This is a genomic window from Pseudomonas sp. LBUM1640 (genome assembly GCF_059716225.1).
Genome location: NZ_CP166816.1, coordinates 6600314 through 6656022, shown reverse-complemented (window position 1 = coordinate 6656022; position 55709 = coordinate 6600314). Strand labels below are relative to the sequence as shown.

The following is a 55709-nucleotide window of genomic DNA, read 5'->3' as shown; positions in this document are numbered from 1 at the left end:
GGTAACGCGACATAAGCATTCTCCCGCCGAAAGTGCGACGGATTATGCCAGCGTGAGCGCGCAAAAAGTGCCGCAGTTTTTTGTTATATCGATAAGAATTTACTCACGGTGCAACGCAAGGCAAACGATACTGTCAACATGCCCTAGCGGCGGTAAGAGCAGAGGGCTAGTATGAGCCGCACCCACGTCAGCCAGGAGGTAAACCATGTCGGCCAAACAGAAGCCTGTAAATACCCCGTTGCATTTACTCCAACAACTTTCGGGCAGCTTGCTCGAACATCTGGAAAGCGCGTGTTCCCAAGCCTTGGCCGATGCAGAAAAACTGCTCGCCAAACTGGAAAAACAACGCGGTAAAGCGCAAGAAAAGCTGCACAAATCCCGCACCAAACTGCAAGACGCCGCTACTGCCGGCAAGGCCAAGGCTCAAGCCAAAGCCAAAGGCGCCGTCAAAGAACTTGAGGACCTGCTCGACGCCCTCAAGGATCGTCAAGCTGAAACCCGCACGTACATTTCCCAACTCAAAAAAGATGCTCAGGAAAGCCTGAAACTGGCCCAGGGCGTTGGTCGTGTGAAAGAAGCCGTGGCTAAAGTGTTGGGCGCTCGTACGCCGGCAAAAGCTGCTGCCAAGCCAGCTGCTAAAACCGCTGCTGCGAAACCAGCCGCCAAGCCAGCTGCTAAAACCGCTGCTGCGAAACCAGCCGCCAAGCCAGCTGCTAAAACCGCTGCTGCGAAACCAGCCGCCAAGCCAGCTGCTAAAACCGCTGCTGCAAAACCAGCCGCCAAGCCAGCTGCTAAAACCGCTGCTGCAAAACCAGCCGCCAAGCCAGCTGCTAAAACCGCTGCTGCAAAACCAGCCGCCAAGCCAGCTGCCAAAACTGCTGCTGCAAAACCAGCCGCCAAGCCAGCTGCTAAAACCGCTGCTGCGAAACCAGCCGCCAAGCCAGCGGCTAAAACCGCTGCTGCAAAGCCAGCCGCCAAGCCAGCTGCTAAAACCGCTGCTGCGAAACCAGCCGCCAAGCCAGCTGCTAAAACCGCTGCCGCAAAACCAGCCGCCAAGCCAGCCGCTAAAACTGCTGCTGCAAAACCAGCTGCCAAGCCAGCTGCTAAAACTGCTGCTGCAAAACCAGCTGCCAAGCCAGCCGCTAAACCTGCTGCTGCAAAACCAGCTGCCAAGCCAGCCGCTAAAACTGCTGCTGCAAAACCAGCTGCCAAGCCAGCCGCTAAACCTGCTGCTGCAAAACCAGCTGCCAAGCCAGCCGCTAAACCTGCTGCTGCAAAACCAGCCGCCAAGCCAGCCGCTAAACCTGCAGCTGCGAAACCAGCCGCTAAGCCAGCTGCCAAACCTGCTGCCGCCAAGCCTGCACCGGCCAAGCCAGCAACCCCAGCAGCTCCGGCTGCTACCCCGGCAGCGTCCACCGCTCCAACCGCATCGGCCAGCAGCACCGCTGCACCGGTAGCGCCAAGCACCACCCCAACCAGCGCTTCCTAAGTGCCGGTGGCCACGACGCGCAGCGACTGCAGCGCGTCGCGGTCAAGGTTGGCGGCTTCGGTCGCCAAGCCTTCAAGCCATTCTTGTTGACCCTCGCTTTCTCCGATCGGCCATGCTTGTGCCAGCGCTTCCAGGCGCATCAGCAACTGCCGTTCAGCCTCCAGCTCCATGGCTTTGACCCGTTCGCGTAACGCCGCCAATTGCGCATCCTGCTGCGCCATGGCTCGCCACTGCATACGCACCTGCCGTAAGGGTTCGACCACGTTTGTCTGCCATGGCTGCGCAATGTGCTGCAGCGCCTGCACGCGTTCGGCTGTCGACGCCACACCGCGCTGCTCCAGCCAGGCGCCACAGAGCAACAGGCACACATCCGCCCCTTGTGCCTGCAAGCGCAGGCAAGCGGCCTCGCACCCTGAGCGGGCGTAAGTCGAGAGGGCAAAGCTCCACAGGTCAGCGCACATATTCACACCCAAGCCAGCGGCGAACGAAGCTGGTAGACTCCGCCGCCATTATGATCCGACTTCAAAGCCTAACATTACAGCGTGGCCCGCAACGTCTTCTTGAAGACGCCGAGCTGACCCTGCACGCCGGTCACAAAGCCGGCCTGATCGGTGCCAACGGCGCCGGCAAATCCACGTTGTTCGCCCTGTTGCTGGGTGAACTGACCCCGGATTCCGGGGACTGCCTGCTGCCGGCGGACTGGCGCATCGCCCATATGCGCCAGGAGATCGACACCCTGGACCGCATCGCCATCGACTACGTGCTCGATGGCGACCTGCGCTTGCGCCAGGTGCAACACGACCTCGCCGAGGCCGAGAAAGCCCAGGACGGTGCCGCCCAGGCCCGCTTGCACTCGGAACTCGACAGTGCCGACGGCTACACCGCCGACGCCCGCGCCCGCAAGATGCTGGCCGGTCTTGGTTTTACCAACGAGCAGATGGATCGCCCGGTCGCCGACTTTTCCGGTGGCTGGCGTATGCGCCTGAACCTGGCCCAGGCGCTGATGTGCCCGTCGGACTTGTTGCTGCTCGACGAACCGACCAACCACTTGGACCTCGATGCGATCCTGTGGCTGGAAGATTTCCTCAAGAGCTACCAGGGCACCTTGCTGCTGATTTCCCACGACCGGGATTTCCTTGACGCCGTGGTCGACAACATTGCCCACGTCGAACAAAAGAAAATCACGCTCTACCGTGGCGGCTACACCGCATTCGAACGTGCGCGTGCCGAGCGTCTGGCCCAGCAGCAACAGGCTTTCGAGAAGCAGCAGGCGCAACGTGCGCACATGGAAAGCTACATCGCCCGGTTCAAGGCCCAGGCCACCAAGGCGCGCCAGGCCCAGAGCCGCATCAAAGCGTTGGAGCGCATGGAAGAGCTGTCGGCAGCCCACGTCGATTCGCCGTTCGACTTTGTGTTCCGCGAGTCGGTCAAGATCTCAAGCCCGTTGCTGGATATGTCGGATGCACGCCTGGGTTACGGCGACAAAACCATCCTGGAGAAGGTCAAGCTGCAGCTCACGCCGGGTGCGCGCATTGGTTTGCTCGGCCCTAACGGCGCGGGCAAGTCGACGCTGATCAAGAACCTGTCGGGTGAATTGCAGCCGCTGGCCGGTCGCCTGACCCGTGGCGAGAATCTGGTGGTGGGTTACTTCGCCCAGCACCAGCTGGACTCCCTCGACGCCAAGGCCAGTCCGCTGCTGCACCTGCAACGCCTGGCGCCGACCGAGCGCGAGCAAACCTTGCGCGACTTCCTCGGCGGTTTCGACTTCCGTGGCGCGCGTATTGATGAGCCGGTGCTGAATTTCTCCGGTGGCGAAAAGGCCCGACTGGCCCTGGCGTTGATCGCCTGGGACCGCCCGAACCTGCTGCTGCTCGACGAACCGACCAACCACCTGGACCTGGAAATGCGCCTGGCGCTGACCATGGCCCTGCAGGAATTCAGCGGTGCGGTGTTGGTGGTGTCTCACGACCGCCACTTGCTCAAGAGCACCACCGATAACTTCCTGCTGGTGGCTGACGGCAAAGTCGAAGAGTTCGACGGCGACCTGGACGACTACGCGCGCTGGCTGACGGATTACCGCCTGCGCAACGCGCCGGCCAGCAACACGCCGGTCAACCCGGACAAAACCGACAAAAAAGCCCAGCGCCAAGCCGCCGCCGCCCTGCGCCAGCAGTTGGCGCCGCACAAGCGCGAAGCCGATAAGCTGGAAGCCGAGCTGGGCAAGGTGCACGAGCGCCTGGCCAAGATCGAAACCAGCCTGGGCGACAGCGCCGTGTACGAGGCGGCGCGCAAGGACGAGCTGCGCGACCTGCTGGCCGAACAGGCCAAGCTCAAGGTGCGTGAAGGCCAGTTGGAGGAAATCTGGATGGAAGCCCTCGAACTGCTCGAAAGCCTGCAAGCGGAGCTGGAGGCGCTGTCCTGATGGAAGCGCTGCAGCTGCCGTTGCCGACACAGTGGGTCGAGCCTGCGTGGGTCGGCGTGCAAATCCTGCTGATCCTGCTGGCCGGCTACCTCGCCCAACGCTTCGTCGCCAAAGGCCTCACTCGCCTGGGTGAGCGCTACCCATTCCCGCCGCAACTGCTGATGCCTCTGCGCGGCGGCTTGCGCTGGCTGATCATGGGCAGCGCGCTGATCTTCGTGCTGGGCCGCCTCGGTGTGTCCGCCACGGTGTTGTGGACGGCGCTGTCGGGGTTTGTCGCGGTGGCTGCCGTGGCGTTCTTCGCCATGTGGTCGGTGTTGTCCAACCTGTTGTGCGCCATTCTGATTTTCACTGTCGGGCCCTTCCGCCTCGGTGACATCGTCGAGCTGGTGGATACCGTCGACAAACCCGGCGTAAAAGGCCGGGTCGTGGCGATCAACCTGCTTTACACCACGCTGATCGAAGTCGAAGAAGCAGGCACCGACAGTGCGATGGTGCAGGTGCCTAACAGCTTGTTCTTCCAGCGCTCGGTGCGGCGTTGGCCCGGCGCCCATATGTTTCCGGGCGACCGTTAACCTCGGCCGCCTTAAAAATAGATAGCCAGCCTTTGGGCGGTGGAGTTAGCTTTAGGTACAACCGCTAACTCGACCCCTGAGGTGTGTAATGGCACTCGACACATGGCTGGCCTTCTTCGTGGCCAGTTGGATCATTTCCCTTTCCCCCGGCGCCGGTGCCATCGCTTCGATGTCCAGCGGCCTGCAATACGGTTTCCTGCGCGGTTACTGGAATGCCATTGGCCTGCAACTGGGCCTGGCGATGCAAATTGCCGTGGTCGCGGGCGGCCTCGGTGCCATTCTGGCGGCGTCTTCCAATGCGTTCTATGCGATCAAATGGTTTGGCGTGGCGTACCTGGTGTACCTGGCGATCAAGCAATGGCGTGCCCTGCCCATGGACATGAGCGACGACGCGGCGATTCGCCCGATCGGCAAGCCGCTGGCGATGATGTTTCGAGGTTTCCTGGTCAATGCGAGCAACCCTAAAGCCCTGGTGTTCATGCTGGCGGTGCTGCCGCAGTTCGTGAACCCGCACGCGCCGCTGCTGACCCAATACCTGATCCTGGGCGCGACCATGATCAGCGTCGATATGATCGTGATGGCGGGTTACACGGGGCTGGCGTCGAAGGTCTTGCGCCTGTTGCGTACGCCTAAGCAGCAAAAACGCATGAACCGCACGTTTGCCGGGTTGTTTGTTGGGGCTGCGGGGTTTCTCGCCAGCTTGCATCGCGCAACGGCGTAACTGACGAAACCAGATAAAAAATGTGGGAGCTGGCTTGCCTGCGATAGCATCACCGCGGTGTATCAGTTACACCGTGGTGCTCGCATCGCAGGCAAGCCAGCTCCCACATTGATAGGTGCAAGCCGGACCGTCTGGGCTCAGCGCAAGATCTTCGGCGCTTCATCCCTTGGCAGGTTATTGCGCAACGCAGGCTGGCCCGGGTCTTGATACCCGCCACCCAACTGCTCCGCCAGCTGGCGTGCCACATCCTCACCCAAGGCTTTCGACACTTCCTTCACCACCCGTGGCCGGTTCAGGCTCACGCGCGCATCACGGCTGTTCACCAGCTTGGTGTCCTGGCCTTCGCCCATGGCGGTAAACGCCGAGGTGATCTCGAAGGTGCGCGTATTGATCAGGCTGAAGTCTGCCACCAGCGTCAGGCCGAGCACGGCCGAATAGCTATTGGTGTGGTCCAGGGCGTTGATGTCCTGGGTGAAGTCGATGTCTGACAGCGTGCCGAACAGCACGTAGTCCGCGCCCTTGAAGTTGCCGGCCTTGATGCGCTTGATCACGTCATACACGTCGCCCTTCGCATCGGCCGTATAGGGCGTGCCTTGCACCAGTTGGAACTGGTGCGACTTGAGAATCTCGCCCTTGATATCACCGCTGAATTTACGCAGCTCGGTTTGTTCGATATAGCGGGTGCGGCTCTCATACTCGCTGTAGTTCGACGCGCCACTGGCGTGGTAAGCGCTGGCCTGGAAGTTATTGCTGGCCGACACCGCGTGGATGTACTCCTCAACCTGCGCCTCATAGGCCAGGTCGGTTACCGCGATCTTCGGGGCGGCCGAGGCGCCAAAGGCGCACAACAGGCCGATCATGCCGATCCATGCACGCATTGTTTAGCGCTCCGTGGTTTTGCGGATTTCTTTCTCGTCCATCCATTCGGCCAGGCCGCTCTCGACGTCGATCAGCTGCAGGCTGAACTTGTAGAAGACGTCCTTGTAGTCCGAGCTGCGCTTGACGATGGAGCTGATCGAGCCTTCCAGGCGGTACTTGGCGGCGACCATGTTGCCGGTCTTGCTGACCGTGGACTTCTTGTACAAACCGCTCTGGTTCTGCAGCTTGAGCTGGTCGACCTGGCTTTGCATGTCGGTGTTGTCGCTGGCGAAACGCGCGGTGCCGGTCTTCATCAACTGGGTCTTGATCGACGTGGTGATCTCGCGGGTGTCGATGTACTCGCTGGTCTTGTTCTTCACGTCATACACCTGCACCACCGGGCGGCCTTGCAGGATGCCGGACTGGGCCAGGGAGCGGGTCATGCTTTCGGCGATCATCTGCAGGTCGGTGGAGCCGAACTCGTTGGTCACCAGTTCCACGGCTTTGGTGTCGCCATAGCTGATGTTCTTGCCACCGAGTACCGGCGAGGTGTTGGAGCAGCCGCTGGCCAGAAGGGCGACGACGGCGATGATCGAGAAGCGTGCAAACATGGGGAACTCTCTCTGAATACGGATGGAGCTGCGGCTCAAGGGGTTTTCACTTCAAGACGGAAGTCCGCCGCCTGGGGCAAATTGGCAATTGCCGGCAGGAAGGTCGCCTGGTTGGCGTACAGGTTCAGCACTTTCCAGGTTTCTTCATCGCCCACCGGGAAGCCATCGGCACCCAGCCAGGCGAAGCGGTAATACATCATCTGGTTGCTGCTGGTGATGTTGCTCAACTGCACCTTGGCGGTGAGGAAGCCGTTTTCGCGGGCCACACGAATGGCGCCGACGGCGATGCCTTTGAACTTGCCCATCACCACGATTTTGCTGGCGGCGCTGCCGGGCTCCGGTGGCGGCGGGGTGGCGCAGCCAGCGAGCAGGATCAGCGCCAGGGCGCCGAGAATGAAATGACGCATAGCGTGCTCCTTAAGGTTGTTTGAGGGCGATGGCCTGCGTGGCAGTGCTCGGCACCACGTGGGCGGCCAGGCCGCCGGCGAATACTTGGTTGCCGACCACCCGCAGGGTGATCACCTGATAGCGCTGGTCGGCCTTGACCGTTACCAGCGTGCCGCCCAAGGCGTTGGGCAGGCTGACCTGGTGTTCGCCGTGCTTGAGGCGCAGGCGCGTCACTTGGGTCATGTCCGGCAGGGTGCGCCAGGTGCGGGTGTCGGCCCCTTCGGTCACGGCCGAGGCGATGCCCAGCACCAGGCCTGCCATCGGGTTGGTCTTGTTCAGATTGTTTTGCGCAATGCCACGGCTGACCGCACGCACCGTGGTGCGCAGAATGATCCCCGGCATGTCGTCACGCAGGGCGCGGCGCGACATGGCCGTGGTGCTGTTGAGTACGGTGAGGTTCTGTTGCTTGCCGTCTACGCCGATCTGGGCAAAGGTCGCCGTGGCGCTATCGGCCTTGATCACCGGGAACGACAGCGGGGTGATTACCAGGTTGCCATTGATCGGGATCGGCAGTGGCAGGCGGATCGAATCACGCGCCGGTGCCAGGCCGCTCTGGACGACGATTAGCATGTCGGTTTCATCGGCGCCTATCTTGGATTTATCCAGGTCCAGTAACGCTTGCTCCAGCAATGGCGTGTTGGGCCGTAGCTCGGCGGCCTTGCGATAGCCGGGCGCCGCCAGGTCTCTTTCGCCAAGCGCTTCGTAGACAAAGCCTGCCAGGTAATGGCTGAACGCACTCTGGTAGCTGTTTTTCAGGCCGACCACGTCCGGCGCATTCAGGGCTTCAACCGGGTAGCCGCGCAGGTCTTTGATCTGGGTGGTGATGCCTTGGCGCTCGGCTTCGTTTTCGCGCTTGAGGTATTCCTTGTCGCGCAGGTCGGCGATCACGGCTTCGCGTTCGTGGGTCTTCTTGATCTCGGTGCGGGCGCCGTCGAAGTCATTCAGGGCCAGCAGGTTCAAGGCCATCTGGGTGGTCAGCATGACTTTTTCATAGTCATAGCCTTCGTAGCGACGCACTTTGTCGTTGACCATGAAACTGCCGAACTGGGTGAGGTACTTCTCGCTGTCGAACTTGACCGACTCTTCCCACTTGTAGACTTGCAGGTCGGCACTGCGCCAGGCGGTCTGGCTGCCGGTGAGGTCACCCTTGGCCCGCAACAACTCGCCCTTTTCAAAGAAATAGAGCAGGTCTTTGTCTTCGCCGGTGTTGTTCTTTTCCAACAGCGTCAGGGCGCCGTCGACATTGCCGGTGGTCAACTGTTGGTTGGTGGCCTGCAGCTCGGTGTCATAGCTGCGAAACATCGAACAACCGGACAGCAAGGTAACCGCCGCGAGTGCGAGCGGGGTCAAGGCGCGAAATGCCATGCAAACGTCTTCCCTGAAAGTAATCAGCCGATGTGCTAATTCCTCATAAGAACGAGGAAATAAATTCCCTTTCGCAATAACAGGGCGCGGCATTATAGGCGCGGTCGCTGGCGAAACAATGGCTTTTTGCTTCGTTTTCACGGAGAAATGCCACCATTTCGCGAGGCTGTTCCGGCCGCCAATCACTAACGCCTTGAGTCAAAGCCTTTAAACCTCAACAATGTGTTACTTCGTATTTCCCTTTGAGATTCATTGATGATTGCCCCCTTTCGTTTTCTGGCTTGTCTGTTGCTGCCGGCCTTGATGTCCTGCAGCTTCAATCTGCTGGCCGCACCTGCCGAGGGCGCCCCGCAAGCCCTGCATTTGCTGGACTACATCGGCGCTGACTACCCACCGACGGTGGAGGCGGGCAATGTCGTTGATGATTCCGAATACCGCGAGCAGGTCGAGTTTCTTGGGGTTTTGCAGGGCTTGGTGGCGGATTTGCCGGCGAAGCCTGAACGCGCCGACTTGATTAAAGGCGTCGAAGAATTGCGTGCGGCAGTGGCCGCCCATGCAGACGGCGCGACCGTAGCCCGCCAAGCTCGCCAGCTGGGCGCCAAGCTGGCGGTGGCGTATGAAGTCAGCCAGGCCCCGGCGATCACGCCAGACCCCACGCGCGGCGCGCCGCTCTACGCCCAGCATTGCTCGGTATGCCACGGCACGGCTGGCGCGGGTGATGGCCCGGCCAGCCTGGGCATGACGCCGCCGCCGGCGAACCTGCGCGATGCGGTGCGCCTTGATCGCCTCAGTCTCTACGCGATCTATAACACCCTTGGCCTGGGCGTTGAAGGTACGGACATGCCGTCCTTCGCCGATCAATTGGACGACCGTCAGCGCTGGGACTTGGCAACCTACATCGCCGGCTTCACGGCTGACCCGGCCGCGGCTAAAAGCGAACAACCCTTCAACCTCGCCGACCTGGCTCGCCAAACCCCCAATGAAGTGCTGGCCGCAGACGGTCCGGCCGCTGCCGCAACGTTCCGCGCCCAGCGTGCGCAGCCGCCGCAGGTCAAGCGTGGCCCGGCGCAGTTGCTTGATTACACCGCGACGACCCTGGACAAAAGCCTCGCCGCATTCCGCAACGGTGATCACGAACAGGCTTACGACTTGTCGGTAGCGGCTTACCTGGAAGGTTTTGAGCTGGTGGAAAGCTCGCTGGATAACGTCGACGCCAACGTGCGCAAGGACACCGAGAAAGCCCTGATGGCTTACCGGCAGTCATTGCAGGACGGCCTGCCGATCGAACAGGTGCAGCAGCGCCTGGACGTGGCCAAGGGCAAGCTCACCGAATCCGCCGGCTTGCTGGGCAGCGATGGCCTGAGCTGGTCGTTGAGTTATATCTCCGGCTTGCTGATCCTGTTGCGTGAAGGTCTGGAGGCGATCCTGGTACTGGCGGCGATTCTGGCGTTCCTGCGTAACACCGGCCAGCAATCGGCAGTGCGTAGCGTGAACGTCGGCTGGGGCCTGGCGCTGTTGGCTGGCCTGGCGACCTGGGCATTGGCGGCGTATGTGATCGACGTCAGCGGCGCCCAGCGCGAATTGCTCGAAGGCTGCACGGCGCTGTTCGCCAGTGTGATGGTGCTGTGGCTGGGCGTGTGGATGCACGACCGCCGCCACGCGGCGGCCTGGCAGGATTACATCAAGAGCAGCCTGGTGGGCGGCGGCGGGCGGTTCGGCTTTGCGATGCTGGCGTTCTTCTCGGTGTACCGCGAGTTGTTCGAAGTGATCCTGTTCTACGAAACCCTGTGGCTGCAAGCAGGCCCCGCCGGGCACAACGCGGTGCTGGCGGGTGGCGCCACGGCGCTGGTGCTGTTGGTGGGCCTGGCGTGGGTGATCCTGCGCGGCTCGGCGAAGCTGCCATTGGCGTTGTTCTTTGGCATCAACGCGGCGCTGTTGTGCGCGCTGTCGGTGGTATTCGCCGGGCATGGCGTGAAGGCGTTGCAGGAAGCCGGCATCTTCGGCACGCGGCCGGTGGCGTTCTTTGACTTCGACTGGCTGGGGATCCACGCCGATGCCTACTCGTTGAGTGCGCAGGCCGTGGCGATCCTAGCGATTGTGGTGCTGTATGGCCGCAGCCGCCTGGCCGAAAAACGCCGCGTGGCTGCCTAGTCATGCGCGTATGGATCGATGCCGATGCATGCCCACGGGCGGCCAAGGACCAAGTGGTGAAGTTCGCCCTCAAGCGCCAGTTCGAAGTGGTGCTGGTGGCGGGGCAGAGCCAGATCAAGCCAGGTTTTGCCTGTGTGAAACTGATCGTGGTGCCCAGCGGCCCGGACGCGGCGGATGACTACCTGGTTGAGCACGCGGTGCCCGGTGAACTGGTGATCTGCAGCGATGTGCCCCTGGCCGACCGGCTGGTGAAGAAGGGCGTGACGGCCCTCGATCCTCGGGGTAAGGAATTCAGCCCGGCGAACATGAGTGAACGGCTGGCAGTGCGTAACCTGTTCACTGATCTGCGTGAGCAAGGCCAGATGGGCGGCGGCCCACCGCCCCATGGGGAAAAGGACAAGCAGGCGTTTGCCAATGCACTGGACAGAATACTGACCAAGTTGATGCGCCAGGCGTGAACTTGTGATGAGCGGGGTTGTTGTGGCGAGGGAGCTTGCTCCCGCTTGGGTGGCGGAGCCGCCCCAACCCAGGCGATGCGGTGATCCAGTGAAAACGTAGTTGCAGGTTTGGGGCCGCTGCGCAGCCCAGCGGGAGCAAGCTCCCTCGCCACAGAAGCCCGTTTATCAGCAATTAGTCATTCTCGTGGGTCAATTCCAGCACCCGGTCCACCAGCTTATTGATACCTGACGCGACCTCACTGATGCGCTTGCCGAGCATGTAGGCCGGGGTGCTCACCAGCTTGCGCGCGGTGTCCTCGACAATATCCTCAACCCCGCACTCCTGGTGGGTGGCGCCCATCTTGTCGAGGGCGGCCGCTGTGTCGGCGCAATTGCCGATGGTGCAGGTCACGCCGGGGCCGTAGATTTTCGCGGCCAGCGCCGGCGAGATGCAGATCAGCCCCACCGGTTTGCCCGCTTCGGCAAAGGCTTCGGCCAGCGCCAGTACTTGCGGGTTGACGCTGCAACCCGCGCCCTCTACGGCAAAGTTCGACAGGTTCTTCGCTGCGCCAAACCCGCCGGGCACGATCAGTGCGTCGAAGTCGTCGGCGCTGGCCTCACCGATATCCTTCACTTCACCTCGGGCGATGCGCGCCGATTCCACCAGTACATTGCGCGACTCGGGCATCTCTTCGCCGGTGAGGTGGTTGATCACGTGATGTTGCGCGATATCCGGCGCAAAACATTGAACCTGCGCGCCGCGCTGATCGAGGCGCAGCAAGGTGATCACGCTTTCGTGGATCTCTGCGCCGTCGTACACGCCACAGCCGGAAAGGATCACTGCAATTTTTTTGCTCATGAGTATTTCTCCCTTTTTCATGGCGTTAAATGTCTACTAATTTGTCACCTGTTGCCAATGGGATCTTGTGCCGCTACACCTAATCTTGATGTAACAAAAATAGACCGGACTAGCCCATGGACTTCGTGCCTTACGCGGTACCGTTTTTCATCGCCTTGATCGTCGTTGAGCTGCTGGCCGACCGCTGGTGCGGCGAGCGCAACTATCGGGTGGCGGATGCCATCAACAGCCTCAGCACCGGCGTGCTGTCGACCACCACGGGGCTGCTGACCAAAGGCGTAGGGTTGCTGACCTACGCATTCGCCCTCAAGCACCTGGCGTTGGTCGAGCTGCCTGCCCAGAGCGTGTGGACCTGGGTGTTTGCCTTTGTGCTCTACGACTTCTGCTACTACTGGCTGCACCGCTGCGGCCATGAGCGCAACATCCTGTGGGCCGCGCACTCGGTGCATCACCAAAGCGAGGATTACAACCTCACCACCGCCTTGCGCCAGACCAGCACCGGCTTTCTGCTGAGCTGGATCTTCTATTTGCCCCTGGCCGTGGTGGGCGTGCCACTGGTGGTGTTTATCAGTGTGGCGTCGCTTAATCTGCTGTATCAATTCTGGGTGCACACCCGCCACGTGCCCAAGCTCGGCTGGTTCGAGTGGTTCTTTGTCACACCGTCCAATCATCGGGCTCACCATGCACAGAACGCTCTCTACATGGATCGCAACTACGGCGGTGTGTTCATTATTTGGGACCGACTGTTCGGCAGTTTTCAGGAAGAAGACGATAACGAACCGGTGATCTTTGGCGTAACCACGCCTCTGGCCAGCTGGAACCCGCTTTGGGCCAACCTGCAGTTTTATGCACAACTGTGGAGTGATGCGCGGCGCACCGAAAGCGGGTGGGACAAGCTGCGCATCTGGTTCATGCGCACCGGTTGGCGGCCGGCGGACGTTAAGGCCAAATACCCGTTAGCCAAGCCCGACTTGAGCCAGTTCCGCAAATTCGAAGTGCCGCTGGACGCGCGCCAGCAGGTCTACGTCGCCCTGCAATTCGCGGCGTATGTAGGGTTTGGCAGCTATCTGATGAATTTTGGCGAAGGGCTGCCGACGGCGGCATTGGTCTTGGGCTGGAGTGCGATGGCACTGGGGTTGTTTACGCTGGGCGTGGCCCTGGAAAATCGCCCGTGGGCGCTGAAGGCTGAGCTGCTGCGCCTGGGGCTGAATGTGCCACTGGTGTGGCTGGCGCCGCTGGTCGGGCTGTGGCCGGCCAGCAACTTGGGCTGGCTGGGCTTGGCGAGTTACAGCTTGCTCAGCGTGATCGGCCTCTACTGCTGCAGGGGCCGGCTTACTCGATTGGCGTCTTAGGCGCGTCGACTTTGGCGGGCTCGGCGAGTTGCTCTGCTGCCAGCCGGGCCTTGGCATCTTCGCAGGCCTGGCGGGCAATGCGCGCGTTCTTGAAGCGGCGACGCAGCCACAGGGCTAAGCCCAGCAACAGTAGCGCGCCCAACACCCACAGCTCATATTTCTTGATGCTGCCGAGCATGCCTTCCAACACCGCGCCAAAATGGTAAGCCGCAGCGCCCAGCGCTGCCGCCCACACTGCTGCGCCAATGCCGTTAAGCAGCAAATAGCGCAAAGGCGGGTAACCGGACAAGCCAATCGCCACCGGCATTACGGTGCGCAGACCATAGACGAACCGAAAGCTGAGCACCCAGATATCTGGATGCTTGCGGATATGTTCCAGCGCTTTGTCACCCATCAATTGCCAGCGCGGCTTGCGCGCCAGCAGTTTGCGGCCGTGTTTGCGCCCCAGGAAGTACCACAGCTGGTCGCCGGCGTAGCTGCCAAAAAAGGCAACGACCACCACCAGGTTGATATCCATGTAACCACGGAACGCCAGGAAGCCTGCGAGAACCAAGATGGTCTCACCTTCGAAGAACGTGCCCAGGAAGAGCGCAAAGTAGCCGAAGTCATGCAGAAATTGTTGAAGCATGGTTTGGGGTGCTGGCGAAATGAACGCGCAGCCTACGCCTTCGTGAACATTCATGAAAGTATCGAGATGTGTCACGAAGTGAACAATTCCCACATAAACGACGAATGCGACTACAGGTCGCATCGGTAAGCACAACTGTCATTCCTTCGTCATAATGGCCGCTTATAACTGCAACGCTCGCCCGTAAACGCGGGCTCAGGAGTCTGTCGTGAGCTTTACCCCTGCCAATCGCCTGTTCCCCGCCACCCGTCTGCGCCGCAATCGCCGTGATGATTTTTCTCGTCGGCTGGTGCGTGAAAACGTGCTGACGGCGAACGATCTGATCCTGCCGGTGTTTGTGCTGGACGGTGAAAATCGTCGGGAAGCCGTGGCGTCGATGCCGGGTGTGGAGCGCTTGACCATTGATCTACTGCTTGAAGAAGCGGCGAACTGGGTTGAGCTGGGGATTCCGGCGCTGGCGCTGTTTCCGGTAACGCCGTCTGAACTCAAGTCCCTTGACGCTGCGCAAGCCTGGAACCCGCAGGGCATCGCCCAGCGCGCCACCCGCGCCTTGCGCGAGCGTTTCCCGGAACTGGGTGTGATCACTGACGTGGCGCTGGACCCGTTCACTACCCACGGCCAGGATGGCATTCTTGACGAAGACGGCTATGTTCAGAACGACATCACCGTCGATGCGCTGGTCAAGCAGGCGTTGTCGCATGCCGCCGCTGGCGCCCAGGTCGTCGCGCCGTCGGACATGATGGACGGTCGCATCCAGGCGATTCGCGAAGCCCTGGAACTGGCCGGCCACGTCAATGTACGCATCATGGCCTACTCGGCCAAGTACGCCAGCGCCTACTACGGCCCCTTCCGCGATGCGGTGGGCTCGGCGCTGAACCTGGGCAAGGCCAACAAGGCTTCGTACCAGATGGACCCGGCCAACAGCCATGAAGCGCTGCACGAAGTGGCGGCCGACCTGGCCGAAGGCGCTGACATGGTGATGGTCAAACCCGGGATGCCCTACCTGGACATCCTTTACCGGGTCAAAGAGGAATTCAAGGTGCCGACCTTTGTCTATCAGGTCAGCGGTGAATACGCCATGCACATGGCCGCGATCCAGAATGGTTGGTTGAGTGAAGGGGTGATCCTCGAATCCCTTACTGCCTTTAAACGTGCTGGCGCCGATGGCATTCTGACCTACTTCGCCGCCCGCGCTGCCCAATTGCTTAGAGAGCAACAATAGCCCTCACAGGAACACTCGATGAATACCGAAGGACTCTCAGAAGTTGCCGTAAAAGACGCTCACCCGGTGGTGGAACAAGTCACCGAGACCCCGCCGGAGCTGGAGCCAGCGCCGCCTGCCGTGGTGGCCGAGGCGCCCGCGCCGGCCCCGGTGCCGGTGGTGACCAACCTGGATGACAGCAGCCTGTACATCCACCGTGAGCTGTCACAACTGCAATTCAACATCCGCGTGCTCGAACAGGCGCTGGATGAGTCCTATCCGCTGCTGGAGCGGCTGAAATTCCTGCTGATTTTCTCCAGCAACCTGGACGAGTTCTTCGAGATCCGCGTCGCCGGCCTCAAGAAGCAAATCACCTTCGCCCGCGAACAGGCCGGCGCCGACGGCCTGCAGCCGCACCAGGCTCTGGCGCGCATCAGCGAACTGGTGCACGGCCATGTGGACCGCCAATACGCGATCCTCAACGATATCCTGCTGCCGGAACTGGAAAAACATCAGGTCCGCTTCATTCGTCGCCGTCACTGGACCACCAAGATCAAGACGTGGGTGCGCCGTTACTTCCGTGATGAGATCTCCCCGATCATCACGCCGATCGGCCTCGACCCGACGCACCCGTTCCCGCTGCTGGTGAACAAGAGCCTGAACTTCATCGTTGAGCTGGAAGGCATCGACGCCTTCGGTCGCGATTCGGGCCTGGCGATCATCCCGGCACCGCGTCTGTTGCCACGGATCATTAAAGTACCGGAAGAGGTGGGTGGCGCTGGCGACAACTATGTATTCCTCTCGTCGATGATCCACGCGCATGCCGACGACCTGTTCCAGGGCATGAAGGTAAAAGGCTGCTACCAGTTCCGCCTGACCCGTAACGCCGACCTGGCGCTGGACTCCGAAGACGTCGAAGACTTGGCCCGTGCGCTGCGCGGCGAACTGTTCTCACGGCGCTACGGCGACGCGGTGCGACTGGAAGTGGCAGACACCTGCCCCAAACACCTGTCGGACTACCTGCTCAAGCAGTTCAACCTCGCCGAGTCCGAGTTGTACCAGGTCAATGGCCCGGTGAACCTGACGCGCCTGTTCAGCATCACCGGCCTGGACAGCCATCCGGAGCTGCAATACACGCCGTTCACGCCGCAGATCCCGAAACTGCTGCAAAACAGCGAGAACATTTTCAGCGTGGTGAGCAAGCAGGACATTCTGCTGCTGCACCCGTTCGAGTCCTTTACCCCGGTGGTCGACCTGCTGCGCCAAGCCGCCAAAGACCCGCATGTACTGGCTGTGCGCCAGACGCTGTACCGCTCCGGCGCCAACTCGGAAATCGTCGACGCGCTGGTAGATGCCGCGCGTAACGGCAAGGAAGTCACCGCGGTGATCGAGTTGCGTGCGCGGTTCGACGAAGAGTCCAACCTGCAATTGGCCAGCCGCCTGCAAGCAGCCGGTGCGGTGGTGATCTACGGTGTGGTCGGCTTCAAGACCCACGCCAAGATGATGCTGATTCTGCGCCGCGAAGCCGGTGAGATCGTGCGTTACGCGCACTTGGGCACCGGCAACTACCACGCCGGCAACGCCAAGCTCTACACCGACTACAGCCTGCTGACGTCCGACGACGCCTTGTGTGAAGACGTCGGCAAATTGTTCAGCCAGCTGATCGGCATGGGCAAGACCTTGCGCATGAAGAAGCTGCTGCACGCACCGTTTACGCTCAAGAAGGGCATGCTCGACATGATTGCCCGCGAGACCCAGTTCGCCCTCGACGGCAAACCGGCGCACATCATCGCCAAGTTCAACTCGCTGACCGATCCGAAGATCATCCGCGCGCTGTACAAGGCCAGCCAGTCCGGTGTGCGCATCGACCTGGTGGTGCGCGGCATGTGCTGCCTGCGCCCTGGCATTGTCGGCGTGTCGCATAACATCCATGTGCGCTCGATCATCGGCCGCTTCCTGGAGCACACGCGGGTGTTCTACTTCCTCAACGGCGGCGAGGAGCAGATGTTCCTCTCCAGTGCCGACTGGATGGAGCGCAACCTCGATAAGCGCGTGGAGACGTGCTTCCCGGTGGAAGGCAAGAAGCTGATCATGCGCGTCAAGAAGGAGCTGGAAAGCTACCTGACCGACAACACCCACAGCTGGAGCCTGCAATCGGACGGCCGTTACGTGCGCAACACGCCGACCGGCAACCAGAACCCGCGCAGCGCGCAGGCGACGTTGCTGGAGAAGCTGGGTAGCCCGATTCTGGCGGTGAATTAAACAGTTGTAAGCGAAACCCAATGTGGGAGCGGGCTTGCCCGCGATAGCGGTGGGTCAGTCAACAGATATATTGACTGACACTCCGTCATCGCGGGCAAGCCCGCTCCCACATTTGTTTTGCAGTGTTCTTTAGATCGGCTTAGCGCAGGTTCAGCGTGAACCCCACCCGCGTCAGCCACTCCGCTTCCTGGGCGAAGTCCGCCTGGGTCAGCTGGTTTTCATCCAGCCAGCCTTTGGGGAACACCACGTCCAGGCTGTCGCCGTTGGCGCGCAGGGTCACCTGAGGCATTTCCTGGGTGCCACGGATGTGGTGGAACAGGATTGCAAAGCGCAGCAGCACGCACAGGCGAATCAGCTTGCTGCCTTCGCTGCCGAAGTCGGCAAACTTGTCCTTGGGGATGTTGCGGCGATGGCCGCGCACCAGCAGGGCGAGCATCTGTTGGTCTTCGCGGGAGAAACCGGCGAGGTCCGAGTGCTCGATCAGGTAGGCGCCATGTTTGTGGTAATGGTAGTGGGCGATGTCCAGGCCCACTTCATGCACCTTGGCGGCCCAGCCGAGCAGCTCGCGCCACACACCGTCTTCCAGGTCCCAGTCCTCGGCCACCTGGTCGAACGCATGCAGGGCTTTACGCTCCACGCGGGCGGCCTGTTCCAGGTCGACGTGATAACGCTCCATCAGCGAGCTGAGGGTGCGCTCACGCACGTCTTCGTGATGATGGCGGCCCAGCAGGTCGTAGAGCACGCCTTCGCGCAGGGCGCCGTCGCAGTGGTCCATGCGTTGCAGTTCGAGGGCGTCGAAGATCGCCTCAAGAATCGCCAGGCCGGCCGGAAAAATGGTGCGGCGGTCGGGCTTGATGCCGTCGAAGTCGATTTTCTCGGCATCGCCCAGCTTGAACAACTTGCGCTTGAGCCACGCCAGGCCTTCGGCGTTGACCTCACCGGTGCCATGGCCGCCGGCTTTGAGGGCCAGGCCGATAGCGCGGATGGTGCCTGAAGAGCCGATGGCTTCATCCCAGGTCAGGCGGTGCAAGGCGTGTTCGATGCTCATGATCTCCAGGCGCGCCGCCGTGTAGGCCTGGGCATAGCGCGCCGGGGTGATCTTGCCGTCCTTGAAATAGCGCTGGGTGTAACTGACGCAACCCATCTGCAGGCTTTCGCGCAGCAGCGGCTCGAAACGCTGGCCGATGATGAATTCGGTACTGCCGCCACCGATGTCCGCCACCAGGCGTTTGCCGGGGGTATCGGCCAGGGTGTGGGAGACGCCGAGGTAGATCAGGCGCGCTTCTTCACGACCGGAGATGACTTCTACCGGGTGCCCGAGGATTTCCTCGGCGCGGCGGATGAATTCGCCGCGGTTGCGGGCTTCGCGCAAGGCGTTGGTGCCCACGATTCGCACAGCGCCCAAGGGCATGCCATTGATCAATTGGGCAAAGCGCTTGAGGCAATCGAGCCCGCGCTGCATGGATTCTTCATTGAGCTGGCGCTCGTCGTCGATCCCGGCAGCCAGTTGCACTTTTTCGCCGAGCCGCTCGAGGATGCGGATTTCGCCGTTCTGGGCCTTGGCCACGACCATGTGAAAGCTGTTGGAGCCCAGGTCGATGGCGGCGATCAGGGACAGATTCTTGGCTTGGGATTGCGGCATGGTTTGGGGGTCTCGGTCGATAACCTGACCATCGTGCCACGATCGACCGCTGGCGCCAACGCGTTGTGCCTCAGTAATTTGCCTGATGCTGTCTGTGGGGAATCCTGGTGGGAAATGTAGGGTGTATTTGTAAGGGGGCGTTGAATAAGGGCTTCGATGGTGTAGGGCATTTTAACTGTGTGTTGTTGTTAGGCTGATTCTGAATTTACCTACAGTACAAGAGTAGGTGTTCTCTTGGTTTGTTTTGGTCAGGACTACCTTGTAGTTAAGTTGAGACTACTGTTTATTTTTACGGCTCCCACTGTCACTGCTGCGTTGTCTGATTCTTTTATGAAGTGCCAAAGCGACAGACTGTCATCCGGCAATTGTGCCTGGGTGGTATTTATTTATCGTTATGTATGTCCGGGAAGATAAATAGTGGGGCGATGGAGTCGCCAAGACACAAATAAAGAACACCTGATAACTTCTTCAAGTGACAGGATGAGCATGAAAAAAATTGTTGGATTGTCTCTCGGTATCGCGTGCCTGGCTGCGGCCTTCAGTGCCCAGGCAACCACCAGTGCCGAGTTGGTCGTCAGGGGTACGATTAAACCGGCAGCCTGTAATCTGAGCCTGGCCGGCAGCGGCATTATCGATTACGGCACGATTCGCTCCGGCGAACTGTCGCAGACGGCGTTCAACCCGCGCGAGGAGCGGACCACGTCCCTGTTTGTCAATTGCGGCACTACGCCCGCCCAAGTCGGGGTCAGCTTTCGCGACCTGCAAGCAGGCAGCAAGGTGCCGGGTGTTCTCGGGACAGGCTTTTCCGAAACCCAGAATTTTGGGTTAGGCACGGTAAGAAACCGGCGCACGGGTGGTTACTCGATCACGCTCAAGGACCTGCGGTCTTCCGGTGTAGTCCTGCAGCCGATCATGCGTACCGGCTCTGGTCTCAGCGCCGGCCCTTGGCAGTTCAGCGATGGCAAAGTCGTGCAGTCAAACCAATACTCCTGGCGCAGTGGCGCGGCCTTTACACCCGCCGCTATCAGCCAGATGACGGGCACTATTGCGGTGAGGGCTGTCATTAACAGGGGCCAGGACTTGGACTTGAGCCAAGACATCACCATTGATGGGCGTGCCACCATTGTATTGAACTACACGTAAAACACCGAAAACAGCCAACTAAGAAGTTAACGCTTTTTTGTTGGCTGTTTTTCTATGGGCGCTTGACTGCCAATAGTCAATTTAACCGGTTGCGGGGAACATTGAGTGCGTGGGTTTTCAATAATAAGCAGTGTGGTGTTGTGGGGGGCAAGTGTTTGCCTTTTTTTTACTGCGGTTGCTGTGGCGGACGGCATGCTGCCGGAAACTACGGTTGTGCTGTTTTATGAAGAAGACGGCGAAGCCACAATCAATATCAAAAATACCGATGCAGGGCCGGCGCTGCTTCATTCGGTCGTCGAGAACGTGCCGGAAGACCTTGAGCAGCTACTGATCGTCACACCTCCCATCACTCGCGTAGAGGGGGGCGACACGCAATTGGTGCGTTTCATCAGCACCTTGAAGGCGCCGCTCAAGACTCAACGGCTCAAACGCGTGTCCTTCGAGGGCATTCCCCAGGCGAGCGCTTCGCAGGGGGCGACCATCGGTATTACGCTTCGACAGAATTTGCCACTGATCCTGCACCCCAAAGGGCTGCCTCGACACCACACACCTTGGGAGCTACTGAAATGGAAGCGGGTGGGGGAGCGTCTCACCGTCCATAACGACAGCGCCTATGTCGTGCGCCTGGCAATGGCTGTGCACCTGCTGCCACAAGGCGTACCGGGCGCGTTGCCGCGCACCTACCTTTTACCGGGCGAGACGCTCACGGTGAAGGTCGACAGCCCTTTGGGCAGTTTGGCTGAGGTCGAGATCCAGCCGGCCACGGTGTATGGGTTTACGGCAGACAGTTACCGGGCGCCTATCAATGCCGGTGAGGGTTGATCGACTCATGATTAACCCTTCGAGTAACAGCATTACGGCCTCTTTCTGGCCTTGCCGACCCACGCTGCTCATGGGGTTTGCGACGCTATGGAGTTTGCCGGGCATCGTAGCTGCGCTGGAGCTCGGAGAGGGGTTCGACCTTGCGGCATTGAAAACCCATGGTATTGACCCGAAGGTCTCCGACTACTTTCGCACGGCGGCGCGCTTTCGCGAAGGCGTCCAGGTAGTGGGCTTGCGGGTCAATGGAAACCCGCTCGGGCTGGTGGATGCACGATTCGATCAAGAGGGCCAATTGTGTTTCACCCCTGGGTTGCTGGAAAAAGCCGGGCTGGTAAAACCCAGCCGGATCATGCGCGAAGGCGCTACACCCGATCAGGCCTGCCATGACTTCTTGGGTGCGTTCCCGACAGCAATGCTGAAGCTGCGTCCCGGTACGGACGAGGTGACGCTGGTGGTGCCGACCCAGTCATTGCGTGCGCCCGAGTGGAATGCCGGGAGCTTTTCCAAGGGGGGCGCGGCGGCGTTGTTCAACTATGAAGTGCTGGGGTTCGACAACCGCTCGCGCAGTGGGCCCAGTCGATATGTCTCGGCCTACACTGACGCGGGTTTCAACCTGGAGGATTGGATTGTTCGCAGCCGCCAGTTCTATGTGTCCGACAACGGCAAGGCTCGTACCGAGCACCTTTATGCCTACGCTCAGAGGGATATTGCCGCGTTGCAATCGACCTTTCAGGTGGGCCAGATCTCCAGCAATAACCCATTGTTTGGCGGTGTTCAGTTGTCCGGCCTGCAGTTTTCCCCTGATGGTCAATCACGCGCAGTCGCGGGCAGCAACAATGCGGTCGTCGAGGGCCTTGCCCAGAGCCAGTCGCGGGTTGAAGTGCGCCAGTCCGGTGTATTGATCCACAGCACGTTGGTGCCCGAAGGCCCGTTCCGGCTGACAGGCTTGCCTCTGCTCAATGGCACCAGCGACCTGGACGTCAGCATGATCGACGTGCGCGGCGCCAGGCGGAGTTTCGTGGTGCCGGCGGCTTCGTTCGGGGGGGCCGTCCCAGCGGCGCCTGGGTATTATTTCTCGGTTGGCCGGCTGCGCAAAAATGCGCTTGAAGAAGGTCCTTCACCCGTGGTTGCCATGGGCAGCGGCACCTGGGGTTTGGGGCGCGAGTCGTCTGCGGGCTTTGGCTTATTGAGCACGGATGACTACTGGGCGGCGGGCGGCACCCTCAGCAGTATATTTTTCCAGCGGGTCTCCGTGGGGGCACGGCAAAACCTGTCGCGAGACAGCCAAACCGCACTGTCCGGGTCGCGCAGCAGCGTATCCGTGAGCAGCCCGGTGTACGCCAATGTCGATGTAAATCTGAGCGCAACGACCCAGACCCGAGGTTACCGCGAGGTGAATGAAGCGGGTCACTCGCGCAGGGCGGATGAGCTGGGTTCACGCTTCAAAAGTCAGTACACGGCAGGCATGAGCTGGGCCGATCCCACGCTGGGCGCATTCTCCGCAGGCTATACCCGCAGTGCTCGATTTGACGGGCGAACGACCGAACATGTGTCGGCTTCGTGGAACAAGTCATTCAGCCGCGCCGATGTCGCGTTGATCGCCGATTCGCAGGTGGGCGGCGCTCGCAGCGGCCGTGACGCCACATTGGCGGGCGGCAGGCGTGAGAGCGGTCGGGATAATGAGCTGTCCGTGCGGCTGCAGGTCAGCGTGCCCTTGGGTGGGGATCGTCGTGTGAGCAGCTACGTCAGTCGCCGCGGGGAGCAATCCCGCGCCGGTTCAACACTCAGTGAGCGGGTTAATGAGTACGTGAACTACGAGGTGAGTGTCGAGCGCGACCTCAGTGCCAGGGAGCAATCGGTACGCGGCCAAGTGGATCTGATGCCACGGTATACACGGGTCGGCCTGGGGGTCAGTCGCGACCCGTTGGGCAGCGTCTATACAGGGCAGTTGCAGGGCGGTGTAGTGGCTCACGCAGGCGGCCTGACCTTCTCGCCTTATACCGTGCAGGACACGTTTGGCATCGTCTCGGTGGGGGATATTGGCTCTGCAAAAATTGACACCCCACAAGGGCCGGTGTGGACCGACTTCAGCGGTCAGGCTGTGATCCCGGGCCTGCCCGCTTACACCGACAGCCATATCGAAGTGCAGACTCAGTCGTTGCCTAAGCGTGTTGACTTGAAGAATGGCACCCAGGTGCTCGCCGCGGGCCGCGGGTCTTTCAATACCGTCGCATTCGATGTGGTGAAAGTACGCCGCATGTTGGTCACCGCCACCGATGGGCAAGGCCGGCCACTGCCTCAGGGCGCCTCGGTATTCGGCAAGGGCAATCGCTTCCTGACCAGCGTGGTGGGCGAGGGCATGATTTTCCTGAACGACGTCAGTGAGTCGCAAAACGTGCGGGTTTCATTGCCGGACTCTTCCACCTGCCAGTTGCGCATTAACGCCGAGACCAAGCCAAACAATGACAAATTCTATGAAACCACCTCGGCGGTGTGCCATGGCCGTTAAGCCGTTAAGCCTGCCCTTGGTGTTGCTTTGGGTGGTGCTGGCACCCCTGGAGGCACAGGCCGAAAATTGCCAATTGTCGGTGAGCCAGCCGCGCATTGACTATGGCGCCATTCGCCGGGAGGCGCTCCTTGAAAGAACCTCCATGGTGCTCGGTACTCGCTCGTTGCACGTGAACGTTATTTGCCTTGAGCCTGCGGCAATGGGGTTACGTTTTATCGGGGTAGCAGCCGATGGGCAGGGATTTCGGTTTGGTCGCCAGGGGCGTTTTCGGCTGAGCCTCAAGCATGCCCAGATCGATGGGCATGCTATCGGGTGGGTGGCCGAGCACCTGCCCGGTGAGCCTGCCAGTGGGCAATTGCTGCCCGGCCAGATGTTGATGGCGCGAGTCGCAGGGATGCCCATGGTGGGCCGGCGATTGACGGCCCAAGTCGATATCGAGACTGAACTGCCCGCCGATGCCTTACAGGTGCGCAACGAGACGCAACTGGAAGGGCAGGGCCGTTTCGAGCTGGTCAGCCCGGCTGTTCCACCGAGCCAATGAAGTTGGCGAGTTCCGGCGTTCTGGGGTTGGCGAACAGCGTCTTGGGGTCGCCCACTTCATGCACCTTGCCTTGGTGCATGAACACCAGTTTGTCACCGACTTCCCGGGCAAAGCGCATTTCGTGAGTCACCATGATCAAGGTCATACCGTCTTTGGCCAGTTGGCGCACCACACTGAGCACTTCGTTGACCAGCTCCGGGTCCAGGGCCGAGGTGATTTCGTCGCACAGCAGCACCTTGGGTGACATGGCCAGCGCGCGCGCAATGGCCACGCGTTGTTGCTGGCCACCGGACAGGCGATCAGGGAATGCATCGAACTTTTCCCCCAGCCCGACGCGCTCCAGCATCTGCTTGGCCAGCTGTGCGGCTTTGGCCTTGGGCACTTTCTGCACCACTTGCGGTGCGAGCATGACGTTTTCGCCTACGGTCAGGTGTGGGAAGAGGTTGAATTGCTGGAACACCATGCCGACTTTCTGCCGCAGGCTGCGCAGGTCGGCGCGCGCGGCGTCAAGGTATTCGCCGTCGACTTCGATCACACCGTCGTTGATCGATTCCAGGCCATTAAGGGTACGCAGCAAGGTGGATTTACCCGAACCGCTGCGGCCGATGATCGCCACCACTTGGCCCTCTTCAACAGTCAGGTCGATGCCCTTGAGTACGTGGTGATCGCCGTAATACTTATGCAGGGCGGAAATTCTAAGCAGAGGCATGCAGTCTCCTTTCCAGGTAGCGAGCACTGAGGGACAAGGGGTAGCAGAGGAGGAAGTAACCGAGGGCCACCAGGCCGTAGACCATAAAGGGCTCGAAGGTGGCGTTGGCGAGCATGCCGCCGGTCTTGGTCAGTTCGGTAAAGCCGATGATCGACGTCACGGCGGTGCCTTTGACCACCTGCACCGAGAAACCCACGGTGGGCGCCACGGCAATCCGCAGGGCCTGGGGCAGGATCACGTAGCGCAGTTGTTCAAGCGGGTTGAGGGCCAGGCTGGCCGAGGCTTCCCACTGCCCGTGGGCGATGGACTCGACGCAGCCGCGCCAGATCTCGGCCAGGTAGGCGCTGGTAAACAGGGTCAAGGCAATGGCCGCCGCCAGCCACGGCGAGATATCCACCCCCAGCAGGGCAATACCGAAAAACACCAGGAACAGCTGCATCAACAGCGGCGTGCCCTGGAACAGTTCGATGTAGGTGCGCGCGACATTACGCGGGAAAGCTTTGCGGCTGATGCGCATCGTCATCACCAGCAAGCCGATCAGGCCACCGCCGACAAACGCCACCAGCGACAGCAACAGGGTCCATTGCAGGCCGATGGCCAGGTTGCGCACGATGTCCCAGAACGAGAAATCACTCATTGACTGTTCCTCATCACGAAGCGTCGGCCAATCCAGTTGAGCAACTGGCGAATCATCAGCGCCATGCACAGGTACACCAAGGTGGTCAGCGCATAGGTTTCAAACGCGCGGAAGTTGCGCGACTGAATAAAGTTGGCGGCAAAGCTCAGCTCTTCGGTGGCGATCTGTGAGCACACCGCCGAGCCGAGCATCACGATGATGATCTGGCTACTCAGCGCCGGCCACACCTTGCCCAGCGCTGGCAATAACACCACGTGGCGGAACGCCTCGAGCCGCGTCATCGCCAGGGCGGCTGCGGCCTCCAGCTGGCCGCGAGGGATCGCCTGGATGCCGGCGCGGATGATCTCGGTGGAATAAGCGCCCAAGTTGATCACCATCGCCAGCACGGCGGCTTGCCACTCGGTGATCTTCAGCCCCAGGGACGGCAGGCCGAAGAAGATGAAGAACAACTGCACCAGAAACGGCGTATTGCGGATCAACTCGACATACACGCCGAAGAACCAGGCGAACGGCTGGATCTTCCAGGCCCGCACCACGGCGCCGACGGTGCCCAGAGCAACACCCAGGATCGCGCCGATGGCCGTCAGCTCAAGCGTGAACAGAGCGCCGCGCAGCAGCAGGTCGGTATTGGCCAGCACGGGCATAAAGTCAAATTGATACGCCATGAATCAGCTCCGTCGCTTCAAAGGTCTGCAGGCAACGGCTCTTTGAGCCACTGCAGCGCATTCTTTTCCAGGCTGCCGTCGGCCTTGGCCGCCACCAGTATCTGGTTAACCTTCTCCAGTAACGCCGGCTCGTTCTTGTTCACGCCCACATACACCGGCGAGTCCTTGAGTTTCACTTTCAGCGCCGGTACGCGTTTCGGGTTGCGCTCGCTGATCGCCACCATCACCACGTTGCCGCTGGCGATCAGGTCGACCTGGCCGGCCAGGTAGGCGGCGATGGTCGAGTTGTTGTCTTCAAAGCGCTTGATCGTGGCTTCCTTGGGCGCAACGGCAGTCAGCTCGATGTCTTCGATGGCGCCGCGCGTCACGCTGATGGTCTTGCCCTTGAGGTCGTCGGTGGTGCTGATGGGCGCATCAGGCGGGCCGAACACGGCCAGGTAGAACGGTGCGTAAGCCTTGGAGAAGTCGATGACCTTTTCGCGCTCGGCGTTTTTGCCCAGGCTGGAAATCACCAGGTCGACCTTGCCGGTGGTGAGGAACGGAATACGGTTGGTGCTGTTGACCGGGGTCAGCTCCAGCTTGACCTTGAGCTGGTCGGCCAGCAGCTTGGCGGTGTCGATGTCCAGGCCACGGGGTTTCATGTCAGGGCCGACCGAGCCGAACGGCGGGAAGTCCTGGGGCACGGCGACCTTGAGGGTGCCACGGGCGACGATGTCATCCAGACCATTGGCCTGGGCGGGTGCCTGGCTCAGCATCAGGCTGGCAAACAGGGCAGTGAGCAGGGCGCTGTAGCGCTTGGTCATGGCAACTCTCCGAAAAGGGCGAAGGGATTTTCTGAGTTTGCCCAGTGCACAGCCCATGCCATTACCGCTTGGATCGCCTGGAGCGTCGGGATTTGTTGAGCTGCGGTGGTCTTACTGGTCTGAACAGTGGGCGGGCTTTTCGCACCTTTTTCGAGCGTCGACAAAACCCCGCGAGCCCCTTTGGGGCGTGGCTTGCCGCGGGCTGCGAATAGCTTTACAACTAGCCGCTCAGTTGTCTGGAACTATGAGTTTTTTATGAATTCCATCGCCCAAGCCGTACCGGAAGCGGCCCTGCAGGCCATCCGCAAACTGATCAAGGAACAGGGCTTTGCCGCGGGCGATGCGCTGCCGTCCCAGCGCGACTTGGCGGTGCAGTTGGGCGTCAGTCGGGCGTCGTTGCGCGAGGCGTTGTCGTCCTTGAGTGCCTTGGGTGTGGTCAGTGTGCAGCCCGGTAAGGGCGTGTTTGTGCAGGCGCTCGACGAGTCGCCTGGGTTTGCCTGGCCATTTGCGGCCCAGGCTACGCCGTTGGATATCTTCCAGTTGCGCTATGCCCTGGAGGGGTTTGCTGCGGGGTTGGCGGCGGTGACGCTGACCATCGATGAATTGGACCGCCTGGAAGACAATGTCGAAGCCATGCGCAAAGTGCTCAAGGCCGGCGACTTTGAAGCCGCCGCCCGGCTGGACTTCGAATTTCACCAGCGGATCCTGCTGGCCAGCGGTAACCAGGCGATGGTGAGCATCCTGAGTGCCAGTGCGGAGGTGTTTTTGGAGAGCCAGAAGCTACCGTTCATCCGGCCGGAGCGGGCGATGGAAACCTGGCAGGAACACCGCAAGATCCTGCGCGCCCTGGCCCGGCGCACCAGTGCGGCGGCGCAGAAAACCATGCAGGAACACGTGCGCAATGCGGCCTTGCGCACGGGCATCGCGTTCGTGACTCCCGTGTCGCCTTGAGTTGAGCTATACCCAAACTCATGCACCACCATAGCAAGAGTCAATCAGAGGCGGCTTCCTGAACGGGGGAAGGGCGGCTATGATGGGCCACGTTTTTTTTGCTTACAATCCGGAGACATCCATGAGCAACGATCTTATCAAGCACGTCACCGACGCGACCTTTGAGGCCGAAGTACTCAAGGCTCAAGGCCCGGTGCTGGTTGACTACTGGGCTGAATGGTGCGGCCCTTGCAAAATGATCGCTCCTGTTCTGGACGATATTGCGACCACCTACGAAGGCAAGCTGACCATTGCCAAGTTGAACATCGACGACAACCAGGAAACCCCGGCCAAGCACGGCGTGCGTGGTATTCCAACGCTGATGCTGTTCAAGAACGGCAACGTCGAAGCCACTAAAGTGGGCGCGCTGTCGAAGTCTCAGCTGCAAGCTTTCCTCGACGCGAACATCTAAGCGTCGTCAAAAAAGCCCCGCAAATTGCGGGGCTTTTTCGTGAAACAGGGCTAGACGCTCCGAAATTCAGGTGGTACATTCGGCCCCGCACTGGTTTCTCCACTGCCCCCTGCAAGCCGTCGCCGACGCATTCCTTTTCGATTAGTACGCGATCCTGTCGCCTTCTCTGCGGCGCGGCCTCATTAAGCCAAAAGCTTAATTTCCCCCCTCCATAAATGATTACGTCATTCCTATATGAATCTGACTGAACTCAAGCAAAAGCCGATTACCGACCTGCTCCAATTGGCCGAAGAAATGGGCATAGAAAATATGGCCCGTTCGCGCAAGCAGGACGTGATTTTCTCCCTGCTCAAAAAGCACGCGAAAAGCGGCGAGGAAATCTCCGGTGATGGCGTGCTGGAGATTCTCCAGGACGGCTTCGGCTTCCTCCGCTCCGCTGACGCTTCCTATCTCGCCGGCCCAGACGACATCTACGTCTCGCCGAGCCAGATCCGTCGCTTCAACTTGCGCACCGGTGACACCATCGTTGGCAAGATCCGTCCTCCGAAGGAAGGTGAGCGTTATTTCGCCCTGCTCAAGGTCGACACGATCAACTTCGACCGTCCCGAGAACGCGAAAAACAAGATTCTCTTTGAGAACCTGACCCCGCTGTTCCCGACTGTGCGCATGAAGATGGAAGCCGGCAACGGTTCCACCGAAGACTTGACCGGTCGTGTTATCGACCTGTGCGCCCCGATCGGTAAAGGCCAGCGCGGCCTGATCGTCGCACCGCCGAAAGCCGGTAAGACCATCATGCTGCAGAACATCGCAGCGAACATCGCACGTAACAATCCTGAAGTTCACCTGATCGTGCTGCTGATCGATGAGCGTCCGGAAGAAGTAACCGAGATGCAGCGCACCGTGCGCGGCGAAGTGGTTGCCTCGACGTTCGATGAGCCGCCAACCCGCCACGTGCAGGTTGCCGAAATGGTGATCGAGAAGGCCAAGCGCCTGGTCGAACACAAAAAAGACGTGGTGATCCTGCTCGACTCCATCACCCGTCTGGCCCGTGCCTACAACACCGTGATCCCGAGCTCCGGCAAGGTCCTCACCGGTGGTGTCGATGCCCACGCCCTGGAGAAACCAAAGCGTTTCTTTGGCGCCGCGCGGAACATCGAAGAAGGCGGCTCGCTGACCATTATCGCCACCGCACTGGTTGAAACCGGCTCGAAGATGGACGAAGTGATCTACGAAGAGTTCAAGGGTACTGGCAACATGGAACTGCCTCTGGACCGCCGTATCGCGGAAAAGCGCGTGTTCCCTGCGATCAACATCAACCGCTCCGGCACGCGCCGCGAAGAGTTGCTGACCGCCGACGACGAACTGCAGCGCATGTGGATCCTGCGCAAGCTGCTGCACCCGATGGACGAAGTCGCCGCCATCGAGTTCCTGATCGACAAGCTGAAAGCCACCAAGACCAACGACGAGTTCTTCTTGTCGATGAAGCGTAAGTAATACGACGTTTCAGGTCCGAAAAATGGCGCCCTTTGGGGCGCCATTTTTTTTGCGGCAAAAAAGGGAGGTTTGCACGTCAGCAGTGTCAGTAAATGAACAACAAAGGTGAGCGCGTCTACGCTGACCTCAAACCGTCTCAAACTGACTACGATTTATGACCTCTCTAGCTTACCGAAGAGACATTGACGGCCTGCGTGCCATCGCTGTCCTGGCTGTCGTGCTGTTCCATTTTGGGGTTCCAGGCTTTACTGGCGGCTTTGTCGGCGTTGATGTGTTCTTTGTGATTTCAGGTTTCCTGATCACCTCGATCATCTGGCGCGAACGTCAGGCCGGGCACTTCAGTTTTCTGGATTTTTGGGCTCGGCGGGCTCGGCGTATCCTGCCGGCGCTGATTGTCATGATGTTCGCGTCATTGGTGATCGGCTGGTATCTGCTGGCGCCCAAAGACTATGAAGAGCTGGGACGCTCGATTCACAATCAGGTGATTTTCATCTCCAACCTGTTCTTCATGCGTCAGGACGGCTACTTCGAGACCGCCTCCGACATGAAGCCGATGCTGCACACCTGGTCGCTGTCGGTCGAAGAGCAGTTCTACATCGCGTTTCCGCTGTTGCTGGCATTACTGTCGAGGTGGTTGAAACCGTGGCGCAGCGCGTTGTTCGTGCTGTTGCTGGTGTCATTTGCAGCCAGCGTATGGGCGGTATCCTCAGCGCCCGAAAAGGCGTTTTTCCTGCTGCCGATGCGTGCCTGGGAGCTGCTGGCAGGCGCCATGCTGGCTGTCTTGCCGGTACGCGCTCAGCGCGTAAGCCCGAAGTTGGCACAGACCGTCAGCATGATCAGCCTGGGCCTGATTTTGGTGGCGGTGTTCGGTTATGACGCCGACACGCCCTTCCCAGGGGCCGCGGCGTTATTACCGGTATTGGGTGTGGTAGGGCTGATATGGGCCAACGGCCAACACACAACCCTGGTCGGGCGACTGTTGGGCAGCCGTGTGTTGGTGGGCATAGGGCTGATTTCCTATTCCTGGTATCTGTGGCACTGGCCGGTGCTGGTGTTCGGCAAGTACGCCAGCATCTTTGGCCTGACGCCTTGGGAACTGACGGCGCTGTTCTTCTTGAGCCTGATACTCGGTTATGGGTCGTGGCGGTTTGTCGAGGGGCCGTTCCGTGAGCGGCGCCTGCTGGCGGGGAGTCGGTCGATCCTGGCTGTGGGTGTCATTGCCCTTGTAAGCCTGGGCCTAGCCGGAAAAGGCTTGGTGTGGTCGGACGGGTTCGCGCAGCGGCTGTCACCCCAGGCATTGCAATTTGCCCAGACGCATACCTGGAGCCCCAAGCTCATGAGCTGCCTGGGGGATGACAAGAAAAATGATCACCGTGAACCTTGCCATTTCGGTCCGCAAACAAGCGCGACGCGGGCGATGGTGTGGGGTGACAGCCACGCCTCGGCGCTGATTCCGGCGTTGAAAGATGGATCAAACAAGTACGACTTCAGCATCACACAGGCCGGTTACGCCGGCTGCCTGCCGTTCTACCGGAAAGAAAACACGCCAGGGTGCAGCGCCTTCAATGAGCGCACCTCTGCGTTGTTGAGCCGGGAGCACTTCAGCGATGTGGCGCTGGTCGCGCGTTGGAGCCTTTACGTATATGGGGAGCGCTCTGGCGATACCGGGGCTTCGATTCATGACCCGGCTACCGGGAAATATGACCGTGCCATCGCGCAGCAGCTGTTCGCCGAGGGTTTGAGTGCTCAGGTGCAGAAGCTCCGGGCCAGTGGCCACCGGGTATGGTTGGTCAAGGAAGTACCGCTGCAGGATTTCAACGTCCCTTTCCGGCTCGCCCGTTTGGCGATGTTGGGGCGCCCGACCGACAAAGAAGGCTTGCCGCTGGCCGAACACCTGGAGCGACAAGCCTATATAAGCGCCACCTTTGAGCGAATTGCGGCGGCCGACCCAGGCGTTCGGGTGCTGGACCCGGCGCCGAAGCTGTGTGAGGTAAACAACTGGTGTCGGGTCGAGCTTGACGGTCGCGCGCTCTACACCGATGACAATCACCTTTCAATCGCGGGCTCGCGGCTTGTGGAGGGGTTTCTTGAGCCCTTCTTCCATATGCTGCGCAACACATCCACTGAGTCCGCTGTGAGTCGCAATGACGCGCAATAAGCTGTCAGCGTTCTTAAGAGCAGGTAGGATGTACGCCTATTTTACGGGTGGCATGGTTAATGAAATTCAAGGATCTTCGGGATTTCGTGCAGCAACTTGAGCAGCGCGGAGAGTTGAAACGTATCCAGGTGCCGATTTCCCCGGTTCTGGAAATGACTGAGATTTGCGACCGTACCCTGCGCAACAAGGGCCCGGCGCTGCTGTTCGAGAACCCGACCGGCTTTGATATTCCGGTGCTCGGTAACCTGTTCGGTACACCGGACCGTGTGGCCTTTGGCATGGGCGCCGAGTCGGTCAGCGAGCTGCGCGAGATCGGCAAGCTGCTGGCTTTCCTCAAGGAGCCCGAGCCACCCAAGGGCCTCAAGGACGCATGGTCGAAGCTGCCGATCTTTCGCAAGATCATTGCCATGGCCCCCAAAGTGGTCAAAGACGCCGTGTGCCAGGAAGTGGTCATCGAAGGTGATGACGTCGACCTCGGCATGCTGCCCGTGCAAACCTGCTGGCCCGGCGATGTCGGCCCACTGATCACGTGGGGCCTGACCGTCACCAAAGGCCCGAACAAAGACCGCCAGAACCTCGGCATCTACCGTCAGCAAGTGATCGGCCGCAATAAAGTCATCATGCGTTGGCTGAGCCACCGTGGCGGCGCGCTGGACTTCCGTGAGTGGTGCGAAAAGCACCCCGGCAAGCCGTTCCCGGTCTCCGTCGCCCTCGGCGCCGACCCGGCGACCATCCTCGGCGCCGTCACCCCGGTGCCTGACAGCCTGTCCGAATACGCCTTTGCCGGCCTACTGCGTGGCAACCGCACTGAGCTGGTGAAGTGCCGTGGCAACGACCTGCAAGTGCCGGCCACTGCAGAAATCATCCTGGAAGGGGTGATTCATCCGGGCGAAATGGCCGATGAAGGCCCTTACGGCGACCACACCGGCTACTACAACGAAGTCGACAGCTTCCCGGTGTTCACCGTCGAGCGCATCACCCACCGGATCAAGCCGATCTACCACAGCACCTACACCGGCCGGCCGCCGGATGAGCCGGCCATTCTCGGCGTAGCGCTCAACGAAGTGTTCGTGCCGATCCTGCAAAAGCAGTTCCCGGAGATCACCGACTTCTACCTGCCGCCCGAAGGCTGCTCGTACCGCATGGCCATCGTGACCATGAAGAAGTCGTACCCAGGCCACGCCAAGCGGGTAATGCTCGGTGTGTGGTCGTTTTTGCGACAGTTCATGTACACCAAGTTCGTTATTGTCACCGACGACGACATCAACGCCCGAGACTGGAACGACGTGATCTGGGCCATCACCACGCGCATGGACCCCAAGCGCGACACGGTGATGATCGACAACACGCCAATCGACTACCTCGACTTTGCCTCGCCGGTGTCGGGCCTGGGTTCGAAAATGGGCCTGGATGCCACCCACAAATGGCCGGGTGAAACCACCCGCGAGTGGGGCCGGGTGATCGTCAAGGATGAAGCCGTGACCGCGCGCGTGGATGCGATCTGGAAAGAATTGGGAATAGATTGATGCGTGTAACCCTGCAACCTTCCGGTGCAGTACTGGAACTGGTCCCTGGCGAGCGAATCCTCGAAGGCGCACGCCGCCTGGGCTACGAGTGCCCGCAGGCGTGTCGCAATGGCGTGTGCCATGTGTGCGCGGCGTTGCTGGTCGAAGGTCGGGTGCAGCAAGCCGGTGAAGTGCGCGACCATGGTGAGTTCTACACCTGCATCGCCGAGCCGCTGGAAGATTGCATTGTGTTGTGGGATGGCGTGCTGGCGCCGGGAGAGTTGCCGTTGCGCAAGTTGTCGTGCCAATTAAGTGAGTGTGTGGAAGTCGGTGGCGATGTGTGGCGCGTGCGCCTGCGGGCCCCGGCCGGCAAAGCGGTGCGTTACCACGCCGGGCAATACCTGATGATCGAGCGGGAGAATGGCGAGAAGTCGGCATTTTCCCTGGCTTCGGCACCCCACGCCGGGCGTGAGCTGGAGTTGCATGTGCTGGTCCGCGAGGACAGCGCCCGCAGCCTGATTGAGCAACTGCAGCGCAATCAGATGGCCCGCATCGAGCTGCCATTTGGTGACACCCACCTGGCTGAACTGCCGGACGGGCCGCTGGTGCTGATCGCCGCTGGCACTGGCATGGCGCAGATGCACAGCCTGATCGAACACTGCCGCGCCTCCGGCTTCAAACACCCGGTGCACCTGTACTGGGGCGTACGCCGCCCGGAAGACTTCTACCAAATCGAGCACTGGGAGCAGTGGCAGCAACTGCCCAACCTGTTCCTGCACAAAGTGGTCAGCGACCTGTGTGGTTGGGAAGGGCGCTGCGGGTTGTTGCATGAGGCGGTGTGTGAAGACATCAGCGACCTCAAGGCCGTGCACGTCTACGCCAGTGGTTCGCCGGCGATGATCTACGGCACCTTGGACGCGCTGGTCGATGCTGGCATGGACGCGCACCAGATGCGTGCCGACGTGTTCGCCTACGCGCCGCGCCCCTGAAGGCAATCCGATCAAATTGTGGGAGCGAGCAAGCCCGCTCACCACAGGTGACCGTGTTCAGCTTTCACTATTAGATTGGCTGCCTAATTGTCAGAAGCGCACACCCGCCGTCAGCATCGCCGCATTAAAACCAAGCAACACCAACTCGCTGGCCACCGGGCCGAAGTTCACGCCCACCGAGGGGATGATCGCCGGTGCCACGCCAAATCGGTTGAGTGGGATTTTGTCACGGTACTTGCCGCGATAGCCCTGAAGCGCGCCGGCGGTCACCTTCACGTAAAACGGCGATTCGCCAATGTCGTAGCGTTTGCCGGCGTAAACGTAATATGAACGTTGGCTGAACGAGTTGCGAAACGTCGCCCCGCCATACACCAGCCCGGACGCTTCGTTGCGCTCCAGGTTGATCAAATCCTGATTGTTATTGTGCTTGGGGTCCGGCGAAAAGTGCCGGGTGTAAACGCTCGTCTGGGCGTACCAGAAGCCCTTATCGTCTTCGGCGGCAGCCTCAGAGGCCAGGGCTGTAGCGGCTTGTGCCATAAGCAGCAAACCTGAATAAAAGTACTTCATGGTCCGACCTCGATAGTCGTTTGAACGGGCGGCTAATGTGGGTCGCTAAACTTCTACAGTTTGGCGGCTAACGTCCTGCGGGGCCTGAACCTGCGCTGAAAGTTTGGTCGCCTATGCTTATGCAATTAAGGTATTACTTCTGTAGGAAAAATCTCATTAAGCTATAAGGCAACGGACTACCGAATTCTCGACAACAACCAATAACTGACCGCCACCGCCCGCCAGCCGGACCGATCGTATGAATTCAGAGCATTGACGTTCTGATTGATTCTTAGGGGAGCGGTATGGGGAGCTACAAGAAACACGCGCTGTACACAGCGATTTTGTCGGCCAATTTGCTGACCGCTGTGGGATTCAATCCAGTCCTGGCCGCCGAAACAGCGGCTGCCGACGCACCCAAACTCGACACTGTGATCGTCACGGGCACCCGCGCCCAAGAGCGCACCGCCAGTGCTTCGCTGTCACCCATCGATGTGATTTCCGGCGAGACCTTGCGCAGCACCGGCTCCGATGAGCTCGGCGCGGTGTTGGCGCGCCTGATTCCGTCAATCAACTTCCCGCGCCCAAGCCTGGTGGATGGTGCCGAACTGGTGCGCCCTGCACAGTTGCGCGGCCTGTCGCCGGATCAAGTCCTCGTGTTGGTCAACGGTAAGCGTCGCCACACCAGTGCCTTCGTCAACCTCGGCGGCGCCGTGGGTCGTGGCTCGGCCCCGGCGGACTTGAATGCTATCCCGCTGTCGGCGGTCGACCATATCGAAGTGCTGCGCGATGGCGCGTCCGCGCGCTATGGCTCGGATGCGATTGCCGGGGTGATCAACGTGATCCTCAAGCACGCCGACCACGGCGGTTCGGTCTCGACCAAGTTCGGTGAGTACAAGAAGGGCGACGGCATCCAGCGCAATGTCAGTGGCAATACCGGGTTTGCCTTGGGCGACAACGGCTTTATCAACGTCTCGGGCGAAGGCGCCGACAACGACTACACCAACCGCGCCGGCGATGATTTGCGCCCGGCCAGCGTGGGTTCCACCACCTATGGCCAGCGCGTCTTCCGTCAGGGCGAGCCGGCCACCAACGAAGGCAAGTTCCAGTTCAACTCCGAATATTCCTTCAACGATGCGGCCGAGTTCTACACCTTCGGCGGCTACAGCAAACGGCGCGGCGAGACGGCGGCGTTCTACCGGGCGAGCAATGCGTCCAATAACATCCCCGCGCTCAACCCCAATGGCTACCTGCCGCTGATCAAGGGCAACCTGGAAGACACCTCATTGGTGGTCGGCCTGCGCGGCTTGCTGGCCTACGACTGGCATTACGACCTGTCGGCCAACTACGGCAAAAACCAGTACGCGTTGAGCACTGAAACCATCAACACGTCCCTCGGCCTGGCCACACCGCGCAAGTTCGATAACGGCACCCTGAGCAACGACCAGAAGCAAATCAGCCTGGACCTGTCCCGTGAGTTTGACGTGGGCTTCCTGCCGTACCCGGTATCCGTAGCGTTTGGCGGCGAATACCTGCGCCAAGGCTATGAAATCGAAGCCGGGGAACCTGCGTCCTATTACCAGACCGGCAGCTCGGGCCTGGGTGGTTTCCGTGATGCCGACGCCGGCAGCAGCTCGCGGCACAACTGGGCCCAGTACCTGGACCTGGAAACCAACTTCACCGAAAAACTCAGCGCTTCGGCTGCGGTACGGCATGAGGATTACAGCGACTTCGGCTCCAACGTCAGCGGCTCGCTGTCGGCCCGCTATGACTTCACCCCGCAAGTGGCGCTGCGCGGCAGCATCTCCAACGGGTTCCGCGCGCCGTCGCTGGCCCAGCAGAACTTTGCCTACACCTCGTCACAGTTGATCGGCAGCACCGTTCAGGAAGCGGGCACGTTCCCGGCCAACAGTAAGGTCGCCCGCCTGCTCGGCGCCGAAGACCTGAAAGCCGAGAAGTCACGCAACTACAGCCTTGGCCTGGTGCTCGAACCTGCCGATGACCTGACCGTGACGCTCGACGTCTACCGTATCGATATCCGCGACCGCATCAGCCTGTCCTCCAACCTCAATCTCAACCCGGCGACCATTGCGTACCTGCAAGCCAATGGTGTCGGCAACATCAACTACACCAGCGCGCGCTACTTCACCAATGCCACCGACACCAGCACCGACGGCGTCGACCTGGTGGCCAACTATCGCTATCAGCTCGATAACGGCATTCGTTGGAACAGTACCGTAGGCTATAACTACAACCACACTAAAGTGACGGACGTGAAGGCCAACCCGGCCATTCTGGACAGCCTGGGTGCCAACCTGGTGCGCGTGGACCGACGTGAGCGTATCGGTTTGCTCGGCGACACCACCCCGCAGCATAAACTCAGCCTGGGTAACGACTTCACCTACGGCAATTGGGCGCTGCACAGCAACCTGGTGCGCTATGGTGAATTCACCAGTTACCAGGCCGACAAGGTCAACGACCAGACCTTCAAGGCTGCGTGGGTGCTGGACTTGTCGGCGGACTACAAGCTCAAAAACTGGACCTTCACCCTGGGCGGCGACAACGTCACCGACAAATACCCGGAGAAGGTCAATGCCTACGCCAGCAGTGGTGGCAATTTGGCCTATAGCACTTTTTCGCCGTACGGTTACAGCGGCGCGTTTTATTACGGTAAAGTTGCTTACAACTGGTAATACACTGGAGGCGCACCGCTTTTCGCCATGACCGCCATTGAAACCGATCTTTTGCAATTGGCTTACCCTCCGCGGCTCGATCTTGGGCCGCAACTCACTCACGAACAGTTAATGAGCTCGATGCAGGCCACTATGGCCCGGCATAAGGGTGGGCCGGTCTGGCTATTTGCTTACGGATCGTTGATCTGGCGGCCTGAATGCTCGTCGACCGAGCGAGTACGGGCGCGGGTTCACGGTTATCACCGGGGCTTGTACCTGTGGTCGCACGAACATCGCGGCACGCCGGAGTCGCCGGGGCTGGTGTTCGGGCTGGATCGTGGGGGTTCCTGCAGCGGGTTTGCCTACCGCTTGCCCGACGATCAGCTCGAGGCCTCGCTGTTCGCCTTATGGCAACGCGAGATGCCTTACCCCTCTTACCGGCCGCACTGGCTCAACTGCCGTCTGGAAGATGGCACTCAGGTGCAGGCGTTGGGGTTTGTGTTGGAGCGGCATTTGCCCAGCTATGCTGGCAACTTGCCCGACATCGTGCTCAATCACGTGCTGCAAAGCGCTTGCGGGCGTTACGGCACTACTCGCGATTATGTCGAGCAAACCGTAAACGCCCTGCGTAGCCACGCCATGCCAGATAAAAGCTTGGAGGCGCGGCTCAAGCGGTGCCAATCAAAGTCTGATTAGGCTTGCACTTCGCGAGACTGGCTGGCGACGTTCTTGTGACCCAGGGTGGGCGCCAGGAAAGCCATAGCCAGCACACAAGCAACGACCAGAAGAATGAACCCTCCGTCCCAGCCAAAGAAGTCCACGGTATAACCCATCAGTGCGCTAGCTGCGACCGAACCGCCCAAATAACCGAACAGGCCGGTGAAACCTGCCGCCGTGCCTGCTGCCTTCTTGGGAACCAGTTCCAGTGCTTGTAAGCCAACTAACATCACAGGGCCGTAGATCAAGAAACCGATCGCGAACAACGAAATGATATCGATCATTGGGTTGCCCGGAGGGTTCAGCCAGTAAACGATCGTCGCAACGGTCACCAATGCCATGAACACCATTCCGGTCAAGCCGCGGTTGCCACGAAAGACCTTGTCTGACATCCAACCGCACAGGAGCGTGCCAGGAATACCTGCCCACTCATAGACGAAGTACGCCCACGATGAACTGTTGAAGTCGAAGTGCTTGACCTCTTTGAGGTACGTCGGCGCCCAGTCCAGAATGCCGTAACGCAGCAGATAGACGAACACGTTCGCCAAAGCGATGAACCAGAGCATTTTGTTACGTAGCACGTATTTAAAAAAAATCTCTTTGGCGCTGAATTCGTCTTCGTGGCTGGCGTCGTAGCCTTCCGGATAGTCATTCTTGTACTTCTCGATGGGCGGTAGGCCTGTCGATTGAGGTGTATCGCGCATCGCAATAAATGCAAATACGGCGACCAGCAGTGCTACGGCGGCCGGTACGTAGAATTTGCTATGCCAGTCGTTAAACCAGCCCATGCCCAGAATCGCGAGTGGGCCGATCAGCCCACCGCCGATGTTGTGGGCGGTATTCCAAACCGAAACAACGCGGCCACGTTCCTTCTGCGACCACCAGTGCACCATTGTTCGCCCGCTTGGCGGCCAACCCATGCCTTGAGCCCAGCCGTTGATAAATAACAACGTGAACATTATGGCGACACTGGACGTTGCCCAGGGTGCGAAACCGAAAATGAACATGACAGCGGCGGACATCACCAGGCCGAAGGGTAGAAAGTAACGAGGGTTTGAGCGGTCGGACACAATCCCCATGAGGAACTTGGACAAACCATAGGCGATAGCAATTGCCGATACCGCCGTACCCAGTTGCCCTTTTGTATAACCCTGTGCCAATAAGTCCGGGACAGCCAAGGAAAAGTTTTTACGCACTAGGTAATAACCTGCGTAGCCGAAGAAAATACCGGCGAAGATCTGCCAGCGCAGTCGTCGGTAAGTGCTGTCTATTTTTTCTTCAGGCAGCGGCGCCTGGTGTGCGGCAGGACGAAAGAAAGCAAACATTCAAGAGCTCCAAATTTCTTGTTTTGACTGCGGATGCGAATGTTACAGTTTCGTTACCGAAAATAGCATCGCCTCTTATCTGCAAACACAGGAAATGAGAGCAATTGCATGTTCTCTTATGAACATGTCGCTAATAGACAAATGTGGGTCGTGATTGGATTATTTGAAACGCTGGAGATCAAAATGTGGGAGCGGGCTTGCTCGCGAATGCGTCGTGTCAGTCAATACATGTGTGACTGATACACCGCTTTCGCGAGCAAGTCGAATCGTCGCACCGCCGCTCCCACAGTTGATTGCATTCCAAATCGATTAGCGGGTCTGGACGACGACCTTGCCCACTGCCTTACGCTGCCCCAGGTCATTAATCGCCTGTGCCGCCTGCTCCAGCGGGTACACCTTCGACACTAACGGCTTCAACTTGCCCTCGGCATACCAACTGAACAGCTGCTGGAAATTCGCCGCATTGTCCTGCGGCTGGCGCTGGGCGAACGAACCCCAGAACACCCCGACCACAGATGCGCCTTTGAGCAGTGCCAGGTTCACCGGCAGCTCGGGAATACGCCCACTGGCAAAACCCACCACCAGCAGGCGGCCGTTCCAGGCAATGCCACGCACGGCCTGGTCAAACAGGTCGCCGCCGACCGGGTCGTAGATCACATCGACACCGTTGCCGTCGGTCAGGCGCTTGATCTCATCCTTGAGGTTGGCTTCGCTGTAGTTGATCAGCTCATCCGCACCGGCGGCCTTGGCCACGGCGAGCTTGTCGGCGCTGCTGGCAGCGGCGATCACCCGGGCGCCCATGGCTTTGCCGATTTCCACCGCAGCCAGGCCCACGCCGCCAGAGGCGCCGAGCACCAACAGGGTTTCGCCGGGTTGCAGGTTGGCGCGTTGTTTCAGCGCGTGCATTGAGGTGCCGTAGGTCATGCTGAAGGCGGCGGCGGTGTTGAAATCCATGCTCGGCGGGATCGGCAGCACGTTGTAGCCCGGCACCGCGACCTGCTCGGCAAAGCTGCCCCAGCCGGTCAGCGCCATGACCCGGTCGCCGACGTTCAAGTGGCTGACTTTTTCACCCACTTCACTGACCACGCCCGCCGCTTCGCCACCCGGCGAGAACGGGAAGGGCGGCTTGAATTGGTATTTGCCCTCGATGATCAAGGTGTCCGGGAAATTGACCCCGGCGGCGTGCACGTCCAGCAGGACTTCGTTCTTCTTGATCGCGGGGCTGGCGATCTCTTCCAGCACCAGGGTTTCGGCGGGGCCGAAGGCTTTGCACAGCACAGCTTTCATCGGGCTATTCCTTTTGGTGTCTTGGCCGATAAGTGTAGGAGGGCACGCCCGTGGGTCAACGAGCATGCTCGGTCTTGATAAGCCGCCATAAGCTTGTGCTCAGCCTTGCTAGCGTTATGCTACCCGGCAACCGAATTTGAGGAATGAACCGTGAAAGCTTGGATCCTGTTGATGCTCGCCCTGACCTTGCCGCTGGCAGCCCAGGCCGAAGAAGCAAAAGAAGGCGAGGCGCCGAAGGTCAGCTACATCAGCCTGACGCCGCCGTTCGTGGGCAACTACGGCCTGGATGGCACCGCCAAACTCAAAGTATTCAAAGCCGATATCGCCTTGCGCGTGACCGGGCCGGAAGCCGCTGCTGCGGTCAAAGCCAACGACCCGCTGATTCGTAACCAGTTGGTGGCGTTGTTCACTCAGCAGACCAATGAGGCCATGAGTACGGTTGAAGGCAAGGAAAAGCTGCGCCAGGAAGCCCTGAAACAAACCCAGCAAGTGATGAACGACGAGACCGGTAAGCCGGTGGTGGAAGACCTGTTGTTCAACAACTTGATCATCCAATAAAGCGGGCGCTTCGCGCCTTTCGCGAGCAAGCCCGCTCCCACATTGACCGAGCCCAACCTGAGGGCCGCGATCAAAATGTGGGAGCGGGATTGCTCGCGAAGAGGCCCCAGCAGGCGCCTCAAGACGCCAGGCTCTTCCTGAACCTGGCCAACGCCACCGCAAAAAACACCAAGCCAATCCCCGCCAGCGCCAGCAAATCCGGCCACACCACGCTCACACCGGCATCCCTGAACAGAATCGCCGCGCTCAAACTCACAAAGTGCGTCGATGGCGAGCCCTGCATCACCCATTGCAACCATTCGGGCATGCTGTCCAGCGGCGTGCTACCACCCGACAGCAACAGCATCGGGATAATCACCGGGATCGCCAGCAAGCCGAATTGCGGTGTCGAGCGCGCAAGGGTGGCGAGGAAGATTCCCAGCGCAGTACTGGCAAACAGATACAGCGCCGTCACAAACAGGAATAGGCTCAAGGACCCGGCCAACGGCACACCAAGCAAGCCCTTGACCACCAGCTCCAGCGACAACCACGTACACAACACCACCACCAGCATGTTGCTCCAGATTTTCGCCAGCATGATTTCCAGCGCGGTCAGCGGCAGCACCAGTAAATGGTCGAGGGTGCCGTGCTCGCGTTCGCGCAGCAGCGCGGTGCCGGTGAGCACGATGGCCAGGATAGTGATGTTGTTGACGATCTGAATGACCGCCAAGAACCAGCCGCCTTCCAGGTTGGTATTGAACAGCGCACGCGTGGTCAGCAGCGCGGGCGCCTTCTGGCTGGCGTCGGCCTGGCCACTGTAGTTGAGCAATTCACGCTGGAAAATCCTGCCGATGTAGCCCGCGCCCATGAACGCCTGGCTCATGGCCGTGGCATCGACGTTGACCTGCACGCCCGGCTGGCGACCCGCCAACAAGTCAGCCTGGAAATTCGCCGGCACGTTGATCACAAAGGTGTACTCGCCGCTGTCCATGACCTTGTCCAGCTGGTCGTAGGCCAGTGGCGCAGGCGGCTGAAACTCGGGCGGCTGCAGCGCCTCGGCCATCTGCCGCGAGAGCGCGCTATGGTCTTCATCCACAAACGCCACACTGGCGTTGTGCACCCCAATCACCGAACCGGCGGCAGGCATGTAGATCGCGACCGTGAAGGCGTAGGCCAGAAACAGCAGCAACACGCTGTCGTGGCGCAGGCTGGTGAGTTCCTTGAGGCCCAGGCGCAGGATGTGAGCAAGCTTGTGCATCAGGCCTCCTGCTTCTTGAGCATGATCAGGCTCAGCCCGGTGAACCCGACAAAAAACCCGAACAGCGCCAGGCACTGCGGCCATAACTGGCGCAGGTCCAGGGCCTTGGTGAACGTGCCTACGGCGATGTCCAGAAAGTACCCGGCGGGAAACAGCATGCCCATCAGCGCAGCCGAGCCTTCCAGGGACGAGCGCGGCACGATCAGCCCCGAGAACTGGATGGTCGGCAGGCTGGTGATGATCATGGTGCCGAGGATCGCCGCAATCTGCGTGCGCGTGAACGCGGAAATCAACAGGCCCATGCTGGTGGTGGCCAGCACGTACAGCAGGCCACCGAACGCCAGGGCCAGGCCGCTGCCTTTGAACGGTACGCCGAACAGCCAACGGTTCATCGCCACCAGCAGCGCCAGGTTGACCAAACTCACGGCCAGGTATGGCGCTTGTTTGCCCAGCAGGAACTCCAGGCGGGTCAGTGGCGTGGCGTAAAAGTTGGTGATCGAGCCCAGCTCTTTTTCGCGCACGATGCCCAGCGCAGTAAGCATCGCGGGGATAAACGCCAGGATCAGCGCCATCACGCCGGGGCCGATGGCATTCACGCTGACCACGTCCTGGTTATAGCGAAAGCGTGTTTCAAGCTTAACGGCGGCTGGAGTGTTGCGGGGCAGGCTGCTCAGCTCGGCGAGTTGCTGAAGGTTGCCCTGGTGCACGGCTTCTACATAGTTGCGGCTGGTTTCTGCGCGAAACGGCATGCCGCCATCGATCCACGCCGCCACGGTAGGTTGGCGACCGGCGTACAGGTCGCGGCCAAAACCCGGTGGGATTTCCAGGGCCAGTTTGATTTCCGAACGTTGCAGGCGCCGGTGCAGTTCGCTGGCATCCTGGATTGGCGCTTGCTCAGCAAAGTAGCGCGAGCTGCGGAAGGCTTCCAGATAAGCGCGGCTTTGTGGGGTCTGGTCCTGGTCGTAGACGGCGAAGGCGAGGTTTTCCACGTCCAGGGAAATCCCGTAGCCGAAGATCACCATCATGAACATCGCCCCGAGCAGGGCGAAGGCCATGCGCACTTTGTCGCGCAACAGCTCTTTGCCTTCGCGGCTGGCCACGGCCAATAGCCGCGAGAGGCTGAAGCCGCGTTTGCTGACCGGTGGCGTGCTGGTTTCGCTGACCGTTGCACTGGGCGCAGCGGGTTCGGGTTCGCCCTGGGCTTGCTCCAGGCAGGTGACGAACGCGGCCTCCAGCGTGTCGCCGTGGAATTGCTGTTGCAGTGCGTCGGGTGTGTCGCAAGCCAGTACCTTGCCCGCATGCATCAGCGAGATGCGGTCGCAGCGCTGGGCTTCGTTCATGAAGTGGGTGGACAGGAAAATCGTCACGCCCTGCTCGCGGGACAGCTCGATCAGCAGCCGCCAGAAATCATCCCGCGCCGCCGGGTCTACACCCGAAGTGGGCTCATCGAGGATCAGCACTTCCGGGCGATGCAGCACCGCCACGGCCAATGACAGGCGCTGGCGCAGGCCCAGGGGCAGTTCGCCGGAGGGCTGCTCGGCCACGCCGCCGAGGTCAAAGCGTTGGATCAACTCATTGATACGCGTGCGGCTGCCGGCCTTGGGCAAGTCGAACAGCTGCGCGTGCAGCACCAGGTTCTGGCGCACGCTGAGTTCGCCGTACAGCGAGAAACTTTGCGACATGAACCCCACGCGCTTGCGCGTGGCCAGGTCCTTGGCATTCACCGGGTTGCCGAGCAGCGTGGCACTGCCCTCGGTGGCTGGCATCAACCCCGTGAGGACTTTCATGGTGGTGGTTTTGCCGCAGCCGTTGGAGCCGAGAAAACCGAAAATCTCACCACGTCCGATGGCAAAGCTGACCTTGTTCACTGCGGTGAAATCCCCGAAGCGCAGCGTCAGATCGTGGGCTTCGATGGCGACATCGGTGTTACCGCTTTCGCGTGGCGGGATCACCAGTGGCTGGTTGTTGTGGGCGCTGTCGCCCTGGAAATGGGTGAAGGCCTCATCCAGTTTGCCGCTGGGTGTCGCGGCTGCCAGCTCACTGCTCAGGCCGTCGGCGATGAGTGTGCCGCGATCGAGCATCAGGCAATGTTCGAACTGTTCGGCTTCTTCCATGTAGGCCGTGGCTACCAGCAGCGTCAGTTGCGGGCGTTCGCGGCGTACGCTGTCGACCAACTCCCAGAAGCGTCGGCGCGACAGCGGGTCGACGCCGGTGGTGGGTTCGTCAAGGATCAGCAGGTCGGGGTCGTGGATCAGCGCGCAGCACAGGCCGAGCTTTTGTTTCATGCCGCCGGACAGCTTGCCGGCTGGGCGCTCGGCGAAGCGCGCGAGGTCGGTGGCCAGCAGCAGGTTGTGCATGCGCTGTTCGCAATCGGCTTTCGGCAGGCCGAACAGAGTGGCGAAGAAACGGATGTTCTCGCTGATCGACAATTCGGGGTACAGGTTGCCGCCCAGGCCTTGGGGCATGAAGGCGATGCGCGGGTAGAGGCTGTTGCGGTGGCGACGGTCTTCGATGGAGCCGCCGAGCACCTCAAGCTGGCCTGCCTGAAGCTTTTTAACCCCGGCGATCAACCCCAGCAGGCTCGACTTGCCCGCGCCATCCGGGCCGATCAACCCGCAACGCGTGCCCGCGGGCAGGCTGAAGGCGATATCGACGAGTGCCTGTTGCTTGCCGTAGCGGTGGTTGATCCCGGTGGCGTGCAGCGCCAGGCCGGTCATTGCAGGTTGGCCGGCCAGTCGATATCAGCCGTGCGCACATAGCCGGCGCCGGGCATGCCCGGTTTGGCTTGCGGCACAGCGCTGGGTTGAGTCAGGCGCAGTTTGACGCGGAACACCAGCTTCTGGCGTTCGTCGCGAGTTTCCACCTCCTTGGGCGTGAACTGCGATTTGGCGGCGACAAAGCTGATTTTGGCCGGCAGCGCCTGCTGGGGCAGGGCGTCGAGCAGGATGCGTGCATCACTGCCGACCGTCAGGCGGCCGGTGACGGAGGCGGGCAGGTAGAGGTTCATGTACTGATCATTCGGATCAATCAGCAACAACACGCGACCGCCCGCGCCGAGGACTTCGCCCGGCTCGGCCAGGCGCAATTGGATAATGCCGTCGATGGGCGCGCGCAGGCTGCTGTCGTCGATTTCGCTGGTGAGCTGCGCCACCTGGGCCTGGGCGGCGCCGATGGCGGCCTTCACCGAGTTGACCTGGGCTTGTGCGGCAACCACGGCGGCATTGCCGGTGTTTTGGCGCGCTTGCTGCTGGTCGATCAACTGGCTGCTGGCGAAGCCGCGCCGGTACAGCTCCTGGGTGCGCTTGAGTTCCTGGTTGGCCAGCAGTTGCTCGCTTTGGCGCAACTGCACATTGGCTTGCGCGGCGGCGAAGTTTTCTTTGGCGCGCAGCACTTCGGCTTCGGCCTGGGCGCGCTGGGCTTCGAGGGTGCGGGTGTCCATGCGCGCGAGCAATTGGCCCTTGAGCACCTTATCGCCTTCATCCACGCGCACTTCGGCCAGGCGGCCGGGGATCTTGGCGGCGATCTGTACTTCGGTGGATTCCAGGCGGCCGTTGCCCATGCTTAAGCCTTCGGGCAGGCGGTCCTGAGTAGATCGCCAGTAGCCGAAGCCACCGGCGCCCAGCAACAGGGCGATCAGGGCGATGGCAAAAAGGCGCGACATAGAGCGGTTCGTAGACATGACTGCATCCTGCGGCATTAGCATCCTAGTTTGACCGATATCGCCCGAGGGGCTGTTGATGCCGGTCAAATGAAGCGCAAGCCTAACCCGCTTGGCACGCAGATGCATGCGCCAGAAGTGTGACCGCAGGGTTCTGCCTTTTCAGCGCAGGGCCAGCACTGCCGCCCATTGTTCGGCGGTCACCGGCATCACCGACAATCGGCTGCCTTTTTGCACCAAAGGCAACTCGGCGAGCGCGGTTTGTTGTTTCAGATAGCCCAGGCCCAGCACCTTGGGAAAGGTCTCAACGTGCGCCACGTTGATCGCGCTCCACGGATTTTTCTCCGCGCTGGCCTTGGCGTCGAAGTAGTGGCTTTGCGGTTCCAGCGCAGTCGGGTCCGGGTAGGCGGCCTCGACGATTTTGCCGATGCCGGCAATGCCCGGCTCGGGGCAACTGGAATGGTAAAAGAAGAACTCATCACCGACGGCCATGGCGCGCAGGAAATTGCGCGCCTGGTAGTTGCGCACCCCGTCCCAGCGCGCTTCGCCGAGCTTTCCCAGGCCCTTGATGGAGAGTTCGTCGGGCTCGGATTTCATCAGCCAATAGGCCATTTTTGGGCTCCTGAAAAAGGCATTGGGCAAGTTGTCAGGCAATTCCATGACAAACCGACAGTCGGTTGGCGTCAAGGTTTGCGTGTTGGTTCACGTTACCGCAGAATGCCCGCTTTTAAGCTTGACGCAGCTGCAACGGACTACTTTGGAACGTTGTTGTCATCGTGTACGAGGTGCCTGAAGGGGGGCAATCGATGCAACGTAAACCGGATTTACTATGGATTTTGGTTATTTTGTTTGGTCTGGGCGTCGTGACCACCGGGTATGCGCAAAGCTTGTGGTCGAACAAGACCGATGCGCCCGTCGAACTGGCTCAGCAGCAGCCACAACCCTTCAAGCGTTAACACCTTCAAGGCGTCGCTGAGTCCAGCGACGTTTCTGCGACATACCACTGCTTATCGGTGACGGTGCCCGCCAGCGGCACGTCCCAGCTCGCCTGCGCCAATCGCTCGACCTTCTGGCATTCATGAGCCAGCCCCAGCAGTGTTGGCCTGCGCCAGCTTTTGCGGCGAGCCAAGTAAGTGAGGCTGCGGTCATAGAAGCCGCCGCCCATACCCAGGCGCCCGCCGACATCGTCGAACCCAACCAATGGCAACAGCACCAGGTCCAGCGCCCACACCGGGCGTTGCAGATGGGCATTTACCCGTGGCTCAAGAATGCGAAAGCGGTTGGGCAGCAACTTATCCCCAGGCCGCACGCGCTGGAACACCATCTTGGTTCGCGGCCAGGCACTCAGTACTGGCAGGTAAGTGGCCTTGCCCCGACGCTGAGCGGCGCGCAGCAGCAAGCGCGGATCGATTTCACCGTCCGTCGGTAGGTATAAAGAAATATGTTTGGCCCGGCGAAACAGCGGGTGCTGTGCCAGTTGCCGATACAGGCCATGGGCGGCCTGACGCTGCTCGCTCGGTGTAAGGGCGCGGCGGGCGTTGCGCAACATGCGTCGAAGTTGCGGACGGGAAAGCGACGCAGGTTCGGTCATGGTTTTTCGGCTCATAAAACAATGCCAGTCCTGGGACTGGCATTGAGTTTGGGAATTCAGGCTCCCCGACAGAGCCGCTGTCGACTTAGCCCTTGAACCCGAAAGTTCAAGGTGGAAGATGCAGTAGGCTTTAAGGCTTTCCGTCTAGCGGACATGCACACCAGCCCAACGTGCAACTTCCAGGGTAGTGCGAATCGGCTCAGGGACATCGCCGACTGGCAAACACGCCAGGGAGTGGGGCGAGTATACCTTAAACAGTCTCGGCAATCAGCCCTTGGGTGGCTCTGGATCGGTAGAAAGTACCAGATCGACCCGCTCCAGCAGGTCACGAACTTGCTCGCGCGTTGAGCCGCTGGCCTGCACGTCAGGCCGTTCCTGCTTATGCAGCAAATCGTGGGTAATGTTCAGCGCGGCCATCACGGCGATACGGTCGGCGCCGATCACTTTGCCGCTGCTGCGGATTTCACGCATCTTGCCATCCAGGTAGCGGGCAGCACTCACCAGGTTGCTGCGTTCTTCCTGGGGGCAGATGATCGAATATTCTTTGTCGAGGATCTGCACGGTAACGCTATTGCTTGAACTCATGAGTCTTGCTCCAGGGCCTTCAGGCGCGAAATCATCGATTCGACCTTACGCCGGGCGATTTCGTTTTTTTCAATGAGGTGAGCGCGTTCCTCGCGCCAGGTCTTTTCCTGAGCTAATAGGAGTCCGTTTTGACTCTTAAGTTGCTCGACCCGATCAATTAGCAACTCGAGTCTGGCCATCAGCGCTTGCAGGTCGGTGTCTTCCATTGGGTTCCACTGGATTTGTCTGATGAATGGCAACTGCAGGATAAACGATCTGACGCCCTCGATAGTCTTGGTACGTCTGCCGGTGCTAGGATACAGCGCTTCATTCTAGACATTGCGCCGTCTGGCGCCTAGCTCACCATGCCTATTCAGAACTCCCCGTACGATGCTTTTTCCAAACTGCTGAGCACCAGCGGTCATCCTTGCTCGCCTGCCGAACTGCACGGCGTGCTGTTGGGCCGCAGTTGCACCGGTGTCGGCTTTGATGCCGACAACTGGCTGGCTGATGTTGCCGAGCTGCTGGAAACCGAGCCCACCGAGAACGTGCGTAACGCGCTGATCGGCCTGCAAGAGATGGTCAAAGGCGAGCTGACCGGTGATGACGTCACCGTGGTCCTGCTGCTGCCGACCGACGACGCGCCGCTCACCGAACGCGCTGCCGCACTGGGCCAATGGTGCCAGGGTTTCCTCCACGGTTTCGGCGTGAACGCCGGCGGCCTGGACCTTAGCACCGACGCCAAGGAAGTGCTGCAGGACCTGGCGGCGATCTCCCAGGTGCAAGACGCCCTGGAAGAATCCGAAGACGGCGAAGGCGACTACATGGAAGTGATGGAATACCTGCGCGTCGCGCCGCTGCTGCTGTTCACCGAGACCAAAAAATCCGCTGAACCAGCTGTAGCCAAGCCGTCGCTGCACTAAAAAGGAAGCCCATCTGCCCATGATCCATATCCCGAAAGCGGAATACACCCGTCGCCGCAAGGCGCTCATGGCGCAGATGGAACCCAACAGCATCGCAATATTGCCGGCCGCCGCCGTCGCCATCCGCAACCGTGATGTCGAGCACGTTTACCGCCAGGACAGCGACTTTCAGTACCTGAGCGGCTTCCCCGAACCGGAAGCGGTGATCGTGCTGATGCCCGGTCGCCAGCACGGCGAGTACGTGCTGTTCTGCCGCGAGCGCAATGCCGAACGCGAATTGTGGGACGGCCTGCGCGCCGGCACCGAAGGCGCGATCCGTGATTTCGGCGCCGACGACGCGTTCCCCATCACCGATATCGACGACATCCTGCCCGGCCTGATCGAAGGCCGCGACCGGGTGTACTCGGCCATGGGCAGCAACGCCGAATTCGACCGGCATGTGATGGAGTGGATCAACGTGATCCGCTCTAAAGCGCACCTGGGCGCCCAGCCGCCGAACGAATTTGTTGCCCTGGATCATCTGCTCCACGACATGCGCCTGTATAAATCGGCGGCAGAAGTGAAGGTCATGCGCGAGGCGGCGCGAATTTCCTGCGCGGCCCACGTCAAGGCGATGCAGGCCAGCCGCGCCGGGTTGCATGAATTCAGCCTGGAAGCCGAGCTGGATTACGAATTCCGCAAGGGCGGCGCGAAGATGCCGGCCTATGGCTCCATCGTCGCTGCCGGGCGCAACAGCTGCATCCTGCATTACCAGCAGAATGACGCGGTGCTCAAGGGCGGCGACCTGGTGCTGATCGATGCCGGTTGCGAGATCGACTGCTACGCCAGCGACATCACCCGCACCTGGCCGGTCAATGGCACGTTTTCGCCCGAGCAAAAAGCGATCTACGAGATAGTGCTGGCCTCCCAGGAAGCCGCCTTTGCCGAGATCGCGCCAAACAAACATTGGAACCAGGCCCATGAGGCGACGGTTCAGGTCATCACCGCCGGGCTGGTAAAGCTGGGGTTGTTGCAAGGCGATGTCGACGAGTTGATCGCCAGCGAAGCCTACCGCGCCTTCTATATGCACCGCGCCGGCCATTGGTTGGGCATGGATGTGCATGATGTGGGCGAGTATAAAGTGGGCGGTGAATGGCGGGTGCTGGAAGTCGGCATGGCCTTGACCGTGGAACCCGGCATCTATATTTCGCCGGACAACCAGAACGTGGCGAAGAAATGGCGTGGCATCGGCGTACGCATCGAGGACGACGTGGTAGTGACCAAGCAAGGCTGTGAAATTCTGACCGGCGGCGTGCCCAAGACCGTCGCCGAGATCGAAGCGCTGATGGCGGCTGCCCGATGAGCCGGGTCAATCTGGCCATTATCGGCGGCGGCCTGGTGGGCGCCAGCCTGGCGTTGGCGTTGCAGGCAGGCGCCAAAGCGCGTGGCTGGAAGATCGTGCTGATCGAACCGTTTGCGCCGGGTGACAGTTACCAGCCGAGCTACGACGCGCGTTCTTCGGCGTTGTCTTACGGCGCCCGGCAGATTTATCAGCGCTTGGGTTTGTGGCAGGACATTTCCCGCCGCGCCGAGCCGATCAAACAGATTCACGTGTCGGACCGTGGCCGCTTCTCTACCGCGCGCCTGTCCGCCATGGAGGAGGGCGTGCCTGCCCTGGGTTATGTGGTGGAAAACGCCTGGCTCGGCCAGTGCCTGTGGCAAGGTTTGGACAAAGAAGTGGTGAGTTGGCGCTGCCCGGCGGAAGTCACCCGCATGGAGCCACTGCCCGACGGTTATCACCTGACCCTCAACGATGAAACCGTGCTGGAATGCGACCTCGCGGTATTGGCCGATGGCGGCCGCTCCGGTTTGCGCGAGCAATTGGGCATCGGCGTGAAAACCCGCCCTTACAACCAGAGCGCGCTGATCGCCAATATCACCCCAAGCGAAGCCCACAATGGTGAAGCTTTCGAACGCTTTACCGATGAAGGCCCAATGGCCCTGTTGCCGCTGCCGGACAACCGTTGCGCGCTGGTGTGGACGCGTATCGGTATGGACGCCCAACGCCTGGCCAACCTTGATGAGCGCAGCTTCCTGAGCGAATTGCAGGGCGTGTTCGGCTACCGTCTGGGCACGTTGAAGCAAGTCGGCGCGCGGCACCTGTACCCGCTGACGCTGGTGGAAGCCGAAGAGCAAGTGCGCTCGCACCTGGCCGTGCTCGGCAATGCCGCCCACAGCCTGCACCCGATTGCAGGCCAGGGCTTCAACCTGTCCCTGCGTGACGCGAATGCCTTGGCTGAGGCCTTGCTGGCCGGGCCGGCAGTGCCGGGCGACCTGGCAACCTTGCAAAGCTATCGCGAGCGCCAGCACTTGGACCAGAAGCTGACGGTGGGTTTCTCCGATCAAGTCACGCGCCTGTTTGGCAGTGCCCAGCCGTTGGTGGCCTTGGGCCGCAACATGGGCCTGCTCGGCCTGGACCTGTTGCCGCCAGCCAAACGCTGGTTCGCCCGTCAGGCCATGGGCCTGGGCACGCGCCCCGATGCGTAACTGGCTGATCGAGCGCATCGGCAAGGCGCGGCTGTTGCGTTGGGTCATGACCCTGTACCCGCCGTATCTGGGGGCGGGGATCAGCGTGCAGCACATGAGCGCCGATTTTCGTCACGTCAAAGTGCGCATGGGCCTGGGCTGGTACAACCGCAACTACGTCGGCACGCAATTCGGCGGCAGCCTGTATTCGATGGTCGACCCGTTCTACATGTTGCTGTTGATGGAGAACCTGGGCCGCGACTACATCGTTTGGGACAAAGCTGCGAGCATCGACTTTGTGTCGCCGGGCAAAGGCCCGGTATACGCTGAGTTTTCCATCGACGAGGCCTTGCTGGACGAGATTCGCAGGCAGACCGAAGGTGGCGAGAAGTACTTGCCTCACCTCAAGGTGCAGATTCATGACGGCTCCGGCACTTTAGTGGCGCGGGTCGACAAAACCCTTTACGTGCGGCGCAAGCCGCCAGCAAAGCAGGCTTAAAGCATGGACATGCGCGCAGATGTGCTGATTGTCGGGGCCGGAATGGTCGGGAGCGCCCTGGCGCTGGCGTTGCAGGGCAGTGGCCTGCAGGTGCTGCTGCTCGATGGCAGCCCGCTGAGCGTTAAACCGTTCGACCAAGACGCGGCTTTCGAACCCCGCGTGAGCGCCTTGTCGGCCGCCAGCCAGCGCATTCTTGAGCGCTTGGGCGTGTGGGACGGCATCGTCTCGCGGCGCACCAGCCCCTATGGCGACATGCAAGTGTGGGACGGCAGTGGCACCGGGCAAATCCACTTTTCGGCGGCTAGCGTGCATGCCGAAGTGCTTGGGCATATCGTTGAAAACCGGGTGGTTCAGGACGCGTTGCTTGACCGTCTGCACGACTGCGACCTGGGTCTTTTGGCCAATGCACGCCTGGAGCAGATGCGCCGCTCTGGCGATGACTGGCTGCTGACGTTGGCCGATGGCCGCAAATTACGTGCGCCGCTGGTGGTCGCCGCCGACGGCGCCAACTCTGCCGTGCGTCGCCTGACCGGCACCTCGACGCGCGAGTGGGATTACCTGCATAACGCCATCGTCACCAGCGTGCGCAGCAGCCAACCGCACCAGCGCACGGCGTGGCAACGCTTTACCGATACCGGCCCGCTGGCATTCTTGCCGCTGGTGCGCGATGGGCAAGAGGATTGGTGCTCCATCGTCTGGTCGACCACGCCGGCGGAATCCGAACGCCTGATGGGGCTGGATGACGACAGCTTCTGCCGTGAGTTGGAGCGCGCCTTTGAAGGGCGACTCGGTACGGTGGTCAGCGCTGACCCGCGTGTTTGTGTGCCGTTGCGCCAACGCCACGCCAAACGCTACGTGGCCGAAGGCCTGGCACTGATCGGCGACGCAGCCCACGTGATCCACCCGTTGGCGGGGCAGGGCGTGAACCTGGGCTTCCTCGATGCGGCCGTGCTGGCCGAGGTGCTGCTGGCTGCGACCGAACGTGGCGAGCGCCTGGCGGATGTGAAGGTACTGAGCCGCTACGAGCGTCGGCGCATGCCGCATAACCTGGCGCTGATGGCGGCGATGGAAGGCTTTGAGCGGTTGTTCCAGGCCGATCAGCTGCCCTTGCGCTGGTTGCGTAATGCTGGCTTGAAAATGGTCGACCAAATGCCGGAAGCCAAAGCCATCTTCGTCCGCCAGGCCCTCGGCCTGACCGGCGATCTCCCGGAGCTGGCCAAGCCCTGAATTTGAAATCCAAACCCCTGTGGGAGCGGGCTTGCTCGCGAAAGCGGTGTATCAGTTGCCCATGTATCGACTGACACGACGCCTTCGCGAGCAAGCCCGCTCCCACACGGGAAAGAGCTGTGCAACATCTGGTAACGCCTGCACCAAGCGCCACTAAATGTGAGTCCCTATCATTTGCCTTCAATTTGCAAATGAGAGACCGCACCCATGTTGGCACCCAAACGCCTCCTGACTGCCCTGGCACTCACCCTTATCGGCAGCACCACTGTGCAGGCAGCCGACGAAGTCGTGGTCTACTCCTCGCGCATCGACGAACTGATCAAACCGGTGTTCGACGCCTACACCAAAAAGACCGGTGTGCAGGTGAAGTTCATTACCGACAAGGAAGCCCCGCTGATGCAGCGCATCAAGGCCGAAGGCGAGAACGCCACGGCCGACCTGCTGCTCACCGTCGACGCCGGCAACCTCTGGCAGGCCGAGCAAATGGGCATCCTGCAGCCGTTCACCTCGGCGGTGATCGACAAGAACATCCCCTTGCAATACCGCTCTTCCAACCACGCGTGGACCGGCCTGAGCCTGCGCGCGCGAACCATCGCCTACTCCACCGACCGGGTAAAACCGGGTGACCTGACCACCTACGAAGCCCTGGCCGACAAGCAATGGGAAGGCCGCCTGTGCCTGCGCACGGCGAAGAAGGTCTACAACCAGTCGCTGACCGCCACGCTGATTGAAACCCATGGCGCAGCCAAGACCGAAGAAATCGTCAAGGGCTGGGTCAATAACCTGTCCACCGACGTGTTCTCCGATGACATCGCCGTGCTCGAAGCCATCAACGCCGGGCAGTGCGACGTGGGCATCGTCAACACCTACTACTACGGCCGCCTGCACAAGCAGAAGCCGGACCTGGCGGTGAAGCTGTTCTGGCCGAACCAGGGCGACCGTGGCGTGCATGTGAACCTGTCGGGCATCGGCCTGACCCAGCATGCGCCACACCCCGAAGCCGCCAAGGCCTTGGTGGAGTGGATGACCACGCCTGAGGCGCAGAAGATCTTTGCCGATGTGAACCAGGAGTTCCCGGCCAACCCAGCCGTGCCGCCGTCGGCGGAAGTGGCGACCTGGGGCAAGTTCGTGGCCGATACCTTGCCGGTGGAAGTGGCCGGTAAGCGTCAGGCTGAGGCCATTCGCCTGATGGATCGCGCCGGCTGGAACTAAATTTGTAAAACGCCGCCGATCAAAATGTGGGAGCGGGCTTGTGTGGGAGCTGGCTTGCCTGCGATAGCATCACCGCGGTGTGACTGATACGCCAAGGTGTCTGCATCGCGGGCAAGCCCGGCTCCCACACAAGCCCGCTCCCACATTGGTTAGCGGCGACTTCAAAACCTTCATTTTCTGAGAGTTTTTCCTTGGCCCACCCCGCTCAACGCCGCTGGTACTTGCCGGTCTTCACCGTCGCCGCCCTGGTGCTGTTGCCGCTGAGCGTGCTGTTGCTGTCCTGGCAAAGTATCGATCAACAAATCTGGTCCCATCTGTGGGAAACCCAGATGCCACGCCTGCTGGGCAACACCCTGACGCTGGTGCTGGGCGTCGGTGTTGGCGTGACGCTGTTGGGCGTGAGCCTGGCCTGGTTGACCAGCCTCTGTGAATTCCCCGGGCGGCGCTGGCTCGACTGGGCGTTAATGCTGCCCTTCGCGATTCCGGCCTACGTGCTGGCCTTTGTGTTTGTCGGCTTGCTGGACTTCGCGGGCCCGGTGCAAACCCTGCTGCGAGAGTGGTTCGGCACGGGCTTGCGCCTGCCACGCGTGCGTTCCACCAGCGGTGTGATCATCGTGTTGGTGCTGGTGTTTTATCCCTACGTCTACCTGTTGGCGCGTACGGCGTTTTTGGCTCAGGGCAAAGGCTTGATGGAAGCGGCGCGGGTGCTTGGCCAATCGCCATGGCAAGCGTTCTGGCGTGTGGCGTTGCCCATGGCACGGCCGGCGATCGGCGCCGGTGTGGCCTTGGCGTTG

General features: G+C 60.7%; 53 protein-coding genes and 1 other RNA gene (2 of these 54 running past the window's edge). 30 read left to right on the top strand and 24 right to left on the bottom strand.

Annotation, left to right across the window (positions count from 1 at the left end):
* Positions 1-13, bottom strand: partial view of an FKBP-type peptidyl-prolyl cis-trans isomerase gene (locus ACA065_RS29700; RefSeq protein ID WP_497692636.1) — the start only. Its footprint begins 665 nt before the window's first position; only the first 13 of its 678 coding nucleotides appear in the window; the start codon lies at positions 11-13; its stop codon lies off the left edge, out of view.
* A gap of 192 nt (positions 14-205) precedes the next feature.
* On the opposite strand from ACA065_RS29700, the gene ACA065_RS29695 reads away from it, so the two are divergent.
* Entirely contained in the window at positions 206-1489 is a 1284-nt protein-coding gene (locus tag ACA065_RS29695; protein ID WP_497692635.1) for an AlgP family protein, read from the top strand.
* On the opposite strand, the gene ACA065_RS29690 is transcribed toward ACA065_RS29695, so the two are convergent.
* Positions 1486-1950, bottom strand: a complete 465-nt coding sequence (locus tag ACA065_RS29690) for a TIGR02444 family protein (RefSeq protein WP_497692634.1) — start codon at positions 1948-1950, stop codon at positions 1486-1488. The genes ACA065_RS29695 and ACA065_RS29690 overlap by 4 nt on opposite strands.
* 50 nt (positions 1951-2000) lie before the next feature.
* On the opposite strand from ACA065_RS29690, the gene ACA065_RS29685 reads away from it, so the two are divergent.
* The 3 genes from ACA065_RS29685 (at position 2001) to ACA065_RS29675 (ending at position 5204) form a co-directional block, all read left to right on the top strand.
* On the top strand, positions 2001-3911 hold the full coding sequence (locus ACA065_RS29685; protein ID WP_497692633.1) for an ATP-binding cassette domain-containing protein: 1911 nt from the start codon (positions 2001-2003) through the stop codon (positions 3909-3911).
* A complete protein-coding gene (locus tag ACA065_RS29680; protein ID WP_497692632.1) occupies positions 3911-4483 on the top strand; it encodes a mechanosensitive ion channel domain-containing protein in 573 nt (190 codons plus the stop codon). Before ACA065_RS29685 ends, ACA065_RS29680 begins: the two co-directional genes overlap by 1 nt.
* A gap of 88 nt (positions 4484-4571) precedes the next feature.
* A complete protein-coding gene (locus ACA065_RS29675) occupies positions 4572-5204 on the top strand; it encodes a LysE family transporter (protein WP_497692631.1) in 633 nt (210 codons plus the stop codon).
* A 137-nt stretch (positions 5205-5341) separates the two neighbouring features.
* On the opposite strand, the gene ACA065_RS29670 is transcribed toward ACA065_RS29675, so the two are convergent.
* Genes ACA065_RS29670 through ACA065_RS29655 form a run of 4 tightly spaced genes read right to left on the bottom strand, consistent with a single transcriptional unit; the run spans position 5342 to position 8485 of the window.
* A complete protein-coding gene (locus tag ACA065_RS29670; protein ID WP_497692630.1) occupies positions 5342-6082 on the bottom strand; it encodes a penicillin-binding protein activator LpoB in 741 nt (246 codons plus the stop codon).
* A gap of 3 nt (positions 6083-6085) precedes the next feature.
* Complete coding sequence (lpoB, locus tag ACA065_RS29665) at positions 6086-6673, bottom strand: penicillin-binding protein activator LpoB (protein ID WP_094948768.1); 588 nt, start codon at positions 6671-6673, stop codon at positions 6086-6088.
* A 35-nt stretch (positions 6674-6708) separates the two neighbouring features.
* Positions 6709-7080 carry a YcfL family putative periplasmic lipoprotein gene (locus ACA065_RS29660; protein WP_003214024.1) on the bottom strand — a complete coding sequence of 124 codons (372 nt, stop codon included), beginning with the start codon at positions 7078-7080 and terminating at the stop codon, positions 6709-6711.
* 10 nt (positions 7081-7090) lie between these two features.
* Positions 7091-8485 carry a COG3014 family protein gene (locus tag ACA065_RS29655; protein ID WP_497692629.1) on the bottom strand — a complete coding sequence of 465 codons (1395 nt, stop codon included), beginning with the start codon at positions 8483-8485 and terminating at the stop codon, positions 7091-7093.
* 255 nt (positions 8486-8740) lie between these two features.
* On the opposite strand from ACA065_RS29655, the gene ACA065_RS29650 reads away from it, so the two are divergent.
* Both ACA065_RS29650 and ACA065_RS29645 read left to right on the top strand, forming a co-directional pair.
* The gene (locus ACA065_RS29650) at positions 8741-10636 is read left to right on the top strand and encodes an FTR1 family protein (protein ID WP_497692628.1); all 1896 of its coding nucleotides are present in this window, start codon (positions 8741-8743) and stop codon (positions 10634-10636) included.
* Between the two features lie 2 nt (positions 10637-10638).
* On the top strand, positions 10639-11094 hold the full coding sequence (locus ACA065_RS29645; RefSeq protein WP_497692627.1) for a YaiI/YqxD family protein: 456 nt from the start codon (positions 10639-10641) through the stop codon (positions 11092-11094).
* A gap of 172 nt (positions 11095-11266) precedes the next feature.
* Here ACA065_RS29645 and elbB read toward each other — a convergent pair whose 3' ends face one another.
* Positions 11267-11932 (bottom strand): isoprenoid biosynthesis glyoxalase ElbB, encoded by a 666-nt coding sequence (elbB, locus tag ACA065_RS29640; protein WP_497692626.1) that lies wholly within the window; start codon positions 11930-11932, stop codon positions 11267-11269.
* A gap of 116 nt (positions 11933-12048) precedes the next feature.
* Between elbB and ACA065_RS29635 the strand changes: the two genes are divergently transcribed.
* On the top strand, positions 12049-13284 hold the full coding sequence (locus ACA065_RS29635; RefSeq protein WP_497692625.1) for a sterol desaturase family protein: 1236 nt from the start codon (positions 12049-12051) through the stop codon (positions 13282-13284).
* On the opposite strand, the gene ACA065_RS29630 is transcribed toward ACA065_RS29635, so the two are convergent.
* Complete coding sequence (locus ACA065_RS29630; RefSeq protein WP_497692624.1) at positions 13265-13912, bottom strand: DedA family protein; 648 nt, start codon at positions 13910-13912, stop codon at positions 13265-13267. The genes ACA065_RS29635 and ACA065_RS29630 overlap by 20 nt on opposite strands.
* 208 nt (positions 13913-14120) lie before the next feature.
* Here ACA065_RS29630 and hemB point away from each other — a divergent pair, with 208 nt between their 5' ends.
* Entirely contained in the window at positions 14121-15134 is a 1014-nt protein-coding gene (gene hemB / locus ACA065_RS29625; protein ID WP_497692623.1) for a porphobilinogen synthase, read from the top strand.
* An 18-nt stretch (positions 15135-15152) separates the two neighbouring features.
* Complete coding sequence (ppk1, locus tag ACA065_RS29620; RefSeq protein WP_497692622.1) at positions 15153-17375, top strand: polyphosphate kinase 1; 2223 nt, start codon at positions 15153-15155, stop codon at positions 17373-17375.
* A gap of 139 nt (positions 17376-17514) precedes the next feature.
* Here the strand turns inward: ppk1 and ppx are convergent, their stop codons facing one another.
* A complete protein-coding gene (gene ppx / locus ACA065_RS29615) occupies positions 17515-19017 on the bottom strand; it encodes an exopolyphosphatase (RefSeq protein ID WP_497692621.1) in 1503 nt (500 codons plus the stop codon).
* Positions 19018-19503: 486 nt separating this feature from the next.
* Between ppx and ACA065_RS29610 the strand changes: the two genes are divergently transcribed.
* From ACA065_RS29610 to ACA065_RS29595, 4 genes are all read left to right on the top strand, one after another.
* Positions 19504-20160: a DUF1120 domain-containing protein gene (locus ACA065_RS29610; protein ID WP_497692620.1), complete on the top strand. Its 657-nt coding sequence runs from the start codon at positions 19504-19506 to the stop codon at positions 20158-20160.
* Between the two features lie 192 nt (positions 20161-20352).
* A complete protein-coding gene (locus ACA065_RS29605) occupies positions 20353-20982 on the top strand; it encodes a fimbria/pilus chaperone family protein (RefSeq protein ID WP_497692619.1) in 630 nt (209 codons plus the stop codon).
* A 7-nt stretch (positions 20983-20989) separates the two neighbouring features.
* The gene (locus ACA065_RS29600; protein WP_497692618.1) at positions 20990-23491 is read left to right on the top strand and encodes a fimbria/pilus outer membrane usher protein; all 2502 of its coding nucleotides are present in this window, start codon (positions 20990-20992) and stop codon (positions 23489-23491) included.
* Positions 23481-24032, top strand: a complete 552-nt coding sequence (locus ACA065_RS29595; protein ID WP_497692617.1) for a DUF1120 domain-containing protein — start codon at positions 23481-23483, stop codon at positions 24030-24032. The genes ACA065_RS29600 and ACA065_RS29595 overlap by 11 nt, the downstream gene beginning before the upstream one ends.
* Here the strand turns inward: ACA065_RS29595 and ACA065_RS29590 are convergent.
* From ACA065_RS29590 to ACA065_RS29575, 4 genes are read right to left on the bottom strand one after another with little or no spacing between them, the layout of a single operon-like run.
* On the bottom strand, positions 24004-24741 hold the full coding sequence (locus ACA065_RS29590) for an amino acid ABC transporter ATP-binding protein (protein ID WP_497692616.1): 738 nt from the start codon (positions 24739-24741) through the stop codon (positions 24004-24006). The genes ACA065_RS29595 and ACA065_RS29590 overlap by 29 nt on opposite strands.
* Positions 24728-25378 carry an amino acid ABC transporter permease gene (locus ACA065_RS29585; protein ID WP_497692615.1) on the bottom strand — a complete coding sequence of 217 codons (651 nt, stop codon included), beginning with the start codon at positions 25376-25378 and terminating at the stop codon, positions 24728-24730. Before ACA065_RS29585 ends, ACA065_RS29590 begins: the two co-directional genes overlap by 14 nt.
* Positions 25375-26043 carry an amino acid ABC transporter permease gene (locus ACA065_RS29580; RefSeq protein WP_497692614.1) on the bottom strand — a complete coding sequence of 223 codons (669 nt, stop codon included), beginning with the start codon at positions 26041-26043 and terminating at the stop codon, positions 25375-25377. The genes ACA065_RS29585 and ACA065_RS29580 overlap by 4 nt, the downstream gene beginning before the upstream one ends.
* A 17-nt stretch (positions 26044-26060) precedes the next feature.
* Positions 26061-26846, bottom strand: coding sequence for a transporter substrate-binding domain-containing protein (locus ACA065_RS29575; RefSeq protein WP_497692613.1), 786 nt, complete (start codon positions 26844-26846; stop codon positions 26061-26063).
* Positions 26847-27101: 255 nt separating this feature from the next.
* Between ACA065_RS29575 and ACA065_RS29570 the strand changes: the two genes are divergently transcribed.
* The 6 genes from ACA065_RS29570 to ACA065_RS29545 all read left to right on the top strand — a co-directional run bounded on the left by ACA065_RS29570 (position 27102) and on the right by ACA065_RS29545 (position 34394).
* Positions 27102-27797 (top strand): FadR/GntR family transcriptional regulator, encoded by a 696-nt coding sequence (locus ACA065_RS29570; protein WP_497692612.1) that lies wholly within the window; start codon positions 27102-27104, stop codon positions 27795-27797.
* Positions 27798-27918: 121 nt separating this feature from the next.
* Complete coding sequence (trxA, locus tag ACA065_RS29565; RefSeq protein ID WP_003213989.1) at positions 27919-28248, top strand: thioredoxin TrxA; 330 nt, start codon at positions 27919-27921, stop codon at positions 28246-28248.
* A 234-nt stretch (positions 28249-28482) separates the two neighbouring features.
* Positions 28483-29742: a transcription termination factor Rho gene (gene rho, locus ACA065_RS29560; protein ID WP_048729328.1), complete on the top strand. Its 1260-nt coding sequence runs from the start codon at positions 28483-28485 to the stop codon at positions 29740-29742.
* A 154-nt stretch (positions 29743-29896) separates the two neighbouring features.
* Positions 29897-31900 carry an acyltransferase family protein gene (locus tag ACA065_RS29555; protein WP_497692611.1) on the top strand — a complete coding sequence of 668 codons (2004 nt, stop codon included), beginning with the start codon at positions 29897-29899 and terminating at the stop codon, positions 31898-31900.
* 59 nt (positions 31901-31959) lie between these two features.
* Entirely contained in the window at positions 31960-33426 is a 1467-nt protein-coding gene (gene ubiD / locus ACA065_RS29550; protein ID WP_056860766.1) for a 4-hydroxy-3-polyprenylbenzoate decarboxylase, read from the top strand.
* Entirely contained in the window at positions 33426-34394 is a 969-nt protein-coding gene (locus ACA065_RS29545; RefSeq protein ID WP_497692610.1) for a CDP-6-deoxy-delta-3,4-glucoseen reductase, read from the top strand. Before ubiD ends, ACA065_RS29545 begins: the two co-directional genes overlap by 1 nt.
* 90 nt (positions 34395-34484) lie before the next feature.
* Here ACA065_RS29545 and ACA065_RS29540 read toward each other — a convergent pair whose 3' ends face one another.
* On the bottom strand, positions 34485-34961 hold the full coding sequence (locus ACA065_RS29540; RefSeq protein WP_497692609.1) for a sn-glycerol-3-phosphate transporter: 477 nt from the start codon (positions 34959-34961) through the stop codon (positions 34485-34487).
* Between the two features lie 284 nt (positions 34962-35245).
* On the opposite strand from ACA065_RS29540, the gene ACA065_RS29535 reads away from it, so the two are divergent.
* A complete protein-coding gene (locus ACA065_RS29535; RefSeq protein ID WP_497692608.1) occupies positions 35246-37633 on the top strand; it encodes a TonB-dependent receptor plug domain-containing protein in 2388 nt (795 codons plus the stop codon).
* Positions 37634-37660: 27 nt separating this feature from the next.
* On the top strand, positions 37661-38308 hold the full coding sequence (locus ACA065_RS29530; RefSeq protein WP_497692607.1) for a gamma-glutamylcyclotransferase: 648 nt from the start codon (positions 37661-37663) through the stop codon (positions 38306-38308).
* Here ACA065_RS29530 and glpT read toward each other — a convergent pair.
* Entirely contained in the window at positions 38305-39654 is a 1350-nt protein-coding gene (gene glpT / locus ACA065_RS29525) for a glycerol-3-phosphate transporter (RefSeq protein ID WP_497692606.1), read from the bottom strand. The two genes, ACA065_RS29530 and glpT, sit on opposite strands and share 4 nt — an antisense overlap.
* 309 nt (positions 39655-39963) lie before the next feature.
* Positions 39964-40941, bottom strand: a complete 978-nt coding sequence (locus ACA065_RS29520; RefSeq protein WP_497692605.1) for an NADPH:quinone oxidoreductase family protein — start codon at positions 40939-40941, stop codon at positions 39964-39966.
* Positions 40942-41091: 150 nt separating this feature from the next.
* Between ACA065_RS29520 and ACA065_RS29515 the strand changes: the two genes are divergently transcribed.
* Positions 41092-41499: a flagellar basal body-associated protein FliL gene (locus tag ACA065_RS29515; protein ID WP_497692604.1), complete on the top strand. Its 408-nt coding sequence runs from the start codon at positions 41092-41094 to the stop codon at positions 41497-41499.
* Between the two features lie 118 nt (positions 41500-41617).
* Here ACA065_RS29515 and ACA065_RS29510 read toward each other — a convergent pair whose 3' ends face one another.
* From ACA065_RS29510 to ACA065_RS29495, 4 genes are all read right to left on the bottom strand, one after another.
* Positions 41618-42736, bottom strand: a complete 1119-nt coding sequence (locus tag ACA065_RS29510; RefSeq protein WP_159960835.1) for an ABC transporter permease — start codon at positions 42734-42736, stop codon at positions 41618-41620.
* The gene (rbbA, locus tag ACA065_RS29505) at positions 42736-45453 is read right to left on the bottom strand and encodes a ribosome-associated ATPase/putative transporter RbbA (RefSeq protein WP_497692603.1); all 2718 of its coding nucleotides are present in this window, start codon (positions 45451-45453) and stop codon (positions 42736-42738) included. The genes ACA065_RS29510 and rbbA overlap by 1 nt, the downstream gene beginning before the upstream one ends.
* Positions 45450-46415 carry an HlyD family secretion protein gene (locus ACA065_RS29500; protein WP_497692602.1) on the bottom strand — a complete coding sequence of 322 codons (966 nt, stop codon included), beginning with the start codon at positions 46413-46415 and terminating at the stop codon, positions 45450-45452. The genes rbbA and ACA065_RS29500 overlap by 4 nt, the downstream gene beginning before the upstream one ends.
* Positions 46416-46556: 141 nt before the next feature.
* Positions 46557-47006: an EVE domain-containing protein gene (locus ACA065_RS29495; protein WP_497692601.1), complete on the bottom strand. Its 450-nt coding sequence runs from the start codon at positions 47004-47006 to the stop codon at positions 46557-46559.
* A 194-nt stretch (positions 47007-47200) separates the two neighbouring features.
* Between ACA065_RS29495 and ACA065_RS29490 the strand changes: the two genes are divergently transcribed.
* Complete coding sequence (locus tag ACA065_RS29490) at positions 47201-47350, top strand: hypothetical protein (RefSeq protein WP_010207387.1); 150 nt, start codon at positions 47201-47203, stop codon at positions 47348-47350.
* A 5-nt stretch (positions 47351-47355) separates the two neighbouring features.
* Here the strand turns inward: ACA065_RS29490 and ACA065_RS29485 are convergent, their stop codons facing one another.
* From ACA065_RS29485 to ACA065_RS29470, 4 genes are all read right to left on the bottom strand, one after another.
* On the bottom strand, positions 47356-47985 hold the full coding sequence (locus ACA065_RS29485) for a 5-formyltetrahydrofolate cyclo-ligase (RefSeq protein WP_497695439.1): 630 nt from the start codon (positions 47983-47985) through the stop codon (positions 47356-47358).
* A gap of 58 nt (positions 47986-48043) precedes the next feature.
* A non-coding RNA gene (ssrS, locus tag ACA065_RS29480) (6S RNA) lies at positions 48044-48222 on the bottom strand.
* Between the two features lie 30 nt (positions 48223-48252).
* A complete protein-coding gene (locus ACA065_RS29475; RefSeq protein ID WP_003213956.1) occupies positions 48253-48570 on the bottom strand; it encodes a cell division protein ZapA in 318 nt (105 codons plus the stop codon).
* Positions 48567-48776 carry a TIGR02449 family protein gene (locus tag ACA065_RS29470; protein WP_003177365.1) on the bottom strand — a complete coding sequence of 70 codons (210 nt, stop codon included), beginning with the start codon at positions 48774-48776 and terminating at the stop codon, positions 48567-48569. The genes ACA065_RS29475 and ACA065_RS29470 overlap by 4 nt, the downstream gene beginning before the upstream one ends.
* 138 nt (positions 48777-48914) lie before the next feature.
* On the opposite strand from ACA065_RS29470, the gene ACA065_RS29465 reads away from it, so the two are divergent.
* The 7 genes from ACA065_RS29465 to ACA065_RS29435 form a co-directional block, all read left to right on the top strand.
* Positions 48915-49472, top strand: coding sequence for a YecA/YgfB family protein (locus ACA065_RS29465; RefSeq protein ID WP_497692600.1), 558 nt, complete (start codon positions 48915-48917; stop codon positions 49470-49472).
* Positions 49473-49491: 19 nt separating this feature from the next.
* Positions 49492-50814, top strand: a complete 1323-nt coding sequence (pepP, locus tag ACA065_RS29460; RefSeq protein ID WP_497692599.1) for a Xaa-Pro aminopeptidase — start codon at positions 49492-49494, stop codon at positions 50812-50814.
* Positions 50811-51998 carry a 2-octaprenyl-6-methoxyphenyl hydroxylase gene (ubiH, locus tag ACA065_RS29455; protein ID WP_497692598.1) on the top strand — a complete coding sequence of 396 codons (1188 nt, stop codon included), beginning with the start codon at positions 50811-50813 and terminating at the stop codon, positions 51996-51998. The genes pepP and ubiH overlap by 4 nt, the downstream gene beginning before the upstream one ends.
* The gene (locus ACA065_RS29450; RefSeq protein WP_497692597.1) at positions 51991-52476 is read left to right on the top strand and encodes a DUF4442 domain-containing protein; all 486 of its coding nucleotides are present in this window, start codon (positions 51991-51993) and stop codon (positions 52474-52476) included. The genes ubiH and ACA065_RS29450 overlap by 8 nt, the downstream gene beginning before the upstream one ends.
* Before the next feature lie 9 nt (positions 52477-52485).
* On the top strand, positions 52486-53703 hold the full coding sequence (locus ACA065_RS29445; protein WP_497695438.1) for a 2-octaprenyl-3-methyl-6-methoxy-1,4-benzoquinol hydroxylase: 1218 nt from the start codon (positions 52486-52488) through the stop codon (positions 53701-53703).
* A gap of 207 nt (positions 53704-53910) precedes the next feature.
* Entirely contained in the window at positions 53911-54915 is a 1005-nt protein-coding gene (locus ACA065_RS29440; protein ID WP_497692596.1) for an extracellular solute-binding protein, read from the top strand.
* A gap of 191 nt (positions 54916-55106) precedes the next feature.
* A protein-coding gene (locus tag ACA065_RS29435) for an ABC transporter permease (RefSeq protein WP_497692595.1) crosses the window boundary here: on the top strand, positions 55107-55709 show its 5' portion. The gene runs 1014 nt beyond the window's last position; 603 of the gene's 1617 nt are visible here — the first part of the coding sequence; it begins with the start codon at positions 55107-55109; its stop codon lies beyond the right edge, outside the window.

Bases quoted from the DNA above. Each gene is read 5' to 3' on its own strand.
- ACA065_RS29695 (WP_497692635.1), top strand. From the start codon at position 206: ATGTCGGCCAAACAGAAGCCTGTAAATACCCCGTTGCATTTACTCCAA.
- ACA065_RS29690 (WP_497692634.1), bottom strand. From the start codon at position 1,950: ATGTGCGCTGACCTGTGGAGCTTTGCCCTCTCGACTTACGCCCGCTCA.
- ACA065_RS29685 (WP_497692633.1), top strand. From the start codon at position 2,001: ATGATCCGACTTCAAAGCCTAACATTACAGCGTGGCCCGCAACGTCTT.
- ACA065_RS29680 (WP_497692632.1), top strand. From the start codon at position 3,911: ATGGAAGCGCTGCAGCTGCCGTTGCCGACACAGTGGGTCGAGCCTGCG.
- ACA065_RS29675 (WP_497692631.1), top strand. From the start codon at position 4,572: ATGGCACTCGACACATGGCTGGCCTTCTTCGTGGCCAGTTGGATCATT.
- ACA065_RS29670 (WP_497692630.1), bottom strand. From the start codon at position 6,082: ATGCGTGCATGGATCGGCATGATCGGCCTGTTGTGCGCCTTTGGCGCC.
- lpoB (WP_094948768.1), bottom strand. From the start codon at position 6,673: ATGTTTGCACGCTTCTCGATCATCGCCGTCGTCGCCCTTCTGGCCAGC.
- ACA065_RS29660 (WP_003214024.1), bottom strand. From the start codon at position 7,080: ATGCGTCATTTCATTCTCGGCGCCCTGGCGCTGATCCTGCTCGCTGGC.
- ACA065_RS29655 (WP_497692629.1), bottom strand. From the start codon at position 8,485: ATGGCATTTCGCGCCTTGACCCCGCTCGCACTCGCGGCGGTTACCTTG.
- ACA065_RS29650 (WP_497692628.1), top strand. From the start codon at position 8,741: ATGATTGCCCCCTTTCGTTTTCTGGCTTGTCTGTTGCTGCCGGCCTTG.
- ACA065_RS29645 (WP_497692627.1), top strand. From the start codon at position 10,639: ATGCGCGTATGGATCGATGCCGATGCATGCCCACGGGCGGCCAAGGAC.
- elbB (WP_497692626.1), bottom strand. From the start codon at position 11,932: ATGAGCAAAAAAATTGCAGTGATCCTTTCCGGCTGTGGCGTGTACGAC.
- ACA065_RS29635 (WP_497692625.1), top strand. From the start codon at position 12,049: ATGGACTTCGTGCCTTACGCGGTACCGTTTTTCATCGCCTTGATCGTC.
- ACA065_RS29630 (WP_497692624.1), bottom strand. From the start codon at position 13,912: ATGCTTCAACAATTTCTGCATGACTTCGGCTACTTTGCGCTCTTCCTG.
- ppk1 (WP_497692622.1), top strand. From the start codon at position 15,153: ATGAATACCGAAGGACTCTCAGAAGTTGCCGTAAAAGACGCTCACCCG.
- ppx (WP_497692621.1), bottom strand. From the start codon at position 19,017: ATGCCGCAATCCCAAGCCAAGAATCTGTCCCTGATCGCCGCCATCGAC.
- ACA065_RS29610 (WP_497692620.1), top strand. From the start codon at position 19,504: ATGAAAAAAATTGTTGGATTGTCTCTCGGTATCGCGTGCCTGGCTGCG.
- ACA065_RS29605 (WP_497692619.1), top strand. From the start codon at position 20,353: ATGCTGCCGGAAACTACGGTTGTGCTGTTTTATGAAGAAGACGGCGAA.
- ACA065_RS29600 (WP_497692618.1), top strand. From the start codon at position 20,990: ATGATTAACCCTTCGAGTAACAGCATTACGGCCTCTTTCTGGCCTTGC.
- ACA065_RS29595 (WP_497692617.1), top strand. From the start codon at position 23,481: ATGGCCGTTAAGCCGTTAAGCCTGCCCTTGGTGTTGCTTTGGGTGGTG.
- ACA065_RS29590 (WP_497692616.1), bottom strand. From the start codon at position 24,741: ATGCCTCTGCTTAGAATTTCCGCCCTGCATAAGTATTACGGCGATCAC.
- ACA065_RS29585 (WP_497692615.1), bottom strand. From the start codon at position 25,378: ATGAGTGATTTCTCGTTCTGGGACATCGTGCGCAACCTGGCCATCGGC.
- ACA065_RS29580 (WP_497692614.1), bottom strand. From the start codon at position 26,043: ATGGCGTATCAATTTGACTTTATGCCCGTGCTGGCCAATACCGACCTG.
- ACA065_RS29575 (WP_497692613.1), bottom strand. From the start codon at position 26,846: ATGACCAAGCGCTACAGCGCCCTGCTCACTGCCCTGTTTGCCAGCCTG.
- ACA065_RS29570 (WP_497692612.1), top strand. From the start codon at position 27,102: ATGAATTCCATCGCCCAAGCCGTACCGGAAGCGGCCCTGCAGGCCATC.
- trxA (WP_003213989.1), top strand. From the start codon at position 27,919: ATGAGCAACGATCTTATCAAGCACGTCACCGACGCGACCTTTGAGGCC.
- rho (WP_048729328.1), top strand. From the start codon at position 28,483: ATGAATCTGACTGAACTCAAGCAAAAGCCGATTACCGACCTGCTCCAA.
- ACA065_RS29555 (WP_497692611.1), top strand. From the start codon at position 29,897: ATGACCTCTCTAGCTTACCGAAGAGACATTGACGGCCTGCGTGCCATC.
- ubiD (WP_056860766.1), top strand. From the start codon at position 31,960: ATGAAATTCAAGGATCTTCGGGATTTCGTGCAGCAACTTGAGCAGCGC.
- ACA065_RS29545 (WP_497692610.1), top strand. From the start codon at position 33,426: ATGCGTGTAACCCTGCAACCTTCCGGTGCAGTACTGGAACTGGTCCCT.
- ACA065_RS29540 (WP_497692609.1), bottom strand. From the start codon at position 34,961: ATGAAGTACTTTTATTCAGGTTTGCTGCTTATGGCACAAGCCGCTACA.
- ACA065_RS29535 (WP_497692608.1), top strand. From the start codon at position 35,246: ATGGGGAGCTACAAGAAACACGCGCTGTACACAGCGATTTTGTCGGCC.
- ACA065_RS29530 (WP_497692607.1), top strand. From the start codon at position 37,661: ATGACCGCCATTGAAACCGATCTTTTGCAATTGGCTTACCCTCCGCGG.
- glpT (WP_497692606.1), bottom strand. From the start codon at position 39,654: ATGTTTGCTTTCTTTCGTCCTGCCGCACACCAGGCGCCGCTGCCTGAA.
- ACA065_RS29520 (WP_497692605.1), bottom strand. From the start codon at position 40,941: ATGAAAGCTGTGCTGTGCAAAGCCTTCGGCCCCGCCGAAACCCTGGTG.
- ACA065_RS29510 (WP_159960835.1), bottom strand. From the start codon at position 42,736: ATGCACAAGCTTGCTCACATCCTGCGCCTGGGCCTCAAGGAACTCACC.
- rbbA (WP_497692603.1), bottom strand. From the start codon at position 45,453: ATGACCGGCCTGGCGCTGCACGCCACCGGGATCAACCACCGCTACGGC.
- ACA065_RS29500 (WP_497692602.1), bottom strand. From the start codon at position 46,415: ATGTCTACGAACCGCTCTATGTCGCGCCTTTTTGCCATCGCCCTGATC.
- ACA065_RS29495 (WP_497692601.1), bottom strand. From the start codon at position 47,006: ATGGCCTATTGGCTGATGAAATCCGAGCCCGACGAACTCTCCATCAAG.
- ACA065_RS29490 (WP_010207387.1), top strand. From the start codon at position 47,201: ATGCAACGTAAACCGGATTTACTATGGATTTTGGTTATTTTGTTTGGT.
- ACA065_RS29485 (WP_497695439.1), bottom strand. From the start codon at position 47,985: ATGACCGAACCTGCGTCGCTTTCCCGTCCGCAACTTCGACGCATGTTG.
- ACA065_RS29475 (WP_003213956.1), bottom strand. From the start codon at position 48,570: ATGAGTTCAAGCAATAGCGTTACCGTGCAGATCCTCGACAAAGAATAT.
- ACA065_RS29470 (WP_003177365.1), bottom strand. From the start codon at position 48,776: ATGGAAGACACCGACCTGCAAGCGCTGATGGCCAGACTCGAGTTGCTA.
- ACA065_RS29465 (WP_497692600.1), top strand. From the start codon at position 48,915: ATGCCTATTCAGAACTCCCCGTACGATGCTTTTTCCAAACTGCTGAGC.
- pepP (WP_497692599.1), top strand. From the start codon at position 49,492: ATGATCCATATCCCGAAAGCGGAATACACCCGTCGCCGCAAGGCGCTC.
- ubiH (WP_497692598.1), top strand. From the start codon at position 50,811: ATGAGCCGGGTCAATCTGGCCATTATCGGCGGCGGCCTGGTGGGCGCC.
- ACA065_RS29450 (WP_497692597.1), top strand. From the start codon at position 51,991: ATGCGTAACTGGCTGATCGAGCGCATCGGCAAGGCGCGGCTGTTGCGT.
- ACA065_RS29445 (WP_497695438.1), top strand. From the start codon at position 52,486: ATGCGCGCAGATGTGCTGATTGTCGGGGCCGGAATGGTCGGGAGCGCC.
- ACA065_RS29440 (WP_497692596.1), top strand. From the start codon at position 53,911: ATGTTGGCACCCAAACGCCTCCTGACTGCCCTGGCACTCACCCTTATC.